A 45,012-nucleotide genomic window follows, 5' to 3' on the forward strand; every position below is an offset into this window, starting at 1 on the left:
ATTATACCGCAGCTTTATTAGGCGAAGCATTAAATGCTACACAAATTGATATTTGGACTGATGTTGCAGGTATTTATACTACTGATCCTCGCATTACTCCTGCAGCAAAACGAATTGATGAAATTTCCTTTGCTGAAGCTGCTGAAATGGCTACTTTTGGAGCAAAAGTGTTGCATCCTGCAACCCTTGTTCCTGCTGTACGGAGTAATATTCCAGTGTTTGTTGGTTCAAGCAAAGAACCACAAGTTGGTGGCACAATTGTCTATAATACTCATAGTATAAAAGCTGAATTACCATCATTTAGAGCGTTAGCCTTACGCCGTAAACAAACATTATTAACAATTACTAGTTTAAATATGCTGCATGCACAAGGCTTTTTAGCTAATGTATTTACAATACTTGCTAAACATAACATTTCAGTTGATTTAGTGACAACATCAGAAGTCAGCATAGCACTTACTATTGATACCACCGGCACCTACACCAATGGTACCAGCTTATTAACCAAAGCACTATTTGATGAACTATCTACCGTTTGCCATGTTGATGTTGAAGAGGATTTAGCATTAATTGCAATTATTGGTAATAATTTAACTTCAACTAAAGGCATAGTTAAAGAAGTTTTTGGCGCACTAGATGATTTTGTTATCAGGCTTTGTTGCTATGGTGCAAGCACTCATAATCTCTGTTTATTATCAAAAAGTCATGATGCTGAAGAAATTATTAAAATTCTGCATAGAACAATATTTGAATAATTGCCCTTAGAGGAAGTTAAATCTTCCTCTATTTTCTTAACTAATCTACATTTTAAATCGATTAAAAAATAAATTGTAAAGCACCATAAAATATCTAAACATTTACCAAAAAAAATTATAAAATAGTAATCATTATATGAATTACAATTTGTTGGTTACGTTCATATAACTATACTTAATTTTCAATTATTTGTCTTTTTTATATAGTTTCACTAACAGCAATTTATATGTTTCAAAAGTTGTGTTAATTTTTACTTATTAAAGCTAATCAGTAAGATAATATTAAACTTAATCAAATAAAGGAAAATTATCATGGGTATTTTAAGTTGGATTATTCTAGGATTAATTGCCGGTTGGATTGCCAAATTTTTTATGCCTCTAGGAAGTGTTGGTGTGGTAAAAACAATTCTACTTGGTATTGCTGGAGCATTAGTTGGCGGTTATATAAGTACTTTTTTAGGTTGGGGAACTGTAACTGGCTTTAATTTCCCTAGCTTGTTCATTTCAGTACTAGGTGCGGTTCTACTAATTTATATTTATCGCCTATTCAAATAATATTTTATATGCAATCAAAATTGGCGGGGAATTACCGCCAATTTCTTGCTCAATTGTCTTTTTATCTTATCCTTTATTTAAAGAATTTTTTATTATCCGTAAGCAAAAGAGCCGCAAAATATTGATATAGAAAATGATAGATCAACATTTTTATCACATTGATAACAACAAAAACGATGGTTGCAATAATCAATATAGGATAAAATAGTATTCTTTTAAGTTTGTTATAAGTTTTTAGAGCGCAATTTTACTTGCTAATGCCATATGATGAAATCCTCCCTTCAAATATCTAATGACAAAGTATCCATGTCCATTTATTTTCGTTGAAAACAATTATAATAAGTAATTTCGTTATATCTAGATTTTTGTTATATTAATCGCTAGAATCAATTACCAACAAATAGTAAACTATAATGCTGAAAATATTCAACACATTAACACGAGAAAAAGAAATATTTCAACCTATTGCCCCTAATAAAGTCGGACTCTATGTTTGTGGAGTAACAATTTACGACCTTTGTCATATTGGTCACGGGCGTACTTTTGTTGCTTTCGATGTTGTCGCACGTTATTTACGTTTTTTAGGCTATGATTTAACTTATGTTCGTAATATTACTGATGTTGATGACAAAATAATTAAACGTGCGTTCGAAAATGGTGAAACCTGTGATCAACTAACAGATAGAATGCTACAAGAAATGTATGCCGATTTTGATGCACTAAATATTCGTCGTCCTGATATAGAGCCTCGTGCAACTCGTCATATGCCACAAATTATCAAATTAGTTGAAGACCTTCTCGAAAAAAAACATGCATATATTGCCGATAACGGCGATGTCATGTTTTCGGTAGACAGCGATCCGAATTACGGTATTTTATCTCGCCAAAATTTAGAACAATTACAAGCTGGTGCTCGAGTTGATATTGTTGATGTTAAACAAAATCCAATGGATTTTGTATTATGGAAAATGTCAAAGCCTAACGAACCAAGTTGGGATTCACCATGGGGTAAAGGTCGCCCGGGTTGGCACATTGAATGTTCAGCAATGAACAGCTATCAATTAGGTAATCATTTTGATATTCACGGCGGTGGTTCAGATTTAATGTTTCCGCATCATGAAAACGAAATTGCCCAATCAACTTGTGCACATAACGGTCAATATGTCAATTATTGGATGCACTCTGGTATGGTAATGATCGACCAAGAAAAAATGTCAAAATCACTCAATAATTTTTTCACTATTCGCGATGTATTAAAGCATTATGATGCTGAAACAGTACGTTATTTTTTACTATCTGGTCATTACCGTAGCCAGTTAAATTATAGTGAAGATAATTTAAAACAAGCAAGAATGGCACTTGAGCGATTATATACAGCCTTGCGAGATACTGACGCGAATCATCCACATACGACACCTGACAGTAATTATTATCGCCAGTTTTGTAATGCCATGGATGACGACTTTAATACGCCAGAAGCTTATTCAACGCTTTTTGAGCTGGCTCGTGAAATAAACAAAGCCAAAGCCGATAATAATATGCAACTCGCTAATGAGTTAGCAGCTGAGTTACGTTATTTATCAGCAGTACTTGGATTATTAGAGCAAGATCCTGTTAAATTTTTACAAGGTGATAAGCAAGATGATGTTGATGTGGCATTAGTTGAGGCATTAATAAAACAACGTAACGAAGCAAGAGCAAACAAAAATTGGTCTCAGGCCGATGAAGCTCGTGATAAACTAAATGCAATGAATATTGTTCTTGAAGACAGTGCAAACGGCACAACATGGCGAAAAAAAGCTAATAGCTAACATACTTCAAATTAATATTTTGATTGATAGATAAGGTACCACATTAAACAGTGTTATCCTTAAAATAGCACCCACAAATCTGTGGGTTTTCTGTTTGTCATCAATGTAGAATTTTATTAATCGAAGTTAAAATGCCACGCAAAATATTTAGTTCCTGTTGTTCAATACGTGCTCGTGTAAATAATCGACGCAAACGCCCCATAATTTGTCCTGGATGACTGGCATTAATAAAGCCTGTCTGTAACAAAGTTTGTTCTAAATGCTGGTAAAAGCGCTCTATATCAGCATTTATGGGAAACTCAGTTTCAGTCATATTCTCATTTTCCTTTTCAGATTGCTGATCTTCAAGATTGAGCATTGACATGCGAATTTCATAACATAAAACCTGTACCGACATAGCAAGATTTAAAGAACTATAACTAGGGTTAGCTGGAATTCCAACATGATAATGGCACTTTTGCAATTCTTCATTAGTTAAACCAACACGCTCACGCCCAAATACCAAAGCGACTTGAGTATGGAGATTTGAGGCTTCTTGAATAATCTTATCGCCACACTTTTTGGGAGTTAAATATGGCCACTGTAAACTACGAGAGCGAGCACTAGTACCAATCACTAAAGTACAATCAGCAATCGCTTGTTCAAGTGAAGAAAAGATTTGTGCATTTTTTATAATATCACTGGCCCCTGCAGCTAACGAAATCGATTGAGAATCAGGCTTGATTACTGGATTAACTAAACAAAGGTTAGTTAATCCCATGGTTTTCATTGCTCTCGCAGCGGACCCCATATTACCTGTATGAGATGTTTCAACCAAAACAATCTTCACATTATCTAAATAACTCACATTGTCCTCATTATTGAATAATTACCTATAACTTAGGATAAACTAAATAATTATTAAAACAGTATATATCAAAATCATGGTAAAATCAGTTTCAGTCCGTCACATGCTATGCAATATTCAAACAATGGAATCCATTTTAAAATTAAATTAATAAAAATTAGATAAAAACAAATATTGTATTGACGAAACTAAAATAATTTTCCTGTGTAGTAACAACATTTAAATTAAATTTGTTGATAAAAAAGGAAATCAATTATGACGTTAAGTATCACTAGTCAACAAATGGATGTTACCTCTGCTATTCGTAGCTATCTAGAAGATAAGTTTTCGAAGTTAGATAAATGGAGAGCACTACTAATCAACCCTCATTTTATTTAAAGAATCAGATGAATTTATTGTTAGTGCAACAATTGCCACCAAAGGAACCTCATTTGTTGCTTCTGCCAAACATATTGATATGTATACTGCAATTAATGGTCTTATTGATAAACTTGAAAAACAACTTAATAAACTACAACGCAAAAACGAATCTAGGTGTGCGAATAACAGCATAAAGAACACACTATTACAAGAAGAAATTTAATTTATCAATTTTCTTGATTGAATAAAAAAGCACTTTGATGGTGCCTTTATTTTTTTGCTTGTTATAATACAAATCACTTTTTTTAAATATCTAATAAAAATGACTACAAATCCTTTGTTACCATTACGAGATAAAATTAATAAACTTGATAAAACATTACTAGAGCTTATTGCCGAGCGGCGTCAACTTTCAACGCAGGTAATTCATACTAAAATTGAAGCAAACATTCCTGTCCGTGATATTGATCGTGAGCGTTCACTTATCAGAACCTTAATCAATGAAGGAAAAAACTATCATCTTGATGATATTTTCATTAAACGCTTATATCAATTAATTATTGAAGATTCTGTACTATTACAACAAAAAATCTTACAAGAAAAAATAAATCTAAGTACAATCACCACTGCCAAAGTTGCCTTTTTAGGACCCAAAGGATCTTATTCGCATTCTGCTGCTCGCCGCTATGCTAGCACTCACTTAGATGAAATGATTGAATTAAGCTGTTCAACCTTTAAAGAGATTTTTGAACAAGTCGAAAATGGTGCCGTAAATTATGGAATTTTACCAATAGAAAACTCAAGTTCTGGCTCAATTAATGAAGTTTATGATTTATTGCAAAAAACTAATCTGCATATTATTGGTGAGCTCTCTTTGCCTATTGATCATTGTGTTCTTGCTATACAAAATTCACAGCTAGAGCAAATCGATACTATTTATAGCCATCCACAACCATTCCAGCAATGTAGTAACTTCTTAGAGAACTACCCTCATTGGAAAATCATATACTGCGATAGTACTTCATCAGCAATGGAAACTGTAGCTAAATTGAATCAACCTAATATTGCAGCTATGGGTAATAAAGATGGTGGTGAATTATATGGTCTACAAGCCCTTGAACATAATTTTGCTAATCAAAAAGAAAACATTACTCGTTTTATTGTGTTAGCTCGTCAGCCGATAGAGGTATCTGATCAAATCCCGGCTAAAACCACAATTCTAATGAAAACAGGTCAGCAAGCAGGTGCTTTAGTTGATGCGCTATCAGTATTACGTAACCATAACATTGTTATGACTAAACTCGAATCACGCCCAATTCATGGTACACCTTGGGAAGAGATGTTTTATATCGATTTGCAAGGTAACATTCATTCTTATGAAATGCAAACAGCACTCAAAGAATTGGCATCAATGACTTTATATACTAAGGTACTAGGGTGCTATCCTAGTGATTCTATTGTTGCTGCAATGTAATGGCTATGACAATACGACACTTTTCGCAAGCGGTCCTTACGTGGTATGAACAATATGGCAGAAAATCGTTACCATGGCAGGTCAAAAAAAGCTCTTATCATGTTTGGTTATCTGAAGTGATGCTACAGCAAACCCAAGTTGCTACAGTCATTCCTTACTTTAATCGTTTTATTGAGCACTTCCCACAAATAACAGATTTAGCAAAAGCGCCAATTGATGATGTATTGCATCTTTGGACTGGACTTGGTTATTACGCAAGAGCGCGTAATTTACATAAAGCAGCACAATTAATTGTTGATAAATTTAATGGTATTTTCCCTACAAAGTTCGATGATGTTATCGGGCTTCCAGGTATAGGGCGCTCCACAGCCGGTGCAATTTTATCTCTTGCACAAAATCAACATTACCCAATTTTAGATGGAAATGTAAAACGTGTTTTAGCCCGATACTTTACTGTTGAAGGTTGGCCGGGTATTAAAACTGTCGAAAATAGACTTTGGCAATTAAGTGAGCAAGTCACACCAAAACACAAAGTAGAAAAATTTAATCAAGCTATGATGGATATTGGTGCTATGGTTTGTACACGCACTAAGCCTAAATGCGCCTTATGCCCATTGCAAAATCATTGTCTAGCATATAAAAACGAAAGCTGGCGACTCTATCCCACAAAAAAAACTAAAAATACCATTCCCGAAAAGATAGCCTATTTTTTAATGCTGGAATATAATCATGCAATTTGGCTTGAAAAAAGGCCTCCATCTGGTATTTGGGGAGGGTTGTATTGTTTCCCTCAATTTTCAAGTAAACAAGCAATAGCTGACTGGTTAAAAAAACAAGGTATCCAAACAACTGCACCAAAGCAACTTGTTGCATTTCGCCACACATTTAGTCATTTCCACTTAGATATTTTTCCTATTCATTGTGTCATTACCAAGTATACAAAATGTTTCAATGAATCTGTTGGCTATTGGTATAACCTAAAATCTAACAACGCAAAAATAGGTCTTGCTACCCCTGTTTATAACTTATTAAAACAAACAGTTTAATCACGATTTATTATCAATATTGGTGCACTTTTTAGTGCATCATTATTATTCTTGTTTAACTATAATTTGCTAAGCACATTAGATCATGCGGCTTTAGTTCAGTTTACTTATTTTATGGTTGGATTGTTATTTCTGGAATAGATTCTTAATCTATTAAGTATCATAATTTGTTTTTTATACTGACACACATACTTACCTAAAAGTTTTTGACAAACACAATACTAACTAGATATAAGTTTAAATTAAATATGCATAGCATATTTAATCAGTTGCTTTTTTAATAGCTGACTATTATCAATAACATTCATACCAATTGTTCTTAACGTCTTTTTCAACAAATTATCACCATTAAACATATCTTGAATAGTTTGCATGGCCGTAAGCATAACTAACGCATCTTTGCGACGATTAAATTCAAATGATTTTAAATTTTTTACAAGCCCAATATCTTTATTAGTTTCAATTAATTGTTTAATGGTTGAAACTAACAAAGCAGAATCTTGAAAACCTAAATTTACCCCTTGTCCTGCTAAAGGATGAATAGTATGGGCTGCATCGCCAATTAGTACTAACCGATGCTTAATAAATTGTTTAGCAAATCGCGCTTTTAATGGAAATACCATTCTAGGGTTAATTAACTGGCATTTACCGACTTTATCACCTGTTAACCAAAATAATTCGTTCGAAAATTCTGATTCGGAAAGTGAAGTTAAAGTAGATGCATTATCTGGTTTTGTCGACCAAACTAAGCAACTTTTATTTACATTCCAAAGAGGAAGAAAAGCAATAATTCCATTGGGATAAAACACTTGTCTAGCACAGGATTGATGAGAATATTCAGTTTCAACAGTTGTAATGACAGCATGATGAAGATAATCACGCTCAAGAATAGAAATATTTTCACTCCTACGCACCCAAGAATGAGCACCATCAGCGCCTATCATTAATTTAGCTTGTAAAACAGTTTTATTTGCAAGTGTCAAAAAGGCAAAATCATCATTAAATGTACAATCAATTGCTTCATAACTATAAATATTAATATTCGGACATTTTAAGACAAACTGGTAAAGGTAATGAGAAATGACATTATTTTCAATTATGTATCCAAGATTAGAATAACCGTAATCTTTGGCTTGGGCAGACAAATGGGCTTGACCATTTTTTTCCCATACACCTATCTCGGTAAATTCCTGTACGCGGTTGCTATTGCATAAATCATCCCATATACCAATTTTTGAAAAGTAACGCTGGCTAGCGCCATTAATAGCAGAAGCTCTAATACTCATTTCAGCATGTGGCAAGAATTCATGCTGATGAATTTTAGTATCTATAATCGCAATGTTTAAATCACATTGGCTAAGTGCACATGCTGTTGCCAAACCGACTAATCCACCACCAACAATCGCAATATCACATTGAATATTCATATTGTTTTATATAAAACTATTTATTATCTAATTTAGGATCATGCTTAGATTCAACATCACCACTCAGCTCTTTTTTGAATCCTTTTATTGCCGAACCAACATCTTCCCCCAAACTACGTAATTTTTTTGTACCAAATAAAAGAACAACTACGGCAAGAAACATTAAAAGATGTGGGATACTAAATGACATTAATCAAACCCCTTAATTATATATTATTAAGCTGCTTAAGTTTAATCTTAAACTTAAATTTTAAAAAATGTTAAGATTATACTCTTAATGAATAAGAATTTCATGATAAATTGATAAAAAAAAAGACCTGCATATAAATATGCAGGCCAACATGAAATATAAGGAATATAAGGAAAGAAAACAATGAAAAATCCTTACCCTGCTTATTATCCATTTTTTTTCGTTTTAGTCAACGTTTTTATTTGTTTTTTTATTTATTTTAAAATCGTTCAAAACAGAAGCAATATCAAATAAAATCTAGCAAAAACCAATTGATAATAAATAAATCAAGATTTAATTCTAAAAAATACGTATTTGATATATGTCAAATAAATTATAAAAATCAAATGAAAACAATTGAAAAACAAAACTTACCAATGAAAAATGTCGACAATTCAAAAGAAAAACGAAGAAGTATTATTTTTTTAAAACATTGCAGACAACGTATTTTAATACTTGAAATAATGAAATTATCAAAATATAAAACGAAAATCACTTACAAATATTAATAAAATCACATTTTTATATAATTTTTTCATTAGACGAAATATGTAAAACTTGTAAAATATACACTATAATTGGAAAATGGATGAAATAACAAAAATGAGTTAGAAATGAATATGATTAAAAATAAAAATGTTAAAACATTTAAAGATAGATTACATAGCTCAATGCAAGGTTTATCTGTTTCAGCCTTTGCTAAAAAATGTGATATGTCTGAAACAGTCATTCGAGACTATTTATCAGGCAAAACATACCCATCACTAACACGCTTAGAAGTCATTGCAGAAAAATGTAATGTTTCTTTTAACTGGCTTGCTACTGGTTACAAATTAGAAGTTTTAGGTTCAAAAGATGATGAAAATGTTTACAATGAAAATATCTACCGTATTCCTGTTTATAGAAAACAGTTGCCTACTAAAGAAGAAGCTCAAATGCAACGTTATGTTCGTGAAACTCCACCTGTCATGAATTACCCTATTGTAGAAGGTTGGGCCTCCCATCGAGGGCTAGACATCAAAAAGTTACTCATATATTGGGCAAAAGGCGATCTAATGTCGCCCGAAATAAACAACAATAATGGTCTTATTATTAATACGGACATAGGTGATATTGTTGATGGTGCAATTTATCTGATTGAATATGAAGATATTACCTTTTTAAGAAAAGTACGCTTAACTCTAGATGGGTGGCTGTTAATTTGTAATAATAGTGAGTATCCAACAATTGAAGTACCAAAAACAAACTTTCATAAATATCACATTGTTGGTCGTATTGTACAGATCATTAAAGATATTTTTTAATCACTTTTAATAGCTATATACTAACTTTCAAGATATAATCTGGATAGAGGAAATAACAAGCAAATTATTTCCTCACTAATTATCTAACATTCATTACTTTCACAAAAGCAGGAAGTCAATTAAATGATATTTATTTAAAGTTTCAAACAAAAAATTAGTGCGATAATGATTTACATCTACCTACACTATCCCAATATTTTAATATCATTGATAACCTATCAATGAATGAACGTTATTACTAATTAGGTCTTATATGTATAGATTTTTTGAAAAATTAGTATCACCTTATCCTATAGATGAACCTAAACCAATATCTAAAAACTTTTTTAGTTTTATATGGCACTCAACCAAAGGTACTCGCTTATTTATGTTACTGCTAATTATCCTCAGTGGATTAGGTGGTGCATTTGAAGCTTTTTTATTTGCCGCTCTCGGTAAAGTTATTGATTCTCTATCAGAAGTCGAATCAAGTAAATTTTGGCAACAAGAAAAGATAACATTAATATCATTAGCCTTGATAATTTTAGCAAGTACATTAATAATTGGTTTGCAAACTATAATAAAGCACCAATGTCTTGCCGGTAACTTTCCGATGAGAATGCGTTGGGTTTTACATAGATTAATATTGAACCAAAATATGCATTTTTTCCAAGATGATTTTGCTGGTCGAATATCATCAAAAGTGATGCAAACAGCACTTGCTGTTAGAGATACCTGCTTTTTAATATCTGATATTTTCATATACGTTTTTATTTCGTTTATTACTATGGCAGCAATTATTGGTCAATTAGAAACTCGGTTATTATTACCATTTTTAGGCTGGAGCTTGCTCTATGGAATAGCAATGTACTACTTTATTCCACGCCTAAGTAAAATTGCCAGTATACAAGCTGATGCGCGTTCGACTATGACAGGAAGAGTCACAGATGCTTATACGAATATTATGACAGTAAAGCTGTTTTCACACTCAGGTAATGAAGCTAAATACGCTAGAGAATCAATGGATGAATTTTTGGCTACTGTCAATAAGCAAATGCGGTTAGTGAGTAGTTTTGAAATTGTTAACCATTTACTTTCTGTTTCACTAATACTAAGCACGACTGGGGTTGCCTTATGGTTATGGACAAATCAATTGGTTGGCATTGGAGCTATTGCAACAACAACAGCTGTTACCCTGCGATTAAATGGTTTCTCACATTGGATTATGTGGGAAATGGCTGCCTTATTTGAAAATATTGGTGTGGTTAAAGATGGAATTAATACATTTTCTGACGCAAAAACGGAGGTTGATAAACCTGGTACAGCTAACCTTAATATTACTCAAGGAAGAATTGAATTTAAACATATCTATTTTAACTATGATGAAAAAAGAGATAAATCTATTATTGAAGATTTAAATTTAACTATCAACCCTGGAGAAAAAATTGGTTTAGTAGGTCGTTCAGGTGCAGGAAAATCAACGCTTATTAATTTACTACTTCGCTTTTACACTTTAAAAAGTGGCGAAATCATTATCGACGATCAAAATATTACAACAGTAAACCAAGAAAGTTTGCGCGCTCAAATTGGTATGGTGACCCAAGATACATCACTATTACATCGATCAGTACGAGAAAACTTGCTTTACGGAAATAATGAAGCGACGGAAGATGAAATGATCAAAGCAGCAAAAAAAGCCCATGTCGATAGTTTTATCCAAACCTTAGTTGATGCTAATGGTAGAACTGGCTATGATGCTTTTGTTGGTGAGCGAGGTATAAAATTATCAGGAGGGCAAAGACAACGTATTGCAATTGCTAGAGTGATTCTTAAAAATGCCCCTATTTTATTATTAGACGAAGCCACAAGCGCACTAGATTCTGAAATAGAACAAGCGATACAAGAAAGTTTGTATACATTAATGGAAGGTAAAACCGTTATTGCTATTGCTCATCGTTTATCCACTATCGCAGCAATGGATAGAATAATTGTTCTTGATCAGGGAAAAATCATTGAACAAGGCACACATCAAGAGCTACTTGAAAAAAATGGACTCTATACAAATCTTTGGAAACACCAAAGCGGCGGTTTTTTGCCAGAAAATTTATAAATAAAATCAACTAAAATATAAACGCATATATCACCATATATAGCGCTATCAGGTTACATTAATTGATAAAGTTTTTATAAAAATCTGATTCAAACCTCATAATCGCACTATTTTTAGGTTCAATAGAGTTATCAGCATGATATCCCGATAGTAATTGAACGAATGCAATATATTTGCCATCTGATTTTTGAATAAAACCAGCTAAGTTATAACTACCTTGTATATATCCTGTTTTAGCGCGTACAGCTTCTTTAAGAGGTAATTCAATAAAACTTTTACGATATTGCAATGTACCATCAGTTCCCGCAATGGGAAGTTTCTCAATAATACCCAATTCAGCATTATGAGCCGAAATATACTGTAAAATTTCCATCATTTTATTAGCACTAACTAAATTCAATCTTGATAAACCAGAGCCATCTACAATGACCAGATTTTCAAGATCAATACCGGCTTTTTTTCGTAAAATTTGCTTAACAGCATCGCCGCTATTTCGCCATGTGCCTTGTATATTATAATAGTGAGCCCCCAATGTTCTGAAAATGGCATCAGCATATAAATTATTCGATTTTTTAAGCATAATAGTTAACAGTTCTGAAAGAGGAGCTGACTGGTTTGTAGCTAATAATGTAAGTTTGGAAGTTATTTTTTGATTGCTCTGTGTAATAATCCCAGTAAAAGTCATTTTTTGTTTCTTAAGTTCATTTTTTAAAATTGCAGAAAAATAATAAACTCCATCTAATATAGCAAATTTAAGTGGTATTTTTTTTGAACTAGTAGCAATACAACCTGATAGGTAATAATTATTTTTGGCAGAGTAGCTAACATCTAATTCACAATATTTATCATTCAAATCTTTACTAGATTTTGCAATAGTTCTTACATCCCCCATTACTGTAACAGGAATACCAATTGGAATCGAAATAGACGCTTTTCCACCGATTTTACTTGGCGTAACTGATGCAAAAAAGCAGTTATTATCAATAATTGCAGCGGATGGAGGAGCATTATAACAAGCAGTTAAATTATTCCATGACCATCCTTCAGCTTTATCGTGACTTGTAAAAATTGAAGTATCTAAAATAATTTTTCCCGATATCTTTTCAATCCCTTTTTGGCGTAATGCAGAAAGCATAGTTTGCAGCCGATTTCGACTAAAGGTTGGATCACCACTTAATTTAATTATTAAATCACCATTTAACTGTTTATGACTAATTAAACCATTAGTTAACATTTGTGTTTCAAATCGAAAATCACTACCTAACTCAAGCTCTGCTGCAAGAGCAGTTATGATTTTTTGAATACTAGCCGGTTGTTTAAATTGATCACTCTTGTATTGGGCCAAAGTTGTAGGCTGCCTTCCAACAGATTGAACCAGAATGGATATATCGCTTCCTTTAGGTAAAGTAGAAATATAAGGTTCAACTGATAACGCTTGCACTAAACTAGATAAAAAAGAAAGAACAAAAACAAAAATTGCTTTGAAATTTTTCATTGAAATCGGCTCAAAATGGTTTTTAATAAAGAAGTTAACTACAAATATAGCTTTTTTTGTTATGCCTATCAATATATACTCAATCCGTTTTATTAATATATTCCATTAAAATAATAAAATAGCTATTGAAATTATTTCAATACAAAATTTAACTTTAGGTGATAATAACATGATTCAACATTTATTAGGTTTTCCAATTGAAACAGTACTAGTTTTCATTATATTGGCTTTAACTGCAATCGTTATTGATTTGTTTGCTCATCATAATGATAAACCGATAAGCTTAAATAATGCCATTGTTTGGTCACTATTTTGGATTGCTATTGCTTTGGCTTTTTCACTCTATTTATACCTTCATCACGGAAGCTCTATTGCAAGCCTATTTATTACTGGTTATGTATTGGAAAAGGCACTCTCAGTGGATAATCTTTTTGTCATTATGGCTATTTTTTCATGGTTTGGCATTCCTGATAATTATCGTCATCGCTTACTCTATTGGGGAGTAATTGGTGCTATTATATTCCGCGCTATTTTTGTGATAATTGGTTCCAGTTTATTATCATTAGGGCCATGGATGGAATTATTATTCTCTGCTATAGTTGCTTTCACTGGGATAATGATGTTAAAAAATCAAGGAAAGAATCATGAAATAAAGGATTATTCAGAACATTTTGCTTATCGCATCGCAAAACGCATTTTACCATCTTATCCCAAAATTGTTGGCCACCATTTTTTATTAACACAAAAACAGCTCAATGCTGAACTGGCAAAATCAGGAGATGCTGAATTTGTTAGTAAATTCTCCAAAAATATTTTATATACTACCCCGCTGTTTTTATGCATTGTTGTAATTGAACTTAGCGACGTAATGTTTGCTTTTGATTCTGTGCCAGCTATAATCGCCGTTAGCCAAGAGCCATTCATTGTTTATAGCGCTATGATCTTTGCCATTTTAGGGTTAAGAACAATGTACTTTGTTTTAGAAGCTATGCAACAATATTTAGTCCACCTTAGTAAAGCTGTAACCTATTTGTTGTTTTTTATTGCCTTCAAATTAGCTTTCAATGCTGGCAACCACCTATTTGGGTATAACATCAATATTAGCCCAACTAATAGCCTTTATATCGTGTTAGGCATTTTAACTTTGGGAATTATTGCAAGCTTCATCTGGCCAGAAAAAAATAAATAATAGTTATGAAGATATTGGCAGGCATTCCTGCCATTTAAAAATCAAAATTTATTACGTTTTAAAGAACGTAAATAATAACTTATACCTAAAATGATAAACCAAATTGGTGTGGCAATTAAAGCTTGTCGTGTATCAGATTCCAAAGTAAGAAGCACAATCACAAAGGCAAAAAAAGCTAAACAGACATAACACATCAAAATACCACCTGGCATTTTAAATTGTGATTGCTGATGTAAAGTAGCTTTTTTGCGTCGATAAGCTATATAAGAAATTAGAATCATTGACCAAATATACATAAATAAAATGGCTGAAATCGTAGTCACAATAGTAAATGCATGCATAACATTGGGTACAAAATAAATTAATACCACCCCACCAAATAAACAAGAGCACGAAAAGATTAATCCATTAGCAGGCACAGAACGACTAGACAACTTACCAAAAGGTTCCGGCGCATCTTGTTTTTTAGCAAGTCCAAATAACATTCGGCTTGTTGAGTAAATTCCACTGTTCGCTGATGATGCAGCTGATGTCAATACAACAAAATTGATAATACTTGCGGCGGCAGGTAAACCTATTAAAGTAAATAATTCAACAAATGGGCTTTTATTCGGTGAAATTAGCTTCCATGGCGTTACACTCATAATAATAATTAACGCAAAAACATAAAAAAAGATAATACGAGCAGGCACAGAATTAATAGCTCGTGGTAGGTTTTTCTTAGGATCGATTGTTTCTGCGGCTGTTGTACCTACAAGTTCAATTCCCACAAAAGCAAAAATGGCAATTTGAAACCCAGCAAAAAAACCCATAGTACCATGAGGGAAAAAACCACCAAATTTCCATAAATTGGAAAATGCAGATATTGTATTAGTTTGTTCAGAATGGTAAGAGGTTAAAATTAATACTATACCAATAGCTATTAACGCCAAAATCGCAATAATCTTAATCATCGAAAACCAAAATTCTGTTTCACCAAACATTTTTACTGTTAATAAATTTAAGGTTAATAATAAAACAACCGTTAATAACATTGGTATCCATGATTGTAGTTCAGGTATCCAATGTTGCACATATCCTGAAATGGCGACAACATCAGCAATTCCAGTAATAACCCAACAAAACCAATAAGTCCAACCAGTAAAAAAACCAGCGCAAGGACCTAGTAGATCATTAGCAAAATCACTAAAAGATTTATATCTTAAATTAGAAAGCAGAATTTCACCCATTGCTCTCATGACAAAAAAAAGCATAAAACCTATGATTATATAAACAAATACAATCGACGGTCCAGCAAGGCTAATCGTTTTTCCTGAGCCCATAAATAGCCCGGTACCAATAGCACCACTAATTGCAATTAATTGGATATGCCGATTAGATAGGTTTCGCTTTAGATCATTGTTTGAGGATGTAATGCTCATCGCTATTATCACCTTTTATTTCGAAATTTTTTCGATTTTATAAAGAATATAGAAATATAAAGTTTATCCCTGCAAACCGCAAGCTGAAATATTATGAAAACTTTTTATGCCGACATAAAAATTAACAGTAGTTTCTTATAAAAGAATTGTGTAGCATAACAAACCATGCTTATTACTTAAACAAATCATTAGAATGCAAAAGAATAACTACTGTGACTATTTTTATTTGGCACCTATTTTATTTATTCTATTATTAGCTGGCTGTCAAAACAATAAAATTGAACAAGGTCAAAGATATACTGAAGGTAAGCTATCTTCATCTTTCAATATTACATACCCTCAATTAGCTATTCCTATAAATATTTCAGATTATGTTATACAAATTGAAAAAATCAAAACTTATTCACCATCTTTATATCATAAAAATAAACATATTTATAATGCCATTGACTCTTGGATTAACCGTTCTTTAGGAACTGATGAATTTGATAAGGTTGGGTTGAAAAGTTATGAAATGGAAGGCCAAGACGGCTACGGAAATGTACATTTAACCGGCTATTATACACCCGTTATAAAAGCAAAGCATAAGCCAACTGGCGAATTCAAATATCCGATTTATAAATTTCCTAATCGATTAAAAGGCAGATTACCAAGTCGAGAGCAAATCTATAATGGCGCACTATCAGGAAAAGGGCTAGAAATTGCTTACAGTAATTCATTAATGGACAATTTTATTATGGAGGTTCAAGGTAGTGCTTATATTGATTTTGAAGATGGTTCTCCATTAGTTTTCTTTTGTTTTAGCGGAAAAAATGGATATGAATATTCTAGTATAGGAAGATTATTAGTTGAACAAGGGGAAATCGATAAAGAAAATATTTCAATACAAGCAATCAAAAATTGGGCCCAAAATAAAAGTGAAAAAAGACTTAAAGAATTACTAGTACAAAACCGTTCATTTGTTTTTTTTAAACCTCAACATAATACCGAAGTAAAAGGCGCTGCAGCAATACCTTTAGTTGCAAATGCATCTGTAGCTTCAGATAAAGTAGTTGTGCCAATAGGATCTGTCGTCCTAGTCGATGTACCACTCCTTGATGACGATGGAATATATAGAGATAGACGAGAAGTTCGTTTAATGGTCGCACTTGACGTTGGTGGTGCGATAAAAGGTCAGCATTTTGATCTTTATCTTGGTGTAGGTGACAAAGCCGGTAAATTGGCTGGTTATTATAACCACTTTGGGCGTGCATGGGTCATCAAGCCTTAAATTACTAACATCGACGGCATGGGAAGAACCTGTTAAAATGAAAAATAAAAATTTTATTAAGGACAATTCATGAGACTATGCGATCGAGATATCGAAATATATTTACAAAATGGTAAATTAAAGATTACACCACAACCTGCAGCTAATTGTATTAATGGCGCAACAGTCGACGTCAGATTAGGCAATCAGTTTCGTACTTTCAGAGAACATACTACACCTTATATAGATTTAAGCGGACCAAAAGAAGAAGTTTCAGCTGTTTTGGAACAAGTAATGAGTGAGGAAATAGTACTCCCCAAAGATGGTATATTTTACCTTCATCCTGGAGAATTAGCGCTAGCGGTTACATTAGAATCGGTTACAATTCCAGATGATTTAGTCGGATGGTTAGACGGGAGATCATCACTTGCTAGGCTTGGGCTTATGGTTCATGTGACAGCACATAGAATTGATCCTGGTTGGCAAGGACAAATTGTACTTGAATTTTATAATTCAGGGAAAATTCCACTCGCACTTAGACCAGGCATGACAATCGGCGCGCTTAGCTTTGAAACACTAACAGGACCTGCTGAAAAACCATACAACCGTCGTCAAGATGCAAAATATAAAGACCAACATGGTGCAGTTGCTAGTCGTATTGATAAAGACTAAAATAATTCATAACGTTAATCAAGGAATATTAATATGATTAGAAAAATATTGGTTACTCTTTTTATCTTAATTCTGCTCATTGCGATCGGAATAGTCTCATTAATAGTTTTTGTTGATCCTAACAATTTTCGAGGATTTATCTCCGATAAAGTAAGGGATAAAACTGGTTATGAGTTAACTATCGAAGGGGATTTACGTTGGCATATTTGGCCACAAATAAGTATATTAACCGATTCAGTAAAACTTTCTGATATTGGTGCTCAAAAACCTATTTTAACCGCAGATAACATGCGGCTTGATGTTGAGTTATTTCCTTTATTTTCTAAAAGGCTTGATGTTAAAAATGTATTTGTAAAATCAGCAGTCATCAATATTACAGAGGAAAGCAAAGGGAAAAAAATGCAATATGAGCCCCCCCATCAACCTACAACAACTTCAGATGGAATATTACAAAAACAAAAAAAAGAAGAAAAAAACAAATCAGGTTGGGAATTTACTTTAAATAAATTCGAAATTTCAGATAGTACAGTTATTTTGCAACAAAAAAATAACCTTATTAATTTTAGAAATCTGACCTTAACCCTTGAACAAAATACAGCCAAAAACATTTCTGTTGATGTGAAAGGAAATATTGATCGAAACCAGCAATACCTATTTTACACAGCAAAAGCGAACATTGATTTAGGTCAATATCCTGAATATGCAAAAATAGAATTAGAACATCTTGATTATATTATTAAAGGAATTGGTATTCCATCAGGAAAACTAAAAGGTAATTTAAAAGGCACGTTTAATTATCAGCAAAAACCTCGGATTTTTGAAACCCAACGTCTAACCTTTTCAATTAATGATAATATTTTTACAGGTCATATACATGCTAATTTAGATCAAAAAACACATTTAGTATTAAATTTTAATGCCGACCGACTGAACCTTGATTCGTTTGCAGATGGAATAAATGAAAAATCAAATAATAGTAATAATAATGTTAACTTAGCAACACAGCAAACAACACCTGTTGTATCGACAATACCAAAAGCGAATAATGAACTTATTTTTCTTAATTTATTTGATGCAGAAACTAAATTTACAATAAAAGAATTAGTCAAAAATAAATTAGTATTAAATAATGTAAATGTGGACGTCATTAACAAAGATGGAATCGCAACATTTAACGATGTTAGCTTTGATTTTGCGAAAGGTCATATTGTTGCAAAAGGTTTTGCAAATGGTAAACAAAAAGAAACTTTAATTAAACTTGATACAAAAGTGAGAGATGTTGATTTAAATACGTTTTTTAACCAAATTGATACCGGTAATGATCTAGTAGGTCTTTTTAATGCAACTGGAGAATTAGAAGCAAGCACTATAACACTATCTAAATTATCCAATAATTTACAAGGTAAATTGGGTATTGTTATAACCAATGCAAGGCTTGATAATATAAATATTCAAAATATTATCCAAAGTGCAACTGCGAAATACACTAAAGATGTTTTAACCGTTGAAAATCAAAAAAAATATACTGAGTTTCACGAAATTTCAGCGAATGCTTATTTGAGTAATGGCAATATAAACCTTACTTCTTTAACAGCTAACTCAGAAACACTTGATATTATTGAAGGTTCAGGGCGAATTGGCATGGAACAAAAAGATTTAGACGTTAATTTAAATATAAAAATGCTAGGAGGCTGGAATGGCAAAAGTGAGACAATTGCGAAATTACAGCAACTGACTATTCCGTTCCGTATTTATGGGCAATTCACTAAACTTAATTATCAAATTGATATCAGCCAAGTTTTAAAAGATTTATTGAATGATAAAATACAACAAGGTTTAGATAAACTTCGTAATAAGTTAGAAAATCGAAATTTAAAAGATGACAAGAAATCAAATTCTAAGCAAAAAGCAGCAGAAATATTAGAAGGGCTATTAAAAAATAACCTGTAAAAATTAAACTAGTTAATAAAAAGGTGAGCTTAGCTCACCTTTTTAGTGTCAACAATTTAAATTGCCTATAAGATAAATTTACTTAAATCTTCATTAGCAACAAGTTTATCTAGATGATCACCTACATATTTGGCATCAATTGTAATCGTATGACCATCGAGTTCACTCGCTTCAAATGAAATCTCTTCCATTAAACGTTCTAATACAGTATGCAATCTACGAGCTCCAATATTTTCATTTTGTTCATTTACTTGCCAAGCAGATTCAGCAATCTTACGAATCCCATCAGCTGTAAAATCAATATTTACACCTTCAGTTGCCATTAGTGCTTTATATTGAGCCGTAAGTGAAGCATTAGGCTCAGTTAATATACGCTCAAAATCTTCACTAGTTAATGCTTGCAATTCAACTCGAATAGGTAATCGACCTTGCAATTCCGGTATTAAATCCGACGGATTTGCTGTTTGGAATGCGCCTGATGCAATAAACAAAATATGGTCAGTCTTAACAGAACCATGTTTTGTTGAAACCGTACATCCTTCAACAAGAGGTAATAAATCACGCTGTACACCTTCGCGAGAAACATCTGGACCAGATGAGTTACCACGTTTACAAACTTTATCGATCTCATCAATAAAAACAATTCCATTTTGTTCAACTGCTTCTATTGCTTCCTGTTTAAGATCATCAGGATTTACAAGCTTAGCGGCTTCTTCTTCAATCAATTGCTTAAATGCATCTTTAATTTTCATTTTACGTGGTTTAGTTTTCTGTCCACCTAAATTTTGAAACATTGATTGTAGTTGATTTGTCATCTCTTCCATACCTGGAGGAGCCATAATCTCAACTCCTATATTGACACCTGCTATTTCTATTTCGATCTCTTTATCATCAAGTGAACCTTCACGTAATTTTTTTCTAAATGCTTGCCTTGCGGTTGAATCATTATTATTTTCTACTTGTCCCCAACCATCTTTTGCTCGTGGCACTAGCACATCTAAAATACGGTCTTCAGCTAATTCCTCTGCTCGAGTGCGATTTCGTTCAATCGCCTCTTGACGAATCATTTTAACTGCAGAATCGGTTAAATCTCGAATGATTGAATCAACTTCTTTACCAACATAACCTACTTCGGTAAATTTTGTTGCTTCAACTTTAATAAAAGGCGCTTTAGCTAATTTAGCTAAACGTCTTGCAATCTCAGTTTTACCAACACCTGTTGGTCCAATCATTAAAATATTTTTGGGTGTTACTTCATGGCGTAAAGCTTCATCTAATTGCATACGACGCCAACGATTACGTAAAGCTATAGCAACAGATCGTTTTGCCTTATCTTGTCCAATTATATGTTGGTTTAATTCGCTTACAATTTCGCGAGGAGTCATTTCAGACATAATAAAATTCTCTTAGATCAGTTTAATTAATAATTGAGTTCTTCGATTGTTTGAAAATCATTAGTATACACACAAATATCACCTGCAATTGATAATGATTTTTGCACAATATCATGCGCTGATAGCGATGTATTATCAAGTAAAGCACGTGCAGCTGCTTGTGCATAAGGTCCACCAGAACCAATTGCAATTAAATCATCTTCTGGTTGGATAACATCTCCAGTACCAGTAATAATAAGTGATGCGCTTTCATCAGCAACAGCAAGTAATGCTTCAAGCTTACGTAGCATTCTATCTGTACGCCAATCTTTCGCTAGTTCAACAGCTGATTTGGTTAAATGCCCTTGATGCATTTCTAATTTTCGCTCAAATAATTCAAAAAGCGTAAAAGCATCAGCAGTACCACCAGCAAAACCTGCAATCACTTTATTATTATATAAACGGCGAACCTTGCGAGCGTTTCCCTTCATAATTATTCGTTCGCCTAGCGTGACTTGGCCATCCCCACCAATAACGACTTGGCCTTCTCGACGGACACTGACAATTGTTGTCATATTCTGCTCCTTCTTTTACATAAATAACTTAAATTGGAATGAATAGATTATATATTGGGGTGATAAGTCGATTTTCAATATCTTTATTTAAAGATATTGAAGGTTTATTCACGGGAAAGATATTTTAGGTTAGCACTTCTACAAACAATTATCACTTTGGTTCAAAATTAATTTTCATTCTTTTAACTTCATTATAAAGTATATTCGATGGTTTTGGTATGACGGCTAATTTTGTAGCTGCTAATGCTTCCCGACATAAAGCTTCATCACCACCTAATACTTTAACATCCAATAACAAACCATCGGGTGCGATACGAATTTCTAACATACAGCTTTGACCAACATAAAGCTTATTTGGATTAATAAATTTATTGCTTATAGCACTTTTAACTAAAAATATATACTTATCTAATTCACCATTAGATGTACCTTTACGAGTCAATGAGGAACTAGATGTAGAAATAATTCCACCAAGAAGATCATTAACTTTTTTATCATTTTGAGCAGCTTCCGCCTTCTGCTTAATAGCTAGCCTTTCTTTTACTATTTTCTCTTCCTCAACTTTTTTCTCTTCAGCTTTCTTTTTTGCTTCTAGTTTTTCTGCAATAGCTTTTTCCTCTGCTGCCTTTTGCTCAGCTGATCTCTTTTCTGCTTCTAACTTTCCTATAGCAGCTTTTTGCTCTTGTTTGAGTTTTTCTTCAAGTTTTAAACGTTCTTTTTCTAATTCTTGTAACTGCTGCTGTTGAACAAGCTGTTTTTCTTGAAAATTTTGAAACTGCCTATCAATTTGCTCCTTCCTTTGTTGTTCTGCTTTTTGTTGAGATATTTGGCTTTGCATTTGCCTTTGGTACTGTTCAGACATTATAGTTGGATCAACCATGATAGCATCAATTGTTTGCCCATTATTGCTGCCATAATTATTACTATCATCTTGTGTTAGCCTATAGCTTAAAATAATAATTAACGCTACATGCAGTATAATCGATATGATGATTGCAAGGCTTAACTTTGATTTTGAATTATTCGACATTGCTGACATTTCTAATATATTGTTATCATCGCTTAAATTTAAATTGGTTGAGTCATTAACCCTACAGACTTAACACCTGCAGATTGCAATAAATTCAACGCATTTATTATTTCTTCATAAGGAACATTTTTAGCACCACCAACTAAAAAAATTGCCTTTTCATTTAAAGCTAATTGCTGTTTAACTTCAGCAATAATTTGCTCTTGAGATAAATTTATTTGGCGCTCTTGATTAATGACTAATGTGTAAACACCAATGTCTGATACCTCTATAATAATTATTTTATTATCGGATGGTGAAACCGTTTTAGATTCAGAAGTTTGAGGCAGATCAACTTCAACACTTTGGCTAATAATAGGAGCGGTCGCCATAAAAATTAGTACCAACACTAATAACACATCAAGCAGTGGTACTATATTAATTTCAGATTTAGTTAAATAACGAGAACGCCTGCTCATAATTATTTCCTAATAGCCACAGCTTGACGTTGTAATATAGCTGAAAATTCATCAATAAAGTTAAGATAATTTTGCTCAATTCTTCCTACTTTTAATGATAATCGATTAAAAGCCATAACAGCGGGAATAGCAGCAAATAATCCAATAGCCGTAGCAATCAATGCTTCGGCGATTCCCGGAGCAACCATTTGCAAGGTGGCTTGTTTAACAGCACCAAGAGAAATAAATGCATGCATAATTCCCCAAACCGTCCCAAATAAACCTATATATGGACTAATAGATCCAACTGTACCTAAAAAAGCAATATTCAATTCTAACTTATCAAGTTCGCGGTTCATTGCTAAACGCATAGAACGCGATGCGCCATCTAAAGCGGCTTCGGACATATTAGGGTTAATTTGATACAACCGAGTAAACTCTTTGAAACCTGAATAAAAAATATGTTCTGTACCACTAAGTTCTTCTTTATTAAATTTTGCTTTATCAAACAAAACATTTAATTCATCAGCAGCCCAGAAATTATTATCAAATTGCTTTATTTGCTTTTTAGCTTGCCCTAAAACTTTCGTTCGTTGAAAGATGATAGCCCAAGATATCACTGAGAACATGAGTAGTAATAGTATGACACATTGTACTAATAGACCTGCTTGCAAAAACAGTTCAACAATATTCAGGTTTTCCATTTATATAAACTCCAAAACTAATGACTTTGGAAGCGCACATGGCTTCATTTTAATAGTATCAACACAAGCAATAATAACATTAGCTTCGCTAATATATTGCTGATTTTGGTTGGTAATAGTTTGCTTAAAAATAATAGATGCTTTACCAATTTTTTCAACTTTACTGTTGATAGTTAACATATCATCTAAACGAGCTGGGAAATTGTAATTAATATCCATCTTTTTCACAACAAAAGCAATACTTTCTTGTAACAACTTGTACTGGCTAATACCTAAGTGTCTAAGCATTTCTGTTCTAGCACGTTCAAAAAAAGCAAGATACCGAGCATGGTAAACAACACCACCAGCATCTGTGTCTTCATAATAAACTCTAGCATTCCAATTAAATTGTTTCATCTTTACATTTCATATCAAATAAAATTAAGAGATATTATATCTGAATATAGATTCAGCTGCACTATGATATAAAATCACCTAAATAAAAAATTATTATTTTTAATTAACCTGCTTATTTGAATTAAATTATAGCTACTTAAAATGAAAAAGGCGGCTATAAGCCACCTTTTTCAACTTATAAGATTCTTAAATCGCTACTTATTGTTAGTTTCTTTTTCACTACTTATACGTTCAATCCAAAGTCCAGAAACTACTGAAATCATACATGCAGCTATAAGTCCAATAAACCATAAAATGTAATACATAATAATTCCTTAATAAAGTGAATGCTTATTATTTTCTATATGATTTTTATCAATTCGTCCAAACATTTTTATATAAGTCCAAATTGTATACAAAAGAACAATTGGTAAAAATATCAATACAACAATAAACATTATATTAAGTGTTAATTGGCTTGATGAAGCGTCCCATATTGTTAAACTAGCATTAGGCATAATGTTAGAAGGCATAATAAATGGAAAAGTTGCAATGCCATATGTGAATAGTACACAAGCAATAGTTAACGCTGATAAAACAAATACCAAAGCATTTTTATTTAAGCCAGAACACAAAATAGTTAGTAAAGGTAGTACAACACCCAATGCAGGGATAACCCATAAAATAGGATAATTCATATAGTTAGATAACCATGAAGCATCTGTTGATACAGTCTTGCTTAATGGGTGAGACACCCCATTGTGATCAATTGCACTTGTAATCTCATAGCCGTGCATGCCAAATGCTACCCAAATCCCAGCTAAAATAAATGCAATTAGCATTATTAAACTAGCAATTTGTGTAGCCTTTCTGGCTCTTAAATAAAGCTCACCTGACGTTTTCATTTGTAGCCATGCGCCACCATGAGCAACAAATAACATTAGACTCACAATTCCTGTTAATAGTGCAAAAGGATTAAGTAAACCGAAGAAATTGCCATCATAAAAAACGCGGTAAGAATTATCAAATCTAAATGGAACGCCTTCTAATAAATTGCCAAAAGCAACACCAAAAACCAATGCTGGTACAAAGCTTCCTGCAAAAATACCACTATCCCATAAATTACGCCACTTAGAATTTTCAAGTTTACTTCGATAATCAAAACCAATTGGTCTAAAAAAAAGCGCACACAGCACGAGAATCATTGCAATATAAAAACCTGAGAATGCAGCAGCATAAACCATAGGCCAAGCGGCAAATATTCCTGCCCCAGCTGTAATTAGCCAAACTTGGTTACCATCCCAGTGAGGCGCAATCGTATTTATCATAATACGACGCTCTGTATCTGTCTTACCAATGAATGGTAATAAAATACCTACCCCCATATCAAAACCATCAGTGACAACAAAACCGATTAAAACAACACTAATCAGTAGCCACCAGATAACACGTACAATTTCGTAATCAATCATTGTGTATACTCCCTATGCCTTATTCTGTACCGGTTGTGTTTTTTCATAATGATAGCTGCCGGTACCTAAAGAACTTGGTCCTAATCTAGCAAACTTAAACATCAAAAACATTTCAGCAACTAAGAACAATGTATAAAGACCACAAATAAGAATCATAGTAAATAATACTTCACCTGAAGTTAATGACGAATTTGCAACACCTGTTGGTAAAATATCTTGAATAGCCCAAGGTTGACGACCATATTCAGCAACAAACCAACCACACTCACAGGCAAGCCATGGGAATGGTAAAAATAAAACTAATAAACGGTGTAGCCAACTTATTTCACCAACTCTATTTTTATAAGTTGCCCATACCCCTATCGCAGTACCAAGAATCATTAATAAACCTAAACCAACCATTCCTCTAAATGCCCAAAATAGTGGCCAAACAGTAGGAATTGAGTCGTCAACAGCTGCTTTAATATGTTTTTCTGTAGCTTGAGAAATTGTGAGGTTATCACGATCTGTAAAACGTTTAACAAGATAACCATAGCCTAAATCTGCTTTATTATCTTCAAACGCTTTAAAAACAGCCGGTTCCTGATCACCTTGTTGAATCTTCTGTAGGTTTGAAAAAGCTAAAATTCCATTACGAATTCTCTTTTCATTATCCGCTAAAATATCCTTAAGTCCTGTTACTTGAGTATCAAATGAACGTGTTGTCATTATACCCATTACATAAGGAATCTCAATTGCGAATAAATTTTCTCTATTTTTTTGGGATGGAAACGCAATAACATTGAATGAAGCTGGGGCTGGTTGAGTTTCCCATTCACCTTCAATCGCAGCAAGTTTCGTAGGTTGAACAGTTGCTAATTCATGACCAGCTTCATCTCCCATTATAGCAACAGCAATTGACATAATAAAACCAAAGACTGCGGCAATCGCAAAAGAACGTTTTGCAAATGCAACATCACGCTTTTTCAAGAGATAATAAGAGCTTATGCTTAAGACAAAAATAGCACCAGTTAAATATCCTGCAGTAACAGTATGAACGAACTTATATTGAGCAACTGAATTGGTAATTAACTCATAAAAGTTAGTCATTTCCATACGAGAGTTAATTGGGTTGAAATCGGAACCAACAGGAAATTGCATCCAACCATTAGCCACTAAAATCCAAAGAGCCGAAAGGTTAGAACCAAAAGCAACACACCAAGTAACCATCAAATGTTTACCACGGCTTAATCTATCCCAACCAAAAAAGAACAAACCAACCATTGTTGATTCTAGGAAAAAAGCCATCAATCCCTCAATTGCTAACGGCGCACCAAAAATATCACCCACATAATGTGAATAATAAGACCAGTTAGTACCAAATTGGAATTCCATGGTTAAACCTGTTGCAACACCTACTGCAAAATTAATACCAAACAGTTTGCCCCAGAATTTTGTCATATCTTTCCAGACTTGCTTTCCACTAACAACGTATACTGTTTCCATAATTGCTAGCATAAATGCCAAGCCTAGCGTTAATGGCACAAATATAAAATGATACATTGCGGTAAGTGCAAACTGGAGGCGTGATAGTTCTACTATATCTAACATAAACGCTCCCTAACCTTTAATTGCTACAAAAATTTCTAACATCATTGTAATATATTGTACACCAATATTTAAAGAAGAAAATTGATGTAAATCAAAAAACGCTACTTAAATCTTTCTTTTGCTGTTTTACCTATGTCAGATAAATTCCTGACGACAAAAACACCTGCATCCTGTAGTACTTTAGTTTTTTCTTCTGCAGTACCTCTATTTCCCGAAATAATAGCACCGGCGTGCCCCATCCGTTTACCCACTGGTGCAGATAACCCTGCGATATAAGCAATTACTGGTTTTGTAACATGTTTTTTGATATATTCGGCTGCTTCTTCTTCAGCATTGCCCCCAATTTCACCTATCATTATGATAGCTTCAGTTTCAACATCTTTTTCTAACAATGCTAAAATAGTAGTAAAATCACTCCCGAGAATGGAATCACCACCAATACCAATACAAATTGACTGACCTAATCCAATATCAGTTGTTTGTTTAACTGCTTCATAAGTTAATGTTCCCGAACGAGACACAATACCTATACGGCCAGCTAAATGAATATGTGCAGGCATAATACCAATTTTACATTTATCTGGAATAATAATCCCAGGGCAATTTGGACCAATCATGATCACATCATTATTTTGTTTTAACTTTTCTTTAACAATAAGCATATCTAAAGTTGGAATACCTTCAGTAATACATACAATCAATTTGATACCAGCATCAATTGCTTCAAGTATTGAATCTTTACCAAATGCTGCCGGGACATAAATAACACTTGCGGTTGCATTCGTTGCTTTAACTGCATCTTTAACCGTATTAAAAACAGGTAATCCTAAATGTGTAGTTCCGCCTTTACCAGGAGTTACTCCTCCAACTAACTTCGTACCATAAGCTAAAGCTTGCTGTGAATGAAAGGTGCCCTGACTACCAGTAAATCCTTGGCAAATAACTCTGGTCTCTTCATTAACTAAAATTGACATATTAACTATTTCCTCCACCCTATTGTTATGCTACTGCAACTATTTTTTGAGCCGCATCCGTTAAGCTTTGTGCTGAAATAACATTCAATTTACTTTTAGCAAGAATTTTTCTGGCAAGTTCAGCATTATTTCCTTCAAGCCGAACAACTACTGGGACAGTAAGGCCATTTTCTTTAATGGCACTAATAATGCCATCAGCAATTAAATCACAACGAACGATACCCCCAAAAATATTAACTAAAATAGCTTTTACATTTTTATCGGATAGAATTAGTTTAAAGGCTTCGGTAACCCGTTCTTTTGTCGTTCCACCACCAACATCTAAAAAATTTGCTGGCTCCCCTCCATGCAGTTTAATAATATCCATAGTCGCCATTGCAAGACCAGCACCATTAACCATGCAACCAATATTACCCTCTAATGAAACATAGCTAATCCCTTGCTTTGCAGCAATAGATTCGCGTTCATCCTCTTGTGTTGTATCTCTTAAAACATTTAAATTCGGATGCCTAAATAGTGCATTATCATCTAGAACAATTTTAGCATCTAAACAAATTAGCTCATCCGAATCAGTAATAACTAGAGGATTTACTTCTGCTAATGCAACATCATTTTCTAAAAAAAGTTTAGCGAAATTGACAAATAATTTTGCAAATTGGTTAATTAACCTTCCAGTTAAACCTAATTTAAAAGCCAGCTCATAACCTTGGTAAGTGCAAGGACCGGTTAAAGGATCTAGTGAGATTTTATGAATTAAATGCGGAGATTTATCAGCAACACTTTCAATATCTATTCCCCCTTCAGTTGATGCCATAATAACAACACGTTTCAAACTACGGTCAATTACCGCCCCCAAATAGAGTTCTTTCTGGATATGAAATGCTTTTTCAATTAAAATTTTATTAACCGGTTGACCTTTAGCAGTTGTTTGGTAAGTAACAAGATATTGTCCTAGCCATTTTTCAGCAAATTGTTTTATTTCACTGAAATTTTTTGTACAAATAACGCCACCAGCCTTAGCTCTTCCTCCTGCATGCACCTGACATTTTACAGCCCAAGAGCTACTTGCAGAAGTCTGAGAAGACAATTCAGCTAAAGTATCTTGTATTTCATCTATGGAGTTGCAAACATACCCTTCAGGTACAGGTAAATTATATTGCTTAAAAAGATATTTTGATTGATACTCATGAAGGTTCATAAAGAATTTCCGCAATTTAAGTGAACATTAAACTTTTTATAATTTTAATTCAATATGAATAAATTGTGTAGTAAAGAATGTTTTATGTTTAATATGGTTTAATGTAATTGAGAATTATTGCTGATGACATGCGACAATGATATACTCAAAAAATTGTTTTGATCGTAATTATTGTAAAGGTATAAATATGAAGCAAGTTGGTATTTTTTTTGGTAGTGACACTGGCAATACGGAAAATGTAGCTAAACAAATCCAACTCATTTTAGGCGAAGATAGAGCCCAACTTTTTGATATTGCTAAATCAACAAAAGAAAGCATAGCTCAGTTTGATTATCTTTTCTTTGGTATTCCAACTTGGTATTATGGTGAATCTCAGGCCGACTGGGATGACTTTTTCCCTAATCTAGAGCAAATTAATTTTAACGGTAAAACCGTTGCTATTTTTGGCTGTGGTGATCAAGAAGATTATGCCGAATATTTTTGTGATGCAATGGGAACCTTACGTGACATTATTTCCCTAAAAGGGGCCAAAATTGTCGGAAATTGGTCCACTGAAGGTTATAGCTTTGAAGCCTCTAAAAGCTTAGTGGATAATACACATTTCGTTGGTTTAGCTATTGATGAAGATCGCCAACCCGAGTTGACAGACGAACGCATAAATACTTGGGTCAAACAAGTTCAAGCCGAAATGGGAATTTAGCCTACCAAATGATTTCTTTTATTTTCCGTTAATTATTTTTATAATAACGCATATTAATATATATTGGGATGTAATATGACAAATCATGATAAAGATAATAATGCCGCGCTTAAAAGTGCGGGTTTAAAAGTTACGTTACCACGATTGAAAATTTTAGAGTTATTACGTGATCCTTCATGTCAGCATATTACAGTAGAAGATATTTATAAAAAGCTACTTGATATGGGAGAAGAAATCGGACTTGCCACTGTTTATCGTGTTTTAAATCAATTTGATGATGCAGGGATTGTTACTCGCCATAATTTTGAAGGTGGTAAAGCTGTTTTTGAACTTGCGACACAACAGCATCATGATCATTTAATTTGTTTAGATTGTGGTGAAGTATTCGAATTTCGAGACGAAATTATCAATATGAGACAAAAAGAAATTGCTGAACAATATGGTGTTAAATTAACTTTCCATAGTCTTTACCTTTATGGTCATTGCCAATCAGGCAACTGTAAAGAACACCCTGAACTTCATACAAAAAAATAAGCCTATTCCAATAGGCTTTTTCCTTCTTTAAAATATAAATCTTTAGTTTATCTTTTAGGTTAGTAATTACATGAAACAACTTTTGAATTTTATTCCTCTTGTTTTCTTTTTTGTGTTTTTGACAATGTATGATGTTTTTATTGGTGTACAAGCATTGATGATATCAGCAACTGTCTCTTTTCTTATCATACTTATTATTTACAGAAAGCTAGATAAAATAGAATTGATATCTTATTTGATGATTATTATTTTTGGCGGATTTACACTCTATACACGAGAACCAAATATAATTAAATGGAAAGTAACAATTATTAACTTTTTATTCGCCTCAGCATTACTAATTGGCAAGTTTATTTTCAAGAAAAATCTACTTCAACAAATGTTAGGCAAAGAAATACAGCTTGATATGCTTATTTGGAACAGGTTAAATACATTATGGATAGCATTTTTCATATTATGCGGCATAGTTAGCTTATTTGCAACCTACTATACAACAGATGATTTTTTTTGGATATTTAAAGTATTTATATTACCAATTATATCATTGTTATTATCATTAATTTCAGGTATTTATATCTATAAAAATATGAAAAAAGATATAGATAACAAATAAAATAACATAATTTGGAGCTTTCAAAAAATGAAACAAAACACAGACATTCCAAAAGGGCAATTAGTACTAAGAACACTTGCTATGCCCGCAGATACCAATCCTCATGGTCATATCTTTGGTGGTTGGATAATGTCACAAATGGATCTTGCTGGTGGGATATTATCAAAAGAAATAGCCAAAAATCGCGTTGTGACCGTTAATGCTAGCAGCATCACATTTTATAAACCAGCTATGGTTGGCGATGTTGTCTGTTGTTATGCGCGTTGCATCAAGACGGGGAAAACATCGATAACAATTGGTATCGAAGTATGGGTAAAAAAATTAGTTGATACTGGTAATATGACACAACGCTTTTGTATTACTGATGCTGAATTTACTTATGTTTCAGTTGATAAACATAATAAATCTAAACCATTACCAGAGATCTTTCAAAATTATGATTGTACGAAAGATTCAATTAATAAATTAAATCTTAGTGATAGTTAATAAATATGCAATTTTCCTCATTTCATGCATTAATAAGTACTCTTATATTTCTTGTTTATTGGTTGATTATTGTTGCGACAACATTACGTGTAGTTTTTAAGCGCAGACCAACAACTTATGTTATTGCATGGATGTTGGTAATTTATATTTTACCTATCGTTGGAGTGATTCTTTATTTTGCACTTGGCGAAACCCATTTAGGACAACAAAGAGTTAAACGCTCACAAAAAATGCGTCCAACTATCGTAAAATTTATCAATAGATTAAGTGACTTTCCTAATATTTTTACTAATAATGTTAGTGCTGTCAGTAAACCAATTTTTCAGCTTTGTAAACATCAAACTGGTCTTGATGGAATTAATGGTAATCATATCGAATTACTCAGTGACACAGATAGCATTTTTGATCGTTTAATTGAAGATATAAATAAAGCGACTTCGAATATTGAGATGGTATTTTATATATGGAATGAAGGTGGACGAGCTAATGATGTTGAACAAGCACTGATTCAAGCAACTAAACGCGGAGTAATTTGCCGCTTAATGATTGATTCAGCGGGAAGTAGGCATTTTATTAGAACCAGTGCAAGTAAAAGAATGCGTGAAGCCGGAATTATCATTATCGAAGCCTTGCAAGTCAACTTACTTCGATTTATGTTTAGGCGCTTAGATCTGCGTCAACATCGTAAAGTTGCGATTATTGATAACTATATATCTTATACGGGTAGTATGAATATTGTCGATCCTCGTTTCTTTAAACAAAATAAACATGTAGGTGAATGGGTTGATATTATGGTCAGAATGAGTGGACCGGTTACTACTTTAATGGGGGCTATCTACGCAAGTGATTGGGTGTTAGAAACAGGAAACTATTTAGCATTACCTCAAATAACTGATTTTGCCGAACCACCAGAAGATAAAAAACACATTATGCAATTGATAGCTTCAGGTCCAGGATACATGGAAAACATGATCCACCAAGCATTATTAACTGCGATCTATTCAGCACAAGAACAAATCATTTTTACCACACCTTATTTAGTGCCAAGTGACGATATTTTACATGCTGTATGCACAGCTGCCCAGAGAGGTGTTGAGGTTATTATCATCATTCCTAAAAAGAATGACTCTCTTATGGTGAAATGGGCTAGTCGCGCATTTTTTTCTGAATTATTAGAGGGCGGAGTAAAACTTTACCAATTCAATGATAATTTATTGCATACCAAAAGTGTACTAATTGATAATCAGTTAAGCCTTGTAGGCACCGTTAATTTAGATATGCGGAGTTTATGGCTTAATTTTGAAATTACTGCAGTTATAGATGATGCCGAATTCGCCAAATCACTCTCTCAACTCTTACAAAAATACTTATCACAATCGGATGAAATAACTTTTGATGACTGGAAAAAACGCCCCATTTGGCAACATATAGTAGAACGCCTTTTTTATTTTTTTGCACCACTTCTTTGATATTTAGTTTATATCATAAATTAAAAGCAAATATGCATTGTTTTTTAGTTTTTTTAGTAACCATTTTGTGACAGATCAGGTTTAAAATGATTGTTATGAATACGATAAACATTTGTCTGAATCGAACCATCAATATTAAGTACAATTTCACGCCATCCAGGTGCATCATCGCTTGATAGCTGAAAGTCATAACTTCCTGGTTTGAATTGCACACATGTTGAAGGAGTAGAAAATGCTAAACAGTTATGCCATATATACTTTTGATTTTGATGTATATGTCCCCAACCTAGCCCTTTTATTTTAGGATTGTTTTGAATAATTTGTTCTAATTTATCGCTATTTTTTAAAATATGCTGATCCAACCAATTGCAGCCAGATTTGATAGGATGATGATGCAAAAAAACAAGTACTTCTCTATCTGGATAACTTTGTAATGCGTTTTTAAAAAAATTAAGTTCCGATTTAGACAAAAAACCATAAGCACACCCCATGACTTGGCTGTTTAATAAAACAATTAACCATTTATCACCCAATAGTACTATTTTATTGCTAGCAAGTTGATAATTAGAAAAAACATCTTGCATAAAAATATAATTATCATGATTTCCAGCCAACCATACACAAGGTGTATTAAATTTCCTTATATTTGTTGCAAAACGAATATAAGCTTCTTTTGAGCCATCTTGCACAAAGTCACCTGTTGCCACAATTAAATCAAATATTTTATTTCGACGCTTAATTTCAGTGATAACCGATGAAAAACTTGCGTTTGAATTAACTCCTAATAATACATTATTATCCTTGGAAAAAAGATGAGTATCAGTAATATGTAATATATTACTGTAATTCTTATTTCGGTTAGAAAGCTGTAAAAAAGACGCCAAAATTTACCTCAACCTTCTGTTAAATTATATTAATGCTTAATGATATTCACGATAAATTGTAACATTATAATCGATTATAATATTTTATTATAAAACCAAGTATATTTATTAAGTGTAAATGCGACCATTAATAATAAACTATTTCCATTCATTTTTTAATAAAATATGGTTAAGTTGCAACCATTGAAGTGCAATAATTGATGCTGCATTATTGATAATTCCATTTTCAACCCATTGGTAAGCCTTTTCTCTACTAATAACATGCACTTTAATATCTTCATTTTCTTCAGCAAGTCCATGAATACCACTTGCTGTTGATGAATCCACTTCGCCAACTATAATATGTAATTTTTCTGTTAAACCGCCTGGAGACGCTAAATAACTAATTATAGGCTTACAACGACCAACTGAAATACCAGCTTCTTCCATCGCTTCACGCCTTGCAACATCTTCATAGGATTCATTTTTATGATCCATCATTCCTGCAATTAACTCTAGCAGCCATGGGCTCTGTTGCGTTTCTATAGCCGCAATACGAATTTGCTCAATCATTACTACTTTATCGCGCTTAGCATCGTACGCTAACAATACTACAGCATGCCCACGCTCTAAAATTTCTCTTGAGACTTCTTCACTAATTGAACCATCAAATTGACGGTATTTGAAACGATATTCAAATAACGAAAAAAAGCCTTTATATAAAAGACGTTTAGTTAAATTAAATACGTCTTTGTTGTCAAAAAGGATTGGATTATTCTTAATTTTCATATGCCCCCTCAATTTTAGGTTGAATTTTAATAAAAAGTGCGAATAGCGAATAAACTATGCTTACTATATCTTAATTATCTGTTAAAATTATATAAATGAGAATGCTACTATATTTTAATGTTTTTTAAAGAGAAAATTAATGAAAAAAACTTTAACCTTTCTAATCGGCTTAGCCTTAAGCCAATCTGTATTTGCCGAAAATTTGGTACAGGTTTATGAACAAGCTAAGGAAACCAATCCTGATTTGCGCAGTTCATTAGCTGAAAAAGATAAGGCATATTCAGCAATTTCAGGATCGCGTGCAAGTTTACTTCCACAAATTGGTCTAAATGCTTCTTATGGTGTTACGCATGGTCGTCGAGATAGCAGTGGCGTTAAAACTAAAAGCGGCAATTTATACCAATTGACCTTAACACAAAGTATTTTCGATTATTCGAATTGGAAAGTTCTAGACATAACCAAAAAGCAAGCTTCCATCGCTGACATCGCTTACCAATATCAAGGTCAAACATTGATATTAAATACATCTGTCGCTTACTTTAATGTATTAAAAGCACTTGATGCATTAAGTTTTATTGATGCACAAAAAAAAGCCATTGGGCGCCAATTAGAGCAAACTCGCCAACAGCATCAAGTTGGTTTAGTTGCAATTACTGATGTACAAAATGCCCAAGCAAATTACGATCTTACTGTTGCGCAACAAGTTAATGCTTTAAATGATTTAAACAATGCTCTCGAATATTTACGTCAAGTAAGTGGTCGCTTTTATTCTAAATTGGCTACCGTTGATCCTAAAACGTTCCAAGCGGTTGCACCAACTCAAATTAGCACTTTGTTAAAACAATCTGAAATATCTAATCTCAATCTATTAACAATGAAATTAAATCAAGATATTGCGCGTGAGCAAATTAAGCTTGCTCAAGCGGGGCATCTACCTACTGCTAATTTAAATGCTTCAACCAATTTAAACAAAAATGATCGATATGGTAGCAATAGCACGCATACTAAGTCATATTCAGGAAATAATTATGTAGGGATTAACTTAAATATGCCTATTTTTTCTGGTGGTGCTACTATGTCAAAAGTTGATCAAGCACAACATAATTTTGTTAGTTTTAGCGAAAAACTGGAAAGTACTAATCGAAATGTAATCAACCAAGTACGTTCTTCATACAATAATATTTCTTCATCAATCAGTGCTATTAAAGCTTACCAACAAGCTGTTATTTCAGCTGAAAGTTCATTAGAAGCAACAACATCAGGATACCAAGTAGGAACACGAACTATCGTTGATGTATTAAATGCAACTACACAACTTTATAGTTCTAAAAGAAATTTATCAGATGCAAAATATAACTATTTAACTAGTTTGTTACAACTGAAATATGCTGTTGGTACATTAACAGCTGATGATCTTGTCACACTAAATAACATGCTTGGTAATGAAGTTGGTACCTTGGTAACAATTAAATAATTATTTAGAAATAAAGGGCGATTAAATCGCCTTTATTTTTAACTTAAAATCTGGTTATTATCCATTTTTTACGACTTGCACTTACTAAATTTAGTACTCTTCAACCTTATAAAGTTACATAAAATTTTCCTAATCTAATATTTAAAATCCACAATAACTATAATAATCATTGCAATTTTTGATAGGCAATGCCTGTCCGTATATAAAGTATATACCTTTCTAAAAGGTAATATATTTAGCAGCCATTTGTATTGTTAATTTATGCTGCTAAATTGGCGACCAACAAGAAATGATTGAACTTAGCAATATTACTTTTATTGCTATTTCATTTAATCGCTACACTCAATTGCTAACAGTTCTGCGCAATAAAAATCATACTTAATACATCAAACTATTATCTGATTATTGTGAGGGTATTAGTGACTAAATTTTACGCCAAGCGTCTATTGAAAAGCTTGTACAAGAATTGATACAAACTAAAACGTTATTAAAAGCAAAGTCCATCTACAACATAAACTTGAGTTGGAAAAGATTAAATAGATAATAAATACTATATCTTTTATGTTGATTATCTTAAACTGGAGCGAATATATTAAAGAAAGTTTAGGGCAAAATATAATTATGAAATGTTACCCTTTAAAAAATAGAATTTTGGCTAAACCAATTAAATGTTTTTAATAAACGAATAATGAAACTTAACACCCTAATAAATTAAAATATATAATATAGATTCCATACATCTTAACAAACATATTAATTTGTTAAGATGCAGTTTCTATAATAAAGATATCAATTACGAAATTCGCATTCCTGGTTTAGCGCCACTATCTGGTGATAGTAGGTACACACCTTCGCCATCATCTTTATCACTTGCACAAAGCACCATTCCTTCTGAAACACCAAAGCGCATTTTACGAGGTGCTAAGTTAGCAATCATAATAGTTAAACGCCCAATTAACACCTCTGGATCGGAATAAAACTGCTTGATACCTGAAAACACATTACGGGTTTCATCACCAATATCAAGCGTTAATTGAAGTAATTTATCGGATCCTTCAACAAAACAAGCATGTTTAATTAAAGCAACGCGCATATCGACTTTAGCAAAATCATCAAAATTAATCGTCTCAGCGATAGGTTCAGCAACTTTAGGTTTGGCAGATTGTAATGCAGCTTGTTGTTTTGTTTCTTCAATCATGGTTGTAATTTTATCCATATCAATACGATTAAATAAAGCTTTAAACTGATTAATTTTATGACTTGTTAAAGCATTATCAATTTCGCTCCATTCTAATTTGCTATTTAAAAATGCTTCTGTACGTTCAGCCAATGAAGGCACAATTGGTTTTAAATAGGTCATTAAGATGCGGAATAAATGAATTCCCATTGAGCAAATATCTTGCAATACTTGATCTTGCCCTTCTTGTTTAGCAACCACCCAAGGTGCCTTTTCGTCAATATATCGGTTAGCTTCGTCAGCAAGTGCCATAATTTCACGAATTGCCTTGCCTGATTCACGTTGTTCAAAGTAGTCAGCAATCACTTTTGCTTTTTCAACAAACAAGGAATACAGTTCAGGCTCTGCCACTTTATCTGATAATTTGCCGTCAAAGCGTTTATAAATAAAACCAGCCGAACGCGAAGCAATATTAACAACTTTATTGACTAAATCACTATTTACACGTTGAACAAAGTCTTCTAAGTTTAAGTCAATATCATCAATATGTGACGATAATTTAGCCGCATAATAATAACGCAAACAATCAGGATCTAAATGTTTTAGATAGGTACTTGCTTGAATAAAAGTGCCGCGTGATTTAGACATTTTTGCACCATCAACAGTCACATAACCATGTACAAAAATATTGGAAGGCTTACGATATTCGCTACCTTCAAGCATAGCAGGCCAAAATAAGCTGTGAAAATAAACAATATCTTTACCAATAAAGTGATACAGTTCTGTACTTGAATTTTTGTCCCAAAACTCATCAAAAATTGGTTTATTTTTTTTATTACAGTAATTTAAGAAAGATCCCATATAACCAATTGGCGCATCTAACCAAACGTAAAAATACTTACCAGGGGCATCGGGGATCTCAAATCCAAAATAAGGTGCATCACGACTAATATCCCACGGTTGTAAACCAGATTCAAACCACTCTTGCATTTTATTAGCAACTTGATCTTGTAATGTTCCTGAACGAATCCACTCTTGTAACATATTTGAAAAAGCAGGTAGATCAAAAAAGAAGTGCTCAGAATCTTTCATAACAGGTGTAGCACCAGATACTACTGATTGGGGATTAATTAAATCAATTGGATTATAAGTTGCTCCGCAAACTTCACAGTTATCACCATACTGATCTGGTGCTTTACAGCGTGGGCAAGTACCTTTTACAAAACGGTCAGGTAAAAACATCTGTTTTTCAGGATCGAATAGCTGTGAAATAACTTTAGTTTTAATATAGCCATTCAGTTTTAAACGTTTATAAATTTGCTCTGATATCTCTCGATTTTCTGGGCTATGTGTTGAATGGTAATTATCATAACTAATATTAAAGCCAGAAAAATCACGTTGATGTTCGGCTTTGACATCACTAATCATCTGCTCTGGAGTAATCCCCAATTGCTGAGCTTTGAGCATAATCGGCGTGCCATGGGCATCGTCAGCACAAATAAAATAGATCTCATTTCCCCGCATACGTTGATAGCGTACCCATACATCAGCTTGAATGTGTTCTAGCATATGACCTAAGTGAATTGCACCATTGGCATAAGGAAGTGCACAAGTCACTAATATTTTGCGTTGAGTTGTCATGTTGATTTATTACCCTTTTTTACATAATGGCAGAAATAGTACATCAATCGTGGGATTATCGCTAGATTTATGCCATAATTTGATAAAATTTATATGCTCAATTTACTTTTCAAACAGCAAATAATCATTTTTTAGGGAGGTAAACCCATAAAATGTACCGCCCTATTATTATTTAATGTTTTTTTAGCTTTTGATACAAGGTAATTGGAAATAAAACGAGTATAAATACTGAGGCACAAAGAGATAACCACAATGAACACTGAAGTAAAAAAAATTCTTGAAAATTTTACTCATTCAACGCTAAAAAAAAATTTACTTGAACTTGGCGCAATAAAAGAATGTGAAATAGTTAATCACTGCTTAACTATAAATTTAACAATGCCTTTCGCTTGGCAATCTACTTTTGAAGAATTGAAAAAAATAACCTCTCCAGAATTGCTTAAGCTTAACAGCGTTAATGATATTGACTGGCATATTGAATATAAAATTGCTACTTTAAAACGTGCTAATAACAAAAATGCCATTAATAATATAAAAAACATTATCGCGATAAGCTCAGGAAAAGGCGGCGTTGGAAAATCATCAACAGCGGTCAATCTTGCGCTAGCTTTACAAAAACAAGGGGCTAAAGTAGGGATTTTAGATGCAGATATTTATGGCCCCTCGATCCCAACCATGTTAGGTACAGAGAAACAACAACCCTTAACGCCCGATAATAAACATATGACACCAATAATGGCATATGGGCTTGCAAGCAATTCCATTGGTTATTTAGTTGATTCCGATAGTGCCATGATATGGCGTGGACCTATGGCAAGTAAAGCTCTATTACAGATTTTACAAGACACGCTTTGGCCAGAACTCGACTATCTTGTCATTGATATGCCTCCAGGCACAGGGGACATCCAATTAACCCTAGCGCAAAACATTCCAGTTACTGCTGCTGTAATTATCACAACGCCTCAAGATATTGCCTTAATCGATGCAAAAAAAGGTATTACCATGTTTAATAAAGTAAACATCCCAACATTAGGAATTATTGAAAACATGAGTTACCACATTTGTGAACATTGTGGACATCATGAGGCCATCTTTGGTGAAGGTGGTGCAAAACGTTTAACTGAACAATATCAAACAAAATTGCTAGGGCAAATTCCACTTCAAAAAATGTTACGCCAAGATCTTGATACAGGAAAGCCGACCATTATTAGCCACCCAGATAGCGAATTTAGCCAACTTTATTATCAAATTGCTGGAAGTATTGCTAGCGAATTATATTGGCAAGGTGAAGCGATTTTGCCTGATATTGCTTTTAAAACATTATAACTTGAAAATTCAGCTATTGGCTGTAAAAACAGCCAATACTAATTACATATTATTTCTATTAATTCGATAACTACGCAAATTTATTCATCATTTTTAACAATATCATTATTAACGATAATAGAAATCAGCTAATTCATCACTTAAAACAAGTTCAAGCTATTGTTCAGAGGTTGTTTTAGTTCTATATTGGTTCAATTCTAAATCTATTTATCCCTAACAAGTGCAACAACTCCAATTCATTGGAAGCCATTACACTATCAACAACGTGATTCGTCACAACACTAAGGAAACTGTTATGCAAAAAAGAGTTAATGAAGTCACCATGCGCGGAGCACCTATTACTTTGTTAGGCACACAAATCAATGTTGGCGACATGGCACCTGATTTTATCGTGCAAGATTTAAAAATGGAGCCCATTAAATTGTCCGATTTTAAAGGTAAAATCAGAATTATTAATTCGGTGCCATCCATTGATACCTCAGTATGTAGTGCTCAAGTTCACCGTTTTAACGTTGAAGCGGCAAAATTAAAAAATACAGTGATATTTTCAATCAGCGTTGATTTACCTTTTGCTTTAAATCGCTACTGTGCTGCTGAAGGTATTGATGCCATTAAAGTCACCTCAGATCATAAAGAACTCAATTTTGGTTTAAAATATGGGGTTGTTATTGAAGAGTTACGACTACTTTCTCGAGCAGTATTTGTCATTGATGAAAAAGACAAAATTGTTTATGTGGAATATGTTAAAGAAACCTCTACTGAACCTGATTATGACAAAGCCCTAGCTGCAGCTAAAGCATTAGAATAAATCGTTATAATGAAAACATCGTCACCAAATACTAATATCGGTGGCGATTAGATTAAGTTTAATTCTTAATAACTATTTAATAGACAAACATATTCAGTTATAATCAAAAATAATTTAATATTCCCTCCATAATCTTAATCATGAATAATAGTATTAACCGATCTCGGGTTTGGTCATCAATTCTTTGCCTTGCATTTGCGGCATTTATTTTTAATACAACTGAATTTGTACCTGTCGGACTATTACCCAATATTGCTGAAAGCTTTTCAATGGACGTAGCTCATGCTGGATTACTACTCACAATTTATGCATGGGCTGTTTCGTTATTATCATTGCCACTCACAGTATTAACATCAAAAATAGAACGGAGAAAGCTACTCATTTTTTTATTTTGCCTATTTATAGGTAGTCATATTTTAGCTGGAGTCGCATGGAATTTTTACAGCTTAATGATAGCAAGAATTGGTATTGCTTGTGCTCATGCTGTATTTTGGGCAATTACAACACCTCTAGCGGTTCGGTTAGCACCCAATGGGAAAAAAGCTAAAGCAATGGGATTTATTGTTATTGGCGTATCAATGGCAACTATATTAGGTATCCCCATCGGTACAATCATAGGGCAACTTGTCGGCTGGCGAGTGACTTTTTTATGTATTGCTAGTATCGCTTTTTGCGTAATGATATTACTACTCCGCTTATTGCCTACTGTACCAAGCATGAATATTATTTCTATCAAAGATATTCCGCATGTATTAAAACGCCCTATACTGCTAAACATTTATTTATTAATTGCCATTATTATTGCAGGTCACTTTACTGCCTATACCTATATTACGCCATTCATGAAAAATATTGGTGGATTTAATCAAAATGTTATCGTCCTTTTATTATTAGTTGTAGGCTTCTCTGGAATGATTGGTAGCGTTATTTTTGCAAGATATGCTGAAAAAAATCCAACCGCAATTTTCATCATCCCTATGCTATTATTGGTCGCTTGCTTATTATCGCTTTATGTCTGTTCATTCACGCTTTATACCGCAATTATTCAATGTTTAATTTGGGGACTTTCCATTACAATTATTGGAATGGTTATGCAAAGCAAAGTAATTGATGCCGCACCTGATGCCACAGATATTGCCACTTCAGTCTATTCTGGTATTTTCAATATTGGAATAGGAGGCGGTGCTTTTATAGGTAGTAAAGTATTAATTCTACTTTCAATTGATTACATTGGTTATGTTGGTGCGTGTTTTGTCATCATCGCACTAATATTATTCTACTTTCTCTCTAGAAAATTGTGGAATAATAAAACAGTCATTTAAAAAAGGGTTATGTAAAAAATATTATATAAAAACCTTAGGGTAAGGAAACAGCATTATTTATTTTATAACACAAATAAATAATGCTGAGAAATACTAAATTAACTTATGATTTACTTAAAGACTCTAACTGTTCCCATCTTTCAAAAACAGCTTCTAATTCAGCCTCTTTATCTGCCAAAGATTGTAAAATTGGACTAGTAATTTCATGAGTTTGATTAAAAAAGTCACTTTGACCAATTTGTGCTTGTAAATCAGCAATCTCTAATTCTAATTGTTCTATTTTGCTTGGTAATTGTGCCAATTCTCGTTGTTCATTATAACTCAGTTTAACTTTCTTTTTAGCGATTCGCTCACTACTTTGATTATTAGTAGCACCTAATTCTTTTTTAGGTTGCTCAAGTTTATTAACTGTCGTTACTTTAACTGGTTGTGCCTGCTGCTGCTGTTGCAGAGCATCGGTATAACCACCAGCATAAACACCAATATGACCTTTTTCTTCAAAAAACCAACATTGAGTGACCACATTATCAACAAATTGCCGATCATGACTAACCAACAAGACAGTTCCTTGATAATCATTCACTAACTCTTCTAGCAATTCTAATGTTTCAATATCAAGATCATTGGTCGGTTCATCAAGTATTAATAAATTGCTAGGTTTTAAAAATAGTTTAGCCAGCAATAAACGATTACGCTCCCCTCCAGACAGTGCTCGTACAGGTGTTCTGGCACGTTTAGGCGGAAACAAAAAGTCCTGTAAATAACCAAGTATATGGCGTGATCGGCCATTAACCATGACCTCTTGCTTACCTTCGGCTAAATTATCCATCACCGTTTTTTCAGGATCAAGTTCGAGACGATATTGGTCAAAATAAGCAACTTCAAGCTTTGTGCCACAATGCACACTACCTAATGTTGGTGTCAAATTACCCAACATCAATTTTAATAAAGTTGTTTTACCAACACCATTAGGGCCAATCAGAGCGATCTTATCACCACGTAATACTTGCACAGAAAAATCATTAACTAGTAACTTATTTTCAATCTGATATGTCACATTTTCAAGTTCAAAAACAACTTTTCCTGAACGTAATGCTTCCTCAATTTGCATTTTAGCACTACCCATAACTTGGCGACGCTTGCTATATTCTTGACGCATTGCTTTTAATGCTCGCACTCGCCCTTCATTACGAGTACGACGAGCTTTAATACCTTGTCGGATCCAGACTTCTTCTTGAGCTAATTTTTTATCGAATTCAGCATTTTGTAACTCTTCAACACGCAATGCTTCTTCTTTACCAAGCAAATAATTATCATAATTCCCACTCCAAGACGCAATTTTACCTCGATCCAAATCAATAATACGCGTTGCCATTTGACGAATAAACGAACGATCATGGGAAATAAACACAATACTGCCATTAAAACTTTTCAAAAAATCTTCCAACCATTTAATGGTTTGAATATCCAAATGATTGGTTGGTTCATCAAGCAATAAAACTGTTGGCTGACAAACCAACGCTTTGGCTAATGCGGCTTTACGCAACCACCCACCCGATAACGAAGACAACAACGCATCACCATCAAGCGATAATGAAGAAATAACATTACGAATACGGCTATCTAATTGCCAACCATTTTGATGATCTAACTGTTCTTGCATTTTCGCTAATTTATCTAAGTTACTTTCGCAAGGATCGGACTCTACACAATGTGCTAAATCGTAGTAATCTCGTAATAATTGTGTTTGTTCGTGTAACCCTTCTGCCACAAAATCAAACACGCTGCCTTGCACATCACGAGGAGGATCTTGTTGTAATCGTGAAACAATTACATTATTTTCATAAATGATTTGCCCTTCGTCTAATGGCATTTCTTTATTTAACACTTTAAGTAAAGTCGATTTACCAGCACCATTACGGCCAACAAGACAAACACGCTCGTTTGGCTCAATAGACATATCGATATGATCAAGCAAGGGCGCATCACTAAATGATAGGTAAGCATTTGTAAGGTTAATTAATGACATATTTATGTTTTTATTTGGATAAAAAGTAATAAAGCGTTATTCTATCATAAAGTTGTATCAGCCAATTAAAATCAATTATCAAAGATATAATAAAATTCTTTACTAATGTAAGATTCTTTATTTTTTCTTAAGAAGGATAAGAATGCTGTATTTATTGATCATTTAAAAATATTAATAATA

At 33.2% G+C, this 45,012-nt stretch carries 40 protein-coding genes and 1 pseudogene (1 of these 41 cut by a window edge); 21 read left to right on the forward strand and 20 right to left on the reverse strand.

The window, feature by feature from the left end; all coding sequences use genetic code 11:
• The 3 genes from lysC to cysS form a co-directional block, all read left to right on the forward strand.
• A protein-coding gene (gene lysC, locus A9G48_RS03150) for a lysine-sensitive aspartokinase 3 (protein ID WP_034943901.1) crosses the window boundary here: on the forward strand, positions 1–755 show its 3' portion. The gene continues 607 nt to the left of window position 1, outside the view; 755 of the gene's 1,362 nt are visible here — the last part of the coding sequence; its start codon lies beyond the left edge, outside the window; the stop codon is at positions 753–755.
• A gap of 312 nt (positions 756–1,067) precedes the next feature.
• Positions 1,068–1,310: a GlsB/YeaQ/YmgE family stress response membrane protein gene (locus A9G48_RS03155; protein ID WP_034943904.1), complete on the forward strand. Its 243-nt coding sequence runs from the start codon at positions 1,068–1,070 to the stop codon at positions 1,308–1,310.
• A gap of 413 nt (positions 1,311–1,723) precedes the next feature.
• A complete protein-coding gene (gene cysS / locus A9G48_RS03160; protein ID WP_065575770.1) occupies positions 1,724–3,121 on the forward strand; it encodes a cysteine--tRNA ligase in 1,398 nt (465 codons plus the stop codon).
• 100 nt (positions 3,122–3,221) lie between these two features.
• On the opposite strand, the gene trmJ is transcribed toward cysS, so the two are convergent.
• Positions 3,222–3,911, reverse strand: coding sequence for a tRNA (cytosine(32)/uridine(32)-2'-O)-methyltransferase TrmJ (gene trmJ / locus A9G48_RS03165; RefSeq protein ID WP_051825111.1), 690 nt, complete (start codon positions 3,909–3,911; stop codon positions 3,222–3,224).
• Between the two features lie 312 nt (positions 3,912–4,223).
• Between trmJ and hpf the strand changes: the two are divergent.
• The 3 genes and pseudogenes from hpf to mutY all read left to right on the forward strand — a co-directional run bounded on the left by hpf (position 4,224) and on the right by mutY (position 6,848).
• A pseudogene (gene hpf, locus A9G48_RS03170) lies at positions 4,224–4,551 on the forward strand (ribosome hibernation-promoting factor, HPF/YfiA family).
• 99 nt (positions 4,552–4,650) lie between these two features.
• Positions 4,651–5,802 carry a bifunctional chorismate mutase/prephenate dehydratase gene (gene pheA, locus A9G48_RS03175; protein WP_065575771.1) on the forward strand — a complete coding sequence of 384 codons (1,152 nt, stop codon included), beginning with the start codon at positions 4,651–4,653 and terminating at the stop codon, positions 5,800–5,802.
• Between the two features lie 5 nt (positions 5,803–5,807).
• The gene (gene mutY / locus A9G48_RS03180) at positions 5,808–6,848 is read left to right on the forward strand and encodes an A/G-specific adenine glycosylase (protein WP_065575779.1); all 1,041 of its coding nucleotides are present in this window, start codon (positions 5,808–5,810) and stop codon (positions 6,846–6,848) included.
• A 242-nt stretch (positions 6,849–7,090) separates the two neighbouring features.
• Here mutY and A9G48_RS03185 read toward each other — a convergent pair whose 3' ends face one another.
• Entirely contained in the window at positions 7,091–8,275 is a 1,185-nt protein-coding gene (locus A9G48_RS03185; protein WP_065575772.1) for an FAD-dependent monooxygenase, read from the reverse strand.
• A gap of 16 nt (positions 8,276–8,291) precedes the next feature.
• A complete protein-coding gene (gene tatA, locus A9G48_RS11100; protein ID WP_081299229.1) occupies positions 8,292–8,465 on the reverse strand; it encodes a twin-arginine translocase TatA/TatE family subunit in 174 nt (57 codons plus the stop codon).
• 653 nt (positions 8,466–9,118) lie between these two features.
• Between tatA and A9G48_RS03190 the strand changes: the two genes are divergently transcribed.
• Positions 9,119–9,808: a LexA family transcriptional regulator gene (locus A9G48_RS03190; RefSeq protein WP_034943917.1), complete on the forward strand. Its 690-nt coding sequence runs from the start codon at positions 9,119–9,121 to the stop codon at positions 9,806–9,808.
• Positions 9,809–10,061: 253 nt separating this feature from the next.
• A complete protein-coding gene (locus A9G48_RS03195) occupies positions 10,062–11,897 on the forward strand; it encodes an ABC transporter ATP-binding protein (protein ID WP_034943920.1) in 1,836 nt (611 codons plus the stop codon).
• 58 nt (positions 11,898–11,955) lie between these two features.
• Here A9G48_RS03195 and dacB read toward each other — a convergent pair whose 3' ends face one another.
• Complete coding sequence (dacB, locus tag A9G48_RS03200; RefSeq protein WP_034943924.1) at positions 11,956–13,392, reverse strand: serine-type D-Ala-D-Ala carboxypeptidase; 1,437 nt, start codon at positions 13,390–13,392, stop codon at positions 11,956–11,958.
• 169 nt (positions 13,393–13,561) lie between these two features.
• On the opposite strand from dacB, the gene A9G48_RS03205 reads away from it, so the two are divergent.
• Positions 13,562–14,581 carry a TerC/Alx family metal homeostasis membrane protein gene (locus A9G48_RS03205; RefSeq protein WP_034943927.1) on the forward strand — a complete coding sequence of 340 codons (1,020 nt, stop codon included), beginning with the start codon at positions 13,562–13,564 and terminating at the stop codon, positions 14,579–14,581.
• 41 nt (positions 14,582–14,622) lie between these two features.
• Here the strand turns inward: A9G48_RS03205 and cycA are convergent, their stop codons facing one another.
• Positions 14,623–16,002: a D-serine/D-alanine/glycine transporter gene (cycA, locus tag A9G48_RS03210; protein WP_034943930.1), complete on the reverse strand. Its 1,380-nt coding sequence runs from the start codon at positions 16,000–16,002 to the stop codon at positions 14,623–14,625.
• Positions 16,003–16,195: 193 nt separating this feature from the next.
• Here cycA and mltA point away from each other — a divergent pair, with 193 nt between their 5' ends.
• The 3 genes from mltA (at position 16,196) to asmA (ending at position 19,873) form a co-directional block, all read left to right on the forward strand.
• Positions 16,196–17,272: a murein transglycosylase A gene (mltA, locus tag A9G48_RS03215; RefSeq protein WP_051825040.1), complete on the forward strand. Its 1,077-nt coding sequence runs from the start codon at positions 16,196–16,198 to the stop codon at positions 17,270–17,272.
• 69 nt (positions 17,273–17,341) lie between these two features.
• Positions 17,342–17,923 (forward strand): dCTP deaminase, encoded by a 582-nt coding sequence (gene dcd / locus A9G48_RS03220; RefSeq protein ID WP_034943933.1) that lies wholly within the window; start codon positions 17,342–17,344, stop codon positions 17,921–17,923.
• Positions 17,924–17,956: 33 nt separating this feature from the next.
• Complete coding sequence (gene asmA, locus A9G48_RS03225; RefSeq protein WP_034943936.1) at positions 17,957–19,873, forward strand: outer membrane assembly protein AsmA; 1,917 nt, start codon at positions 17,957–17,959, stop codon at positions 19,871–19,873.
• Between the two features lie 65 nt (positions 19,874–19,938).
• On the opposite strand, the gene hslU is transcribed toward asmA, so the two are convergent.
• From hslU to sucC, 11 genes are all read right to left on the reverse strand, one after another.
• The gene (hslU, locus tag A9G48_RS03230) at positions 19,939–21,267 is read right to left on the reverse strand and encodes an HslU--HslV peptidase ATPase subunit (protein WP_034943939.1); all 1,329 of its coding nucleotides are present in this window, start codon (positions 21,265–21,267) and stop codon (positions 19,939–19,941) included.
• Between the two features lie 26 nt (positions 21,268–21,293).
• Entirely contained in the window at positions 21,294–21,821 is a 528-nt protein-coding gene (gene hslV, locus A9G48_RS03235; protein WP_034943942.1) for an ATP-dependent protease subunit HslV, read from the reverse strand.
• 151 nt (positions 21,822–21,972) lie between these two features.
• Complete coding sequence (gene tolA / locus A9G48_RS03240; RefSeq protein ID WP_065575774.1) at positions 21,973–22,851, reverse strand: cell envelope integrity protein TolA; 879 nt, start codon at positions 22,849–22,851, stop codon at positions 21,973–21,975.
• A 38-nt stretch (positions 22,852–22,889) separates the two neighbouring features.
• Positions 22,890–23,309, reverse strand: a complete 420-nt coding sequence (tolR, locus tag A9G48_RS03245; RefSeq protein ID WP_034943948.1) for a colicin uptake protein TolR — start codon at positions 23,307–23,309, stop codon at positions 22,890–22,892.
• A gap of 2 nt (positions 23,310–23,311) precedes the next feature.
• Positions 23,312–23,992 (reverse strand): protein TolQ, encoded by a 681-nt coding sequence (gene tolQ, locus A9G48_RS03250; protein ID WP_034943951.1) that lies wholly within the window; start codon positions 23,990–23,992, stop codon positions 23,312–23,314.
• A complete protein-coding gene (gene ybgC, locus A9G48_RS03255; protein ID WP_034943954.1) occupies positions 23,993–24,388 on the reverse strand; it encodes a tol-pal system-associated acyl-CoA thioesterase in 396 nt (131 codons plus the stop codon). It lies immediately after the preceding gene.
• Positions 24,389–24,582: 194 nt separating this feature from the next.
• Complete coding sequence (locus tag A9G48_RS12110; RefSeq protein WP_141670384.1) at positions 24,583–24,693, reverse strand: cytochrome bd oxidase small subunit, CydX/CbdX family; 111 nt, start codon at positions 24,691–24,693, stop codon at positions 24,583–24,585.
• A gap of 9 nt (positions 24,694–24,702) precedes the next feature.
• The gene (cydB, locus tag A9G48_RS03260; RefSeq protein WP_034943958.1) at positions 24,703–25,839 is read right to left on the reverse strand and encodes a cytochrome d ubiquinol oxidase subunit II; all 1,137 of its coding nucleotides are present in this window, start codon (positions 25,837–25,839) and stop codon (positions 24,703–24,705) included.
• Positions 25,840–25,851: 12 nt separating this feature from the next.
• Positions 25,852–27,429: a cytochrome ubiquinol oxidase subunit I gene (locus A9G48_RS03265; protein WP_034943961.1), complete on the reverse strand. Its 1,578-nt coding sequence runs from the start codon at positions 27,427–27,429 to the stop codon at positions 25,852–25,854.
• Positions 27,430–27,530: 101 nt separating this feature from the next.
• Positions 27,531–28,403, reverse strand: a complete 873-nt coding sequence (gene sucD, locus A9G48_RS03270; RefSeq protein ID WP_034943964.1) for a succinate--CoA ligase subunit alpha — start codon at positions 28,401–28,403, stop codon at positions 27,531–27,533.
• 25 nt (positions 28,404–28,428) lie between these two features.
• Positions 28,429–29,601, reverse strand: coding sequence for an ADP-forming succinate--CoA ligase subunit beta (gene sucC / locus A9G48_RS03275; RefSeq protein ID WP_034943967.1), 1,173 nt, complete (start codon positions 29,599–29,601; stop codon positions 28,429–28,431).
• Between the two features lie 187 nt (positions 29,602–29,788).
• On the opposite strand from sucC, the gene fldA reads away from it, so the two are divergent.
• The 5 genes from fldA (at position 29,789) to cls (ending at position 33,403) form a co-directional block, all read left to right on the forward strand.
• Positions 29,789–30,301 (forward strand): flavodoxin FldA, encoded by a 513-nt coding sequence (fldA, locus tag A9G48_RS03280; RefSeq protein WP_034943970.1) that lies wholly within the window; start codon positions 29,789–29,791, stop codon positions 30,299–30,301.
• A 75-nt stretch (positions 30,302–30,376) separates the two neighbouring features.
• Positions 30,377–30,835, forward strand: a complete 459-nt coding sequence (fur, locus tag A9G48_RS03285) for a ferric iron uptake transcriptional regulator (protein ID WP_034943973.1) — start codon at positions 30,377–30,379, stop codon at positions 30,833–30,835.
• Between the two features lie 70 nt (positions 30,836–30,905).
• The gene (locus tag A9G48_RS03290) at positions 30,906–31,448 is read left to right on the forward strand and encodes an inner membrane-spanning protein YciB (RefSeq protein ID WP_034943976.1); all 543 of its coding nucleotides are present in this window, start codon (positions 30,906–30,908) and stop codon (positions 31,446–31,448) included.
• 27 nt (positions 31,449–31,475) lie between these two features.
• The gene (gene yciA, locus A9G48_RS03295; RefSeq protein WP_034943979.1) at positions 31,476–31,934 is read left to right on the forward strand and encodes an acyl-CoA thioester hydrolase YciA; all 459 of its coding nucleotides are present in this window, start codon (positions 31,476–31,478) and stop codon (positions 31,932–31,934) included.
• 5 nt (positions 31,935–31,939) lie between these two features.
• On the forward strand, positions 31,940–33,403 hold the full coding sequence (cls, locus tag A9G48_RS03300) for a cardiolipin synthase (protein WP_065569440.1): 1,464 nt from the start codon (positions 31,940–31,942) through the stop codon (positions 33,401–33,403).
• A gap of 53 nt (positions 33,404–33,456) precedes the next feature.
• On the opposite strand, the gene cpdA is transcribed toward cls, so the two are convergent.
• The gene (gene cpdA, locus A9G48_RS03305; protein WP_034943986.1) at positions 33,457–34,287 is read right to left on the reverse strand and encodes a 3',5'-cyclic-AMP phosphodiesterase; all 831 of its coding nucleotides are present in this window, start codon (positions 34,285–34,287) and stop codon (positions 33,457–33,459) included.
• Positions 34,288–34,425: 138 nt separating this feature from the next.
• Positions 34,426–35,055 (reverse strand): ADP-ribose diphosphatase, encoded by a 630-nt coding sequence (gene nudF, locus A9G48_RS03310; RefSeq protein ID WP_065575775.1) that lies wholly within the window; start codon positions 35,053–35,055, stop codon positions 34,426–34,428.
• 139 nt (positions 35,056–35,194) lie between these two features.
• Here nudF and tolC point away from each other — a divergent pair, with 139 nt between their 5' ends.
• Positions 35,195–36,529, forward strand: coding sequence for an outer membrane channel protein TolC (gene tolC / locus A9G48_RS03315; RefSeq protein ID WP_051825042.1), 1,335 nt, complete (start codon positions 35,195–35,197; stop codon positions 36,527–36,529).
• 793 nt (positions 36,530–37,322) lie between these two features.
• Here the strand turns inward: tolC and metG are convergent.
• On the reverse strand, positions 37,323–39,347 hold the full coding sequence (gene metG, locus A9G48_RS03320) for a methionine--tRNA ligase (protein ID WP_065575776.1): 2,025 nt from the start codon (positions 39,345–39,347) through the stop codon (positions 37,323–37,325).
• A 252-nt stretch (positions 39,348–39,599) separates the two neighbouring features.
• Here metG and apbC point away from each other — a divergent pair, with 252 nt between their 5' ends.
• From apbC to A9G48_RS03335, 3 genes are all read left to right on the forward strand, one after another.
• Positions 39,600–40,673 carry an iron-sulfur cluster carrier protein ApbC gene (apbC, locus tag A9G48_RS03325; protein ID WP_051825044.1) on the forward strand — a complete coding sequence of 358 codons (1,074 nt, stop codon included), beginning with the start codon at positions 39,600–39,602 and terminating at the stop codon, positions 40,671–40,673.
• A 295-nt stretch (positions 40,674–40,968) separates the two neighbouring features.
• Positions 40,969–41,481, forward strand: coding sequence for a thiol peroxidase (tpx, locus tag A9G48_RS03330; RefSeq protein ID WP_034943996.1), 513 nt, complete (start codon positions 40,969–40,971; stop codon positions 41,479–41,481).
• A 140-nt stretch (positions 41,482–41,621) separates the two neighbouring features.
• Entirely contained in the window at positions 41,622–42,803 is a 1,182-nt protein-coding gene (locus A9G48_RS03335; RefSeq protein WP_065575777.1) for a sugar transporter, read from the forward strand.
• Positions 42,804–42,906: 103 nt separating this feature from the next.
• Here A9G48_RS03335 and A9G48_RS03340 read toward each other — a convergent pair whose 3' ends face one another.
• Positions 42,907–44,832, reverse strand: a complete 1,926-nt coding sequence (locus A9G48_RS03340; RefSeq protein ID WP_065575778.1) for an ABC transporter ATP-binding protein — start codon at positions 44,830–44,832, stop codon at positions 42,907–42,909.
• Between the last annotated feature and the right edge of the window lie 180 nt (positions 44,833–45,012).

This window comes from Gilliamella sp. wkB18, from assembly GCF_001690875.1.
GTDB lineage: Bacteria > Pseudomonadota > Gammaproteobacteria > Enterobacterales > Orbaceae > Gilliamella > Gilliamella apicola_A.

Bases quoted from the DNA above. Each gene is read 5' to 3' on its own strand.
- A9G48_RS03155 (WP_034943904.1), top strand. From the start codon at position 1,068: ATGGGTATTTTAAGTTGGATTATTCTAGGATTAATTGCCGGTTGGATT.
- cysS (WP_065575770.1), top strand. From the start codon at position 1,724: ATGCTGAAAATATTCAACACATTAACACGAGAAAAAGAAATATTTCAA.
- trmJ (WP_051825111.1), bottom strand. From the start codon at position 3,911: ATGGGGTCCGCTGCGAGAGCAATGAAAACCATGGGATTAACTAACCTT.
- pheA (WP_065575771.1), top strand. From the start codon at position 4,651: ATGACTACAAATCCTTTGTTACCATTACGAGATAAAATTAATAAACTT.
- mutY (WP_065575779.1), top strand. From the start codon at position 5,808: ATGACAATACGACACTTTTCGCAAGCGGTCCTTACGTGGTATGAACAA.
- A9G48_RS03185 (WP_065575772.1), bottom strand. From the start codon at position 8,275: ATGAATATTCAATGTGATATTGCGATTGTTGGTGGTGGATTAGTCGGT.
- tatA (WP_081299229.1), bottom strand. From the start codon at position 8,465: ATGTCATTTAGTATCCCACATCTTTTAATGTTTCTTGCCGTAGTTGTT.
- A9G48_RS03190 (WP_034943917.1), top strand. From the start codon at position 9,119: ATGAATATGATTAAAAATAAAAATGTTAAAACATTTAAAGATAGATTA.
- A9G48_RS03195 (WP_034943920.1), top strand. From the start codon at position 10,062: ATGTATAGATTTTTTGAAAAATTAGTATCACCTTATCCTATAGATGAA.
- dacB (WP_034943924.1), bottom strand. From the start codon at position 13,392: ATGAAAAATTTCAAAGCAATTTTTGTTTTTGTTCTTTCTTTTTTATCT.
- A9G48_RS03205 (WP_034943927.1), top strand. From the start codon at position 13,562: ATGATTCAACATTTATTAGGTTTTCCAATTGAAACAGTACTAGTTTTC.
- cycA (WP_034943930.1), bottom strand. From the start codon at position 16,002: ATGAGCATTACATCCTCAAACAATGATCTAAAGCGAAACCTATCTAAT.
- mltA (WP_051825040.1), top strand. From the start codon at position 16,196: ATGCAAAAGAATAACTACTGTGACTATTTTTATTTGGCACCTATTTTA.
- dcd (WP_034943933.1), top strand. From the start codon at position 17,342: ATGAGACTATGCGATCGAGATATCGAAATATATTTACAAAATGGTAAA.
- asmA (WP_034943936.1), top strand. From the start codon at position 17,957: ATGATTAGAAAAATATTGGTTACTCTTTTTATCTTAATTCTGCTCATT.
- hslU (WP_034943939.1), bottom strand. From the start codon at position 21,267: ATGTCTGAAATGACTCCTCGCGAAATTGTAAGCGAATTAAACCAACAT.
- hslV (WP_034943942.1), bottom strand. From the start codon at position 21,821: ATGACAACAATTGTCAGTGTCCGTCGAGAAGGCCAAGTCGTTATTGGT.
- tolA (WP_065575774.1), bottom strand. From the start codon at position 22,851: ATGTCGAATAATTCAAAATCAAAGTTAAGCCTTGCAATCATCATATCG.
- tolR (WP_034943948.1), bottom strand. From the start codon at position 23,309: ATGAGCAGGCGTTCTCGTTATTTAACTAAATCTGAAATTAATATAGTA.
- tolQ (WP_034943951.1), bottom strand. From the start codon at position 23,992: ATGGAAAACCTGAATATTGTTGAACTGTTTTTGCAAGCAGGTCTATTA.
- ybgC (WP_034943954.1), bottom strand. From the start codon at position 24,388: ATGAAACAATTTAATTGGAATGCTAGAGTTTATTATGAAGACACAGAT.
- A9G48_RS12110 (WP_141670384.1), bottom strand. From the start codon at position 24,693: ATGTATTACATTTTATGGTTTATTGGACTTATAGCTGCATGTATGATT.
- cydB (WP_034943958.1), bottom strand. From the start codon at position 25,839: ATGATTGATTACGAAATTGTACGTGTTATCTGGTGGCTACTGATTAGT.
- A9G48_RS03265 (WP_034943961.1), bottom strand. From the start codon at position 27,429: ATGTTAGATATAGTAGAACTATCACGCCTCCAGTTTGCACTTACCGCA.
- sucD (WP_034943964.1), bottom strand. From the start codon at position 28,403: ATGTCAATTTTAGTTAATGAAGAGACCAGAGTTATTTGCCAAGGATTT.
- sucC (WP_034943967.1), bottom strand. From the start codon at position 29,601: ATGAACCTTCATGAGTATCAATCAAAATATCTTTTTAAGCAATATAAT.
- fldA (WP_034943970.1), top strand. From the start codon at position 29,789: ATGAAGCAAGTTGGTATTTTTTTTGGTAGTGACACTGGCAATACGGAA.
- fur (WP_034943973.1), top strand. From the start codon at position 30,377: ATGACAAATCATGATAAAGATAATAATGCCGCGCTTAAAAGTGCGGGT.
- A9G48_RS03290 (WP_034943976.1), top strand. From the start codon at position 30,906: ATGAAACAACTTTTGAATTTTATTCCTCTTGTTTTCTTTTTTGTGTTT.
- yciA (WP_034943979.1), top strand. From the start codon at position 31,476: ATGAAACAAAACACAGACATTCCAAAAGGGCAATTAGTACTAAGAACA.
- cls (WP_065569440.1), top strand. From the start codon at position 31,940: ATGCAATTTTCCTCATTTCATGCATTAATAAGTACTCTTATATTTCTT.
- nudF (WP_065575775.1), bottom strand. From the start codon at position 35,055: ATGAAAATTAAGAATAATCCAATCCTTTTTGACAACAAAGACGTATTT.
- tolC (WP_051825042.1), top strand. From the start codon at position 35,195: ATGAAAAAAACTTTAACCTTTCTAATCGGCTTAGCCTTAAGCCAATCT.
- metG (WP_065575776.1), bottom strand. From the start codon at position 39,347: ATGACAACTCAACGCAAAATATTAGTGACTTGTGCACTTCCTTATGCC.
- apbC (WP_051825044.1), top strand. From the start codon at position 39,600: ATGAACACTGAAGTAAAAAAAATTCTTGAAAATTTTACTCATTCAACG.
- tpx (WP_034943996.1), top strand. From the start codon at position 40,969: ATGCAAAAAAGAGTTAATGAAGTCACCATGCGCGGAGCACCTATTACT.
- A9G48_RS03335 (WP_065575777.1), top strand. From the start codon at position 41,622: ATGAATAATAGTATTAACCGATCTCGGGTTTGGTCATCAATTCTTTGC.
- A9G48_RS03340 (WP_065575778.1), bottom strand. From the start codon at position 44,832: ATGTCATTAATTAACCTTACAAATGCTTACCTATCATTTAGTGATGCG.